Origin of the sequence: Selenomonas sp. AE3005 (genome assembly GCF_000686945.1) — a bacterium.
Lineage (GTDB): Bacteria > Bacillota > Negativicutes > Selenomonadales > Selenomonadaceae > Selenomonas_A.
Genome location: NZ_KK366041.1, coordinates 21,685 through 79,355 on the forward strand (window position 1 = coordinate 21,685; position 57,671 = coordinate 79,355).

Annotated in this window: 38 protein-coding genes and 1 riboswitch (1 of these 39 running past the window's edge); of the genes, 12 read left to right on the forward strand and 26 right to left on the reverse strand. The window is 46.3% G+C overall.

Annotated features, from left to right (window positions below; translation table 11 throughout):
- Positions 1-38: 38 nt before the first annotated feature.
- The 18 genes from DL94_RS14960 to DL94_RS0113345 form a co-directional block, all read right to left on the reverse strand.
- Complete coding sequence (locus DL94_RS14960; RefSeq protein ID WP_051586468.1) at positions 39-230, reverse strand: hypothetical protein; 192 nt, start codon at positions 228-230, stop codon at positions 39-41.
- On the reverse strand, positions 227-1,726 hold the full coding sequence (locus tag DL94_RS0113260) for a Y-family DNA polymerase (RefSeq protein WP_028130579.1): 1,500 nt from the start codon (positions 1,724-1,726) through the stop codon (positions 227-229). Before DL94_RS0113260 ends, DL94_RS14960 begins: the two co-directional genes overlap by 4 nt.
- A 225-nt stretch (positions 1,727-1,951) precedes the next feature.
- Complete coding sequence (locus tag DL94_RS0113265) at positions 1,952-4,276, reverse strand: hypothetical protein (RefSeq protein WP_028130580.1); 2,325 nt, start codon at positions 4,274-4,276, stop codon at positions 1,952-1,954.
- Positions 4,263-8,516 (reverse strand): hypothetical protein, encoded by a 4,254-nt coding sequence (locus DL94_RS0113270; protein WP_028130581.1) that lies wholly within the window; start codon positions 8,514-8,516, stop codon positions 4,263-4,265. The genes DL94_RS0113265 and DL94_RS0113270 overlap by 14 nt, the downstream gene beginning before the upstream one ends.
- A 309-nt stretch (positions 8,517-8,825) precedes the next feature.
- The gene (locus DL94_RS16210; RefSeq protein ID WP_156031885.1) at positions 8,826-9,011 is read right to left on the reverse strand and encodes a hypothetical protein; all 186 of its coding nucleotides are present in this window, start codon (positions 9,009-9,011) and stop codon (positions 8,826-8,828) included.
- 9 nt (positions 9,012-9,020) lie between these two features.
- On the reverse strand, positions 9,021-9,539 hold the full coding sequence (locus DL94_RS0113275; protein ID WP_028130582.1) for a hypothetical protein: 519 nt from the start codon (positions 9,537-9,539) through the stop codon (positions 9,021-9,023).
- Positions 9,532-9,867, reverse strand: a complete 336-nt coding sequence (locus DL94_RS14965) for a hypothetical protein (RefSeq protein ID WP_156031888.1) — start codon at positions 9,865-9,867, stop codon at positions 9,532-9,534. The genes DL94_RS0113275 and DL94_RS14965 overlap by 8 nt, the downstream gene beginning before the upstream one ends.
- Positions 9,845-10,492 carry a hypothetical protein gene (locus tag DL94_RS0113285; RefSeq protein WP_028130583.1) on the reverse strand — a complete coding sequence of 216 codons (648 nt, stop codon included), beginning with the start codon at positions 10,490-10,492 and terminating at the stop codon, positions 9,845-9,847. Before DL94_RS0113285 ends, DL94_RS14965 begins: the two co-directional genes overlap by 23 nt.
- 23 nt (positions 10,493-10,515) lie before the next feature.
- Positions 10,516-11,463 carry a hypothetical protein gene (locus DL94_RS0113290; RefSeq protein WP_028130584.1) on the reverse strand — a complete coding sequence of 316 codons (948 nt, stop codon included), beginning with the start codon at positions 11,461-11,463 and terminating at the stop codon, positions 10,516-10,518.
- Between the two features lie 65 nt (positions 11,464-11,528).
- Complete coding sequence (locus DL94_RS16215; protein ID WP_072023129.1) at positions 11,529-12,371, reverse strand: nucleotidyltransferase family protein; 843 nt, start codon at positions 12,369-12,371, stop codon at positions 11,529-11,531.
- 34 nt (positions 12,372-12,405) lie between these two features.
- The gene (locus tag DL94_RS0113305) at positions 12,406-12,741 is read right to left on the reverse strand and encodes a TnpV protein (protein ID WP_028130585.1); all 336 of its coding nucleotides are present in this window, start codon (positions 12,739-12,741) and stop codon (positions 12,406-12,408) included.
- Between the two features lie 11 nt (positions 12,742-12,752).
- Entirely contained in the window at positions 12,753-13,061 is a 309-nt protein-coding gene (locus DL94_RS0113310; RefSeq protein WP_037371968.1) for a hypothetical protein, read from the reverse strand.
- Between the two features lie 10 nt (positions 13,062-13,071).
- Positions 13,072-13,401, reverse strand: a complete 330-nt coding sequence (locus DL94_RS0113315; RefSeq protein WP_028130587.1) for a TnpV protein — start codon at positions 13,399-13,401, stop codon at positions 13,072-13,074.
- Positions 13,402-13,403: 2 nt separating this feature from the next.
- Positions 13,404-14,144, reverse strand: coding sequence for a metallophosphoesterase family protein (locus tag DL94_RS0113320; protein WP_028130588.1), 741 nt, complete (start codon positions 14,142-14,144; stop codon positions 13,404-13,406).
- A gap of 52 nt (positions 14,145-14,196) precedes the next feature.
- On the reverse strand, positions 14,197-14,565 hold the full coding sequence (locus DL94_RS0113325; protein WP_028130589.1) for a nucleotidyltransferase domain-containing protein: 369 nt from the start codon (positions 14,563-14,565) through the stop codon (positions 14,197-14,199).
- A 3-nt stretch (positions 14,566-14,568) separates the two neighbouring features.
- On the reverse strand, positions 14,569-15,789 hold the full coding sequence (locus tag DL94_RS15920; RefSeq protein WP_051586469.1) for a nucleotidyltransferase domain-containing protein: 1,221 nt from the start codon (positions 15,787-15,789) through the stop codon (positions 14,569-14,571).
- Positions 15,786-16,292, reverse strand: a complete 507-nt coding sequence (locus tag DL94_RS0113340) for a hypothetical protein (RefSeq protein WP_028130590.1) — start codon at positions 16,290-16,292, stop codon at positions 15,786-15,788. Before DL94_RS0113340 ends, DL94_RS15920 begins: the two co-directional genes overlap by 4 nt.
- 34 nt (positions 16,293-16,326) lie before the next feature.
- The gene (locus tag DL94_RS0113345) at positions 16,327-16,920 is read right to left on the reverse strand and encodes a hypothetical protein (protein ID WP_028130591.1); all 594 of its coding nucleotides are present in this window, start codon (positions 16,918-16,920) and stop codon (positions 16,327-16,329) included.
- A 150-nt stretch (positions 16,921-17,070) separates the two neighbouring features.
- Between DL94_RS0113345 and DL94_RS0113350 the strand changes: the two genes are divergently transcribed.
- The 3 genes from DL94_RS0113350 (at position 17,071) to DL94_RS14985 (ending at position 20,645) form a co-directional block, all read left to right on the forward strand.
- Entirely contained in the window at positions 17,071-17,907 is an 837-nt protein-coding gene (locus DL94_RS0113350; RefSeq protein WP_028130592.1) for a hypothetical protein, read from the forward strand.
- Between the two features lie 210 nt (positions 17,908-18,117).
- On the forward strand, positions 18,118-18,954 hold the full coding sequence (locus tag DL94_RS0113355) for an HAD family hydrolase (RefSeq protein ID WP_051586470.1): 837 nt from the start codon (positions 18,118-18,120) through the stop codon (positions 18,952-18,954).
- A gap of 56 nt (positions 18,955-19,010) precedes the next feature.
- Positions 19,011-20,645, forward strand: coding sequence for a subtype B tannase (locus DL94_RS14985; RefSeq protein WP_231464716.1), 1,635 nt, complete (start codon positions 19,011-19,013; stop codon positions 20,643-20,645).
- A gap of 126 nt (positions 20,646-20,771) precedes the next feature.
- Here DL94_RS14985 and DL94_RS0113365 read toward each other — a convergent pair whose 3' ends face one another.
- Positions 20,772-21,989, reverse strand: a complete 1,218-nt coding sequence (locus DL94_RS0113365) for an L-lactate MFS transporter (RefSeq protein ID WP_028130594.1) — start codon at positions 21,987-21,989, stop codon at positions 20,772-20,774.
- 80 nt (positions 21,990-22,069) lie between these two features.
- A riboswitch (ZMP/ZTP riboswitch) is annotated at positions 22,070-22,151 on the reverse strand.
- Between the two features lie 159 nt (positions 22,152-22,310).
- Here DL94_RS0113365 and DL94_RS16220 point away from each other — a divergent pair.
- Together DL94_RS16220 and DL94_RS0113375 are read left to right on the forward strand one after the other, a co-directional pair.
- Positions 22,311-22,478: a hypothetical protein gene (locus DL94_RS16220; RefSeq protein ID WP_156031891.1), complete on the forward strand. Its 168-nt coding sequence runs from the start codon at positions 22,311-22,313 to the stop codon at positions 22,476-22,478.
- Positions 22,479-22,563: 85 nt separating this feature from the next.
- Positions 22,564-22,767: a hypothetical protein gene (locus tag DL94_RS0113375; RefSeq protein ID WP_028130595.1), complete on the forward strand. Its 204-nt coding sequence runs from the start codon at positions 22,564-22,566 to the stop codon at positions 22,765-22,767.
- 113 nt (positions 22,768-22,880) lie between these two features.
- Here the strand turns inward: DL94_RS0113375 and DL94_RS0113380 are convergent, their stop codons facing one another.
- From DL94_RS0113380 to DL94_RS0113395, 4 genes are all read right to left on the reverse strand, one after another.
- The gene (locus tag DL94_RS0113380) at positions 22,881-24,311 is read right to left on the reverse strand and encodes a 6-phospho-beta-glucosidase (protein ID WP_028130596.1); all 1,431 of its coding nucleotides are present in this window, start codon (positions 24,309-24,311) and stop codon (positions 22,881-22,883) included.
- A gap of 33 nt (positions 24,312-24,344) precedes the next feature.
- Positions 24,345-26,219 (reverse strand): glucose PTS transporter subunit IIA, encoded by a 1,875-nt coding sequence (locus DL94_RS0113385; protein ID WP_028130597.1) that lies wholly within the window; start codon positions 26,217-26,219, stop codon positions 24,345-24,347.
- Between the two features lie 171 nt (positions 26,220-26,390).
- Entirely contained in the window at positions 26,391-27,269 is an 879-nt protein-coding gene (locus DL94_RS0113390) for a MurR/RpiR family transcriptional regulator (RefSeq protein ID WP_197020768.1), read from the reverse strand.
- A gap of 493 nt (positions 27,270-27,762) precedes the next feature.
- A complete protein-coding gene (locus DL94_RS0113395; protein ID WP_197020769.1) occupies positions 27,763-28,203 on the reverse strand; it encodes a helix-turn-helix domain-containing protein in 441 nt (146 codons plus the stop codon).
- A 221-nt stretch (positions 28,204-28,424) separates the two neighbouring features.
- On the opposite strand from DL94_RS0113395, the gene DL94_RS0113400 reads away from it, so the two are divergent.
- The 4 genes from DL94_RS0113400 (at position 28,425) to DL94_RS0113415 (ending at position 30,930) form a co-directional block, all read left to right on the forward strand.
- Entirely contained in the window at positions 28,425-28,982 is a 558-nt protein-coding gene (locus DL94_RS0113400; RefSeq protein WP_028130600.1) for a flavin reductase family protein, read from the forward strand.
- Positions 28,983-29,199: 217 nt separating this feature from the next.
- A complete protein-coding gene (locus DL94_RS14990; RefSeq protein WP_028130601.1) occupies positions 29,200-29,793 on the forward strand; it encodes a DUF5662 family protein in 594 nt (197 codons plus the stop codon).
- Complete coding sequence (locus DL94_RS0113410) at positions 29,759-30,094, forward strand: arsenate reductase family protein (protein ID WP_028130602.1); 336 nt, start codon at positions 29,759-29,761, stop codon at positions 30,092-30,094. Before DL94_RS14990 ends, DL94_RS0113410 begins: the two co-directional genes overlap by 35 nt.
- Positions 30,095-30,096: 2 nt before the next feature.
- Positions 30,097-30,930, forward strand: coding sequence for a deoxyribonuclease IV (locus tag DL94_RS0113415; protein ID WP_028130603.1), 834 nt, complete (start codon positions 30,097-30,099; stop codon positions 30,928-30,930).
- A gap of 325 nt (positions 30,931-31,255) precedes the next feature.
- Here the strand turns inward: DL94_RS0113415 and DL94_RS0113420 are convergent, their stop codons facing one another.
- Complete coding sequence (locus DL94_RS0113420; protein WP_028130604.1) at positions 31,256-50,740, reverse strand: hypothetical protein; 19,485 nt, start codon at positions 50,738-50,740, stop codon at positions 31,256-31,258.
- Between the two features lie 81 nt (positions 50,741-50,821).
- Positions 50,822-52,486 carry a ShlB/FhaC/HecB family hemolysin secretion/activation protein gene (locus DL94_RS0113425; RefSeq protein WP_028130605.1) on the reverse strand — a complete coding sequence of 555 codons (1,665 nt, stop codon included), beginning with the start codon at positions 52,484-52,486 and terminating at the stop codon, positions 50,822-50,824.
- Between the two features lie 220 nt (positions 52,487-52,706).
- On the opposite strand from DL94_RS0113425, the gene DL94_RS15465 reads away from it, so the two are divergent.
- Positions 52,707-53,306, forward strand: a complete 600-nt coding sequence (locus DL94_RS15465; protein ID WP_051586471.1) for a response regulator — start codon at positions 52,707-52,709, stop codon at positions 53,304-53,306.
- The gene (locus DL94_RS0113435) at positions 53,303-54,583 is read left to right on the forward strand and encodes a sensor histidine kinase (RefSeq protein WP_028130606.1); all 1,281 of its coding nucleotides are present in this window, start codon (positions 53,303-53,305) and stop codon (positions 54,581-54,583) included. Before DL94_RS15465 ends, DL94_RS0113435 begins: the two co-directional genes overlap by 4 nt.
- 606 nt (positions 54,584-55,189) lie before the next feature.
- On the opposite strand, the gene DL94_RS0113440 is transcribed toward DL94_RS0113435, so the two are convergent.
- Entirely contained in the window at positions 55,190-57,001 is a 1,812-nt protein-coding gene (locus DL94_RS0113440) for a DUF262 domain-containing protein (protein ID WP_081798832.1), read from the reverse strand.
- A 496-nt stretch (positions 57,002-57,497) separates the two neighbouring features.
- Here DL94_RS0113440 and DL94_RS0113445 point away from each other — a divergent pair, with 496 nt between their 5' ends.
- Positions 57,498-57,671: the start of an AAA family ATPase gene (locus DL94_RS0113445; RefSeq protein WP_028130608.1), read on the forward strand. It continues 828 nt past the right edge of the window; only the first 174 of its 1,002 coding nucleotides appear in the window; its start codon is at positions 57,498-57,500; the stop codon falls past the right edge of the window.

A 57,671-nucleotide genomic window follows, 5' to 3' on the forward strand; every position in this document is an offset into this window, starting at 1 on the left:
GTGTGTAGTGCTGGAGAAAAAAATGTAATACTTGACTTTCAACCGCCCGCCACTGCTTTTTCGTGGGCCTTGGCTGTTGCCTGCACTATTTCTTCATAGCCGGTCAAGGCGGCAAAGGGGGCGAATTGGGCGGCGCGTTTGTGCATGGCCATACGTATGTGCCTCTGCGGTTCGGGGCGCGGCAGGTTGATTATGTGCTGGTAGTCCTTGATATCTCTATCTATTATCATGCCTTGTGTCCTCCTATCTCGCTGTTCCTGATAATTGTCCTGGCCTCTTCTTTGAGGTTGGCGGCCTTTAGGATAGCGTTTTTGCCAAAGCGGTGCTTTATGGCAATCATGGTATGCTGCAGGGATTTTTCCCGTTTTTCGGCACGTTGTTCCTTTAGCTCCTGACGGGCGCGTTCTTCCCAGTTGTCAAACAGGCTGTACTCCACCAGCGCCGCTTTTTGACGTGTTAGGCTGTCCTCAGTCAGCAGCCGTCCCATGGTGATACTTATCCGGCGGACGTAAAGCGCCGGATTGGCAATGCGTTCATAAAGGGCCAGCGTCTCTTTAAGCAGGCGTTTGGTGGACGATGTATATTGGGGCAAGCTCGTTGTCCCGTGGGCGGATTTTGGCACCCTGCGCCCGTAGTGGTCGATATGCACTTCCCCTGTGTAATACGGGGAAATATTGCAGATATCGTAGCCGACGTCCAGCACCACCTGATTGGTCACCAAGCCTTTTTCCACGAGGTCAAGGATTAACTGGTCAGCCATTTCCCAGACGATTAGCCGTGCCTGTTCGTAATTATATGGCACATGCAGCACCTGACCGCTCGACAGACTGGTACTTGCCGGGCGGTATTTTTTTACGGCCTCCATGGTGCAGGGTTCATAGCCCCAGGCATGGTCAATCAGGAGTTCTGCCGCCACGCCAAAGGCTTTGTACAGGGAGTTTTCCCCGTCAACAGTCAGCGACCACCTGGCAATGTCGCCCATGGAGTAAAGCCCCATCCGTGAAAGCCGGCCGGCATAGCCTTTGCCCACGCGCCAAAAATCGGTGATAGGCGTATGCGCCCACATTTTTTCGCGGTAGCTCTGCTCGTCAAGTTCCGCAATCCGCACACCGTCCTTGTCGGGGGCCATGTGCTTGGCGGTGATATCCATAGCCACCTTGGCCAGGTACATATTCGTGCCAATACCGACGGTGGCCGTAATGCCGGTTTCTGCCAGCACGGCCCGCACCATCTGCAAGGCCAGTTCGTGGGCGGTCAGGCGGCAGGTTTTCAGGTACGGCGTGGCATGGATAAACACCTCATCAATGGAATACGGGTGGACGTCCATAGGTGAAACAAAGCGCAGGTACACGCCATACACCCGAGAGCTGTATTCCATATAAAGCGCCATGCGCGGCGGGGCCACGATGTAACCTATAGCCAAGCGTGGATTTTTCGCCAGTTCCAGCGCGTCAAAAGACTCCCCCTGCAGCTTTTTACCGGGAGCAAAATACCGCCGGGCACCGTTGGCAAATTTGACTTTCTCCACCACCTCAAACAGCCTTGCCCGCCCCGATATACCATAAGCCTTGATAGACGGCGTGGCCGCCAGGCAGATGGTCTTTTCCGTGCGGCTTTCGTCAGCCACCACCAGATTGGTGGTCAGAGGATCAAGGCCTCTTTCCACACACTCCACCGACGCGTAGAAAGATTTGAGGTCAATGGCAATGTAACTTTCCTTATCCATAACATACACCTGTGTAATTCGTGTAATCTACTTACACATAGTGTAGCAAAATAAATGACGGCTGACAAGTGAAATTTGACTTGTCAGCCGCCCATGTTAAATATTATGGCAACTTATAAATCACATTCCCCTGCAGGCTATGCACAGCCTAAGTAGTGACATTCGTCTAATTTGCTATTCACCAGAAGATGAGGCCGTAGATTCATAGCTGATATAAATGGTCTCTTAACCCCCTGCCGCTGTCTCACGCACATGTAGATTGATAAATTCTCGTAAATATTTATACGGCATAGGCCATGCTGTATCCTCCCCCCATTTTATATGCTCAAATGTTAAAAAGGGCAGCAGGCAATGATATAAAAACTCCTTGCGCTCGTCTAAATCACATAACCCTTCCAGATATATCTCCCGCGCCGGAGTACCGCGCTCTAATACACTTGCACGAATTCCGCCATTTTGACCGCGCCAATAGTAGATATGTTTACCATCTTCCATAAAGGCAGCATGTAACCCCAGCATCATACGATAATACCTGTCTATAATTTCACCACTTCTATAGTTTAATTTTATATCAATATTCAGTTTTTCTTTTATTATTTTTTGCACTGTTAAAAACATCGATCTATCCGTTACACCATCAGGCAATTTCTTCCGCAAATCTTCAGGAAAAACATTTACGCTTGCTTTATATTCTTTATATGCTTTTTTTAAGCCAGAAAAGGTGATATATTCACTTTCACCATTATTTTTTATCATATCTTTTAAACAAGCTACCAATGGATATGTTTTATCTCCGTCCATACTTACGGTATTATACCATGTTTTTAAAGACAGACCTTTAGTTTCTACTTCTCTACCTGCCTTCACAAAATCATAGAATTCTCTATAATTAGGCAAGGGATAGATTTTTCCCAATGATATTCCAAAGTTCACTGTTTTGCCTTTCCATTCAGTCATACCAGCTAAGGTAATTGGTTTATCCTTTCTTTCTATGCTACGATACATACACGCAAGCTGTTTATCTGAAATTTCTCGCTCCGTATCAACACCTTCTTTCATAAATTTCATTGTACCATTGGGAGAGAGAATACTAAAGTAAAGCGCTTCATCTTTATACAAATATTTTCCGGGATTAGGATTTTTGGTGCAAAGCAGTAAATCTGACTCTAAAAGATTTTTTCCACCAGTCAAATAAAATGAACTAATTTGCTGGCGAATATCAGCTATCTCACGAAGTTCCATAAGTTCCGTTCTTATCAAACCCTGATACCCATCATTTCTATCGATGATAACTTGTTGCACAGTTTTGCTAGTCAAACGAACAGAAACCCCCAGTACATTTTCTTTGTCATAATATGGATCATTTTCATGTTGCCCTTGATAGTCATTGCGATCTTTTCCCAAGATAATCATGCCCACACGATTTAAACCATCCCATTTCATGTAAGGTTTATCGCTCATTTCACAGCATTCTACAGATTTAAAGTATGACGCAAAAGCATTCTGTAACGCCCTAAAATAAAGTGACTGCGGGACACCTATCGAGTCACAATCTCTGGCAAAGCAAATATCCAGATGGATATTTGTTGTCCACTTATATATCATTTCAGCCCATAGCTTATCCTGCGGCACAGGACTAATCATCTCCATATTCTCATCGAATTTCTGTTTTTTATTCCTTTTATATGAGCGAATTTCAGTTGCATCTATTTCCTTAAACACAAAAGATATAATATCACCTGCAATGTTTGACGCAGATTCCAATACGTTATGCATTTGATACAATTTGGCAGATTTTTCATCCTTCCCTTTTAACAGAAAGGCAAGCTCTTCTTTCCTGTTTCTTAAGAACCAAGGTTTTTTTTGCACAAAAACACCATTAAGAATTTCATCGCTGGGTATATCCCTATACTTGCATCGCCGCATATAATTCCCACCAACTAAAAACTGCTCCCGTGGTCTTTTTTTACCCTTATTCCAAAAATACCAATTATCCCCTTGAATTGACGCAAATGTTACTACCTTAAACGATAAAATATTACGTTCATCAACCCGAAGTTCTAAAGCAGGCGCAACTGTACCGTTACCGGCTTTCCTCGTTTTCTGTACTATTAGACATCTTCCAGTCGAATTACTGAACGGATCCTGCCATGTCACAGCATTAAGAAACAACTGCCTGATAATAGATGTACTATCCTGATATTTCCTATAAAATCTCAAATCCTGTTCACTTTTAATTATCTGAATGTGATAACCTGAATCGCCACAATTTTCCTTAGTATAATTGTGCAAAGCTATATGATAATCCTGCTCATCAATGTTATTATCCTTTTTGAAAAGAATATACACAGCTCTTTCTCCAAAACCATTATATAGACATGATACAACAGAAGAAAGTTTCGCGTTTTTTATATGTTCAAAGAAAACATCATATTGGAACTTTAAGTCTTTATCTCTATCCGAGGATAGGCGAAACAGATAATAACGCTTATTCAACGACTCCCAATTTACCACATCATTAACAAATTGATTTATTTTAATTTTTGCCATTATTTTCCCCTCCTATCATATCCGCAATAAAATTTTTTATAGCCTCTTTGGCCTCATCACAAATATTATCAACCAAGTATTTTCCCACAATAGGCTTAAGCAGTTGCGGGATTTGAAGAATATGTAGTTTTCTGTCTTCTAATTCGATAAAGTATTTCTTCGGAGTAAGTATTGGAGTGTTTACACGATTGCTCAAAATCCGTGTATTTATAATGACAACTCCTTGTATATCCTTTCCACTGTCGATAACTGTTTTTATTTTTTTCGATAAATGACCTAAACTATAAGAAGATTCGACATAATCGTGAAAGCTGTTTTCTGTCATAAATTTAGCATCAAAGTATATACCTGAAGCCTCTTTGATTGCTCTATCAAAAAGCTCGTAAATATTTTCTGATAAAGCCTTCGGCGTATACCCCAAATATTTTGACAGGAAAACATCCTGTATGATTTCACCAATACGTCCCTTACAAACCTGTTCAAAAAAAGATGGTACTGGAAGATACAGTTGCGGCTCCCATTCTATAGGAATATGCAATTTTTTAAAAGCTTCGTGGAACTCTATACATTGATCATACAATGGCAATTGTAATGCATCCGCAGACATCTCAGACCATCCATCTCCCGGAGGAGTATCACTAACCTCAGAAATACGCACATATCGACCGGTTTGCCTATTGTTCTCAAATTTATAATATCTTTTGCAAATTGGTTTTCCTGTCAGAGAGCGAATAAATATATTTCGCTCTTTCGCTCCCTCTATGCTAGGATACAGAAAATCTGATGAATCTCTGCACTTAACATAGTTTTGTAAGCAATAAGTATGCAGGTCATCAAACTTCAATCTAGCAAGTTCATCGGCTTTACTTTGGCCTTCTTCCCCAAAGTGTTGGGCGATTTCCGATAACAGTTTTCCAAAATTATTAGATGCTGTTATAAGATGTTGTTTATTTAATTGTTCAATATGCTGCTCATATGAATAGTCTGGACTAACACCACGTTTATTTGCTTCCTCCATAATGATTTTAATATAATGATTATGATTAAGTTTTGATGCGCCATAAATAATCTGCCATGGATACTTTAACAATTCATTTTGCACGCAAATCATTATTTCACTGTATCTGTTTTTCCCACGTGTAATACGCCCTATCGCTTGTACGACGATTTGCAAAGCTGATATTTGCGTACTAATCAATTTTTTTGGACTAAAATTATTAAATGTTTTCGTATTTTCATCTTGAATGATTTTTAATGCATAATTATTCAGCCCGGTCTTAAATTCGTCAATAGATATTTCATTATAATCTCTAAGTCTACAAAGATAGTCCAATCCTTGGATAAATGCTTCAGGAAGTTTTGAAATAATGTTCATCTTATCTTGTGGCATGATAAACGGGAAAACATATGTAGGCATACCGGTATAACATCCCTGAAAGTCAACCATAATAAACGGATCTGATGAGATTTGATGATTAAACCAACGATTAACTTGTTCTTCGTAATGCTGCTTTCCTGCCTTTATTATTTTGAGACGTTTTCTTTCAAATTCGGTTACATCATCATCATCTCCTATGCAATGAATCCTTTCATCATATAAATCCTGAAATGGCGCCGGATAAATTGGATTAAACGAACGCCCGGCCGATGCGTATGAGGTAATAATGAAAGCACGCTCTCCTTTTGCCAATCGGAATAGAACAGGACGTAAATTCTTTTCATTAACATCATATTCCGTTTTTTCATCGCGAAAATGAGTTGCCTTAAAGAAATATAACCATTTATCACATTCATAAAATTCATATTTTGTATGAATATAATTATTTAATACGGCAATGACTAAAGCAGCTCTTTTCAAAAAATGTTCATACTCACATAATGAAGCCGTATTAAAAAACAGAAAGGAACGAATATCATTATCCAAGAAACTGCGGAAACACTCAAGAAAAATACAAATATATCGCATCCTGTACTCCATTTTTCCGTCAGCTTTTATTTTTTGTATCAAAATTTCTAATTCTTCATAAAAATCTTCTGCATAGCCTACAGAATCCTCAACACCTATATCAGCCAAGGCATCACAAAGGTCTTTTTTTCGGTAATAATGTAATCTTTTACATATTTCATCTTTTATATCCTGAGTAGATATTTCTATTAGTTTCTCATCAGGAACAATACAAGATACATTAACCTCCTGTTTTTTAGTATTAAAGCGATTTTTCGAATCGAAGTTTCGGCTTATCACTCGACAAAGATTATCTGAAGGATAATATAGTATTTTGTCTCCAATATCAGAAATGTAATTATAGTTAAGATTTGTAAGAATTGAATCATAATGTGACGTAGCGGAAAGGCCATAAATCAACACATGACTATCATTATCGTTTCTCAACTTATTATCAGCAGAAAGATTTTTATTGTTTGGCGATGTTAAATGAAGGAAAAAATTTTCACATGACGATACACAATCACATGATGATATATCATCTTTTTGATAATGACTATAATCCTGTTTTGGCCACACTATATGATAACCACGATTAAAAAACGAATAAACAGCCGGAATAAACAGGAATTTATTGTTCCTACGATAACCAAAAGTATCGCGGCTTAATTCTTGCAGCACTAAACTCACATATGGATTGGCATATATGCTCGTATTGGAATCATATAAGCCAAACTCGTCCAACACCGTCGTTACGCATTGTTTCAAATTAATTTCACGAAAGATACTTAAATCTTCATTATAATTGTTTTCTTTATTCGATTTACTCCGTATTATCTTTTTATTTATCAATTCATGATAGATGCGTACAATAAAGGATATTTTGGCAATCACGCTGCGATTAAACATGGTAATATCATGTATAAAATCACGTAACTTTAAATAATTATTATCATCTTGCTTTTCCTTTTTTCCAACAGTGGAACATATTTTATTATGCGGTGACCATTCATCAGAATCTCCATCTTTATATGGCATAATATATTCAAATATATTTTTTTCACTTTCATGATTCGATAATGAACATCTTAATAATGGATAGCCAAATATAGCTAAGTAAATAAACTCCGGTTCATCATTTTCAAATTTAAAATCATTAGGCAAAAAAGGATATTTTTCCAGAATATTATCGATTTTACTGTCTATTTGTTCGCAATATTTGGTTATTTTGTTATGAAGTACCTTATTTTCACCTTCTAATTCACCATGAAAACCTTTGCCTAATTTCGATAACCGCTTATAGCGTAGTTTTAAAAGTTGTTGTGCTAATCCGATAATTCCATATCGATTATTTCTTGCCTCATCATATCGAATTTTATTATATTCAATTATAAACTCATCTAGTTCATCAATAAATAAGTGAATAACCGGCTTAGATGAAAATTGCTTTCTAATCGAATTAAAATAAAATGATGGTGCAATAATTGGATCAATAATCCGCAGTGCTTTTGCAGCTGTCATAAAAAAGACCTTACGTTTAGGATTAAATAATTCCATTGCAGGAAATAACTTTCGAAATATCCCAAAAATTCGTTCTTCTTTGTATATATTTTCATAATCTTCCCATTCATTGATTTCAGCTATTTTTTTCAATATTATTTTTAAGTTCGTAACCATGACTCTATAATTAGCTATTTCAAAAGCATCATCTTTTTTCAACAAAAATATTTGACTATAATACGTGGAACATTCGATATTTGTATTATCATTTTTCCCGGTCATCAAGATATAATGATAATACATTTTTGCACAATCTCGATAACTCTTTAAAAAATTTTCTAAATAAGGGGCTAGTTTTCCACCAAATCTTTCGCAATATTCTATGAATGGTGTAATCATTTGTTCTACTTTTTGAACCATTCCTTCTTCCTTTAATTCTGAAAAATTATCTCCCCAGCATTCTTTCAAAGCGTCCAAGCGAGAATGTAAAATAACATAATTTTCTTTCAGCTTAGGAAATGAACCATTATTTATATCCTGAATAGGGGCATCCAATTTCTTGGGATAGATATAAAATAGCTTAAATTCCTTTATAATATCGCCATCTTTTCTATGGTTTACCTTTGGTTCTATTTTTCCCTCCAGTAGTGCTTCTGCAAACCAAAGAAATGAATATGTTTTTCCTTGTCCGGTAGCTGCATCTACTAACATCATATTGTGACGATAATCCATTTGATACTGTTCGTAAAACTCTTTATACAGTAATGCTATATCCGGACACTGTTTATAATTCATAATTACTCCTCCCAAATATACAAAACTACCTTTATTTATATTGGACACAGGCCATTCTTCTTCCGTAAGCGGCGGCTTGCCCTGCTCCTTCCTCTGCTGATTTTCCCACTCTCGCAGGTCCAACCGTTCTTCAATCGATATTGTACTCCATGAATCTCCGGGGGCCAGGTTCCGTATTAGGCGGCTGACAGGTCAATTTGACTCGTCAGCCGCCCGGCTTGTTTATTGACTTGTCATTTTTCCAGCCGTTTTAATTACTGTATGAGTTTTCCCTGCTAAATGCCATTATGCTGCCAGTTATAAGTTAAGTTATCTAAAGTGACTTATATCATAGTCAAGCGGAGCCGAATACAGGGCTTCATGAACTTTTAAATCATCCGAATCATCGCCCACCTCTGATTTCCGTTTTGCAAAATCATAGCTTGGGCAATCGAGAACCTGTGATAGCTTGGCCACAAGAAAGCTGTTGCGGGTAGGTCCGCCGCCATTATCCATATATATCAGTTACAGCTTCTGAACTTTCTTAATCTGATACTCCCACTTGGGATTCATCTTCATGCGCCTTTTCCTCCACTCGCATGATGGAGTCATACTATCAGACGGCACCCATTGTTCAAAACGTTTATTCCACAAAGCACGTACGGTTATGTATTTGCCCTTGTTCAAATTCACAAGCTGTGGATAAATCCTATACTTATCCCCCTTATATCCTTGTCGGCGCTGCTTGTCAATATCTGTACGAGCTGTCTGCCAGGTAATATACTTCTTTTCTTCGAGACTGGCATTCTTGGGATATTCGGGTTTAGTTTGGCGGGGAAACAATTCTACGGTGAAGTAATTTGTCCGCCAATGCGACTCATCCCACAGGTCTCTATCTATGTCGAGCACATCAATCCACTTGCCATCTGTGTTGACTGCCTCCACGATATCCCTTGTAATATATACAGCTTTCGATTCACCATTTTCGACATACTTAATGTACGCAGCATCATATTTATATCCTGTTCGTTTCGGCTTATTCATAATTTTCCCCTTCTCCACATTTATACTTTTCTTCCCATCTATGATGTAAGGCTTCCTTAAAACAATAAAAACAATTATGGGCACCGTAGTCCCACCAGTGCGCCCCCTTGTCATCCACGATTTCACGGATATAGGGCGGCTTAAAATGATTTTCGTTCCACCATCTTCGCACAGCATCCTGGGCTGCAGCAAGGCTGCCAAATGTGCCATGCTGTTCATCATGATATGTGTCTGCACCTAAAGTCCGGGCTTTTACCCAGTGCAGCTCATATTTTATACTTGTTCGCATCTCTAACGAAAACTGCTTAGTACCAGTAATTCCTCCCATCCTCCGGCAAAGCCCCCTTATTTTTAAACTCTCTTTTTATCTCCACATAAGCCATCTGCCCTGAAAAAGCAACTTTCAATGGTCTCTTGGGCACAGGCCATTCCTCTTCTGTGAGCGGTGGCTTGCCCTGCTCCTTTCTCTGCTCATTTTCCCACTCCCGCAGTTCCAGCCGTTCTTCAATCGATATTGTATTCCATGAATCATCGGGGGCCAGGTTCCGTATTTCACTGTTCAGCGTCACCTTGTCAAAGGCCAGCACTCCATAATCATTCGGCTTTTCCTGCTCATTGTTTTCTACCCAGTAATGATAGATCGCAATATTGCCATCTACTTCCATCAATTTAAAAGTTACCATGTTGCTTTTCTCCATTTCGCTTGACCATTCCAGAATATTGTCCTGCATCTTAATCATCTTCCCATGATGATAGCGTACTTCCTCCGGCGTAAAACCTTTAACCCCCGTCATTTCCCCATCCGGCAGCAGGCACTCCATACGGTCATAATCGTTGCGCTCGGCGCTCCAGCGTTCAAAAATGACACGCACACACATTCTGCCGTCAATATTTATCGGATCAGAACAGATAACCTTTGTTCCATCCGAAAAGTCCAAAAAAGGATTTATCATCTTTGTCATCTCTCTTCTTATCTTTAATCATAAATAAGGTTCAGCATTTCCCAAAGCCATTTGGGAAATTCATCTTTATTTCCCACTTCGCTTAGAATCTCATAAAAGCTGGGATTTCCTACTGCCTCCATCAACAAATACCGTGCATGCATATACGCCAGAGTCTTTTTTACCTTCCTTTCTATTTCATCACTATTTCCATGAAAAAGGTCATTATGCTGAGTAGCCTCCGCACATAAATTGAATTTCCCCTTCTCAAACCTTATCCTCTTCATCTTCCTGTCAAACGTCCAGGTTTTATGCAGCCTGTTAAACACACGCTCAAACAGGTCTATATCACATTGTGTTATTTGCCGCCTGCCTATGGCTCTACGAAATTCATCTTTGGAAAAAGAATAATAACAATGCTCCTTAATATTCGGCTCCTGCCTTCTTGAACGCAGTATTCCTACCTCTTTGGCTCTTACTATGCCGAATGAATCATACCCCAGGCAGAGTGCCAAATACGAAACCCTTTTGGCATCCTGAGTTGGGACTCCTTTCAGCAACGCCTCTACTTCGCCATGTGACAGTCCCATTTTCCTTCTCATAAAATCATGGATTTCTTCTTTGGAAATCTTCTTTTCTTCCTGGATTGATGCAATTCTGCGTACATCACACCAGTAGATATACGGTATTCTCAAGTCTCTTATCAGCGGCAGCCTGCCCTCCTCCGCCTTTACCAACGTGGCAACTTCCTCCACTTTTGCACTTAAGGCGTCTGCTACGCTTTTGACAAAATCTTCATCATCGGTATACGCCTCCTCATATATCGCATCACAAACGATGTCAGGGTCTACGCCAGATACTCTTACGATTGCTTCTTCCGCTTCCGCAAAAGGAAACGTATGCCTTTCAGAACGGCGATATTTATTCGTTCCACTTATTTCTTCAATTCTGTTATTGATAAATTTTTTATTGAGCTTATACATGTAAAATTCACCTTTCCCCATATAAATTACTGAGTGCTCTAACGGATGTCACTTTCTGTATTTACTCACATTCCTTCCTCATTTTTCACCTGTGCCAACAGTCCATGGGCTTTCAGACTTTCATAGAAAGTATCATAGTATACCGGCTTATCCCTGTGGCTGATTGTATATCTTAAATTTGCGTCATATATTTTAATTTCATCACGTTGTAGCGTTTCCCGAAAATATTCATCAGTTATATCTTCCAAAGGCGCTGTCGTTAAATCAATTTGGCAATGTAACGCTGTTTTTAGTTTTATGAACAAACCGCCTAAATTCCAATGCCTCAATGCTTTACTGCCAGCAATGTCCAGACGTAAATCAATATCACTTTTCCAGGTGGCTTCACCGCGGGCATACGAACCGTACAGAAAGGCTGCTTTTATTTGATAGGCCTGCAGTATGGGAATAATGGCTGCCTGTATTTCGAGTATTGGCTTGGTGTTTTGCGTGGAATCGTTAAGTATGCCCTTTTTATAAAGCTCCCATTGATTTAAGTATTCATGTTCCATGAACAGATCGATTATCTGCCAGTTGGGCCTGGAGCGCAGCATGGATACCTTGGCAAAGATTTCCTCAGTGAAGGCGTCATTACAGATATACTCTTCCTTCATTCCCTCTGCGGAGGCGTAATCACCTAATGTCAGGAGGTCTAAAAATGCGCGGATATGGTTGGCTATGTTGTATTCTTTGTTATCCGCCAGAAAAGGTATTGTCCTGCCCGTCTCGATACCGTAATCACCAAAAACACTGTCTTCAGAGTCCAATATTGTCAGCTTATCCCAATTGACCGCAGAAGTACGGTAATCCCCCCATGTGCCCAGACTGCAGGGAAGGTTCATGGCGTGTCTGCCGGTTACGTATTTCATCTTTGTTCACCTCAAGATCTATGCGTCATGGCCTTTAACTTTCACCATGCTTTCTTGCCTCTTTGAATAAGTCCACATAGTCTGCACAAAAATCTTCCATTTCCTGCTGCAGGCGTTCTTTGATTTGTGCTCGCACCTGGTTGTAGCGCTGAATCCATGCCATGGGGTCTTTGACCTTTAATTCTTCGGTCACACCGTATTCTTCCATGGGAACCGAGTATTCTTTCTCGTAGAATTTTTGGTCAACCACGTTCAAAAATGTATCTGTCCTGCCGATTTTCAGCAAATAACGCCAATCATCAGCTCTTTGTTCCTGCATGTATTTTTTACAGATACTGCGCCAGTAGCCGTGTTCTGTTCCTGTTGGCATATTTTCCTCCATTATTCAAGTGCATATCCACGTTTTTTGTAATAGTTAATCATTCCTTCTTTACAATCTTCTACTTCACCATCTATATCCATAGTCCATATATCCAGGGCATCTAAATATTTCAAATGTTTCCTTATATAGATTAAAGGTAAATCAATAACATCCATTGCATAAAAACCATCTTTACAGAATACTCCCGGGGCTATTTCCTCTGCTCCATTTTCCAAAAGCATTTTCCGGATAGGTGCCATCATTTCTTCCACCGTTTTACCGGCAGCGATTACTTTTTCTTCGTTGAAAATATACGTTGCAGTTACCATATATACCTCATTACCACTGCCACAAGTCAATTTCATAGACCATCTCTTTTAGCAGGAGCTTTCGCAGGGACTCTCTTACACGCATACATCTGGACACCCATTCGTTCTTATCCATGGTTCTTATAGATGCCATTAGGCCTGACCTTAGCAGCGCCTTATCAAGCATGTGGTGTTCCTTTAGAGTGATTCTGTTATTAAACACCGTCAGATATCTGTCCAGTTTTTCTGTCTCCTGCAAAAATCCCCAATCAGCTGTGCGGTACTTATACATAAAATCTTTGCGCGCATTTCCCCAGAAGCCATAGTTTTTCGCCAAAAGCTCTTCGTCTGTCATATACATGTTTATTCCTCGATATTCTCAATTTCTTTCCATTCAGCCGTAGGACTGCCGCTTTGCATATAGGTCATGTCCAGCACATTCACTGCCGACAGCTCCTGCCCAAAGGCTGTGCCGGTATCTATCAGCAGAATGTTATTGGACAGCAGATACGGACTACTGCATGTCCTGTCCAGATACTGTACCGGCGTATGTCCTGCCACGACAGTCTGCTTTCCACTGTAGTATTTCAGGAACTTATCCCGAATCCAGAGAAAATCATGTTCCGTCTGCTCAGCGGGGTTCTCTTTGCGGGGATGCACACCTGCATGGACGAAGAAATAATCCCCCAGTTCCAAATACAGGGGCATCTGCCGGACAAAACGCAGCAGTTTATAAAACTCCCGGCGGTCGAGCTTGCTTAGCTGTTTCAGCGTCACATCACCGCCGTTGCGCGGGTCAAGCCATAAATCATACAGATTCCACCAGTCCGCCTCCTCAATGGAATATATTTCAAAGAAGTTCTGCATAAAATCCTCGTGGTTGCCTTTCAGGGCGATAATGTTTTCATGGCTTTCCACGAGCGACTTTACAAACTGCAGCGTGCGGACGGATTCTGCGCCCCTGTCGATATAATCGCCATGGAAAATCAGCAGGTCTTCGCCATCATTAAAATGGATTTTCTCCCACAGTTCCACGGCTTTGTCATAGTGGCCATGAATATCTCCAATAGAAATAATCCGCTTGTAATCCTCCAGTTTTCTCATTGCAGTTCTCCTTCCTAAATTCATTAAATGAGAGTTTTATGCTAGTTCCGCCTTATTTACTACCGTCATAATCAGCACCGCCCTTTACGGAATCATCATGCTCCTGCCGTTCATAAACAAGCACACCTGTTTTCATGATTTCATCATACAGGTTTTTATCAACCGTAAAATTATCCCACTTATCAAATACCACAGTATGGCTGCCGATTGACGGCCACTTATTCATTTCTTTTGCCGTTTCAAAATAAATATCAATATCGCTCTCAGGGTTGCATCTGGGCGTTACACTGCTGCCAAATATAATTATTTTCCTGATATTGGGGATTTTTTTACAAACCTCAATCATTTCAGCCACAGCCTTCTGTTGTGTAGGAAATATCTTGTTAATGTTCAAAAACGGCTTAGCAAAAGCCAGCCACATTATTTATCCCTCTTTCTTATAGCAAATCCACCCATCTTCTTTTATGTTCAGCAGCAACGGATGTGCCTTTTCCCATTTATGGTAATACTCAGTGCTCATGGGCACGACCTGAATATCAATGTCATTTTCCATATTGAAATCAAACGTCATGCCAAACAGGGCATCGTTAAACTTCTGCAGTTCATCCTCCCGGCCGTCGACCAGGACTAATACATTAACATCCGAATCCGCCCGATAATCCCCCCGCGCATAGGAACCATACAAAGCCACCTTCACCAGACGCTCACCATATATCTTACGCAGCTCCCCTGCATAGATGCTGAGCAACGTCTTCACATGTTCTATAATGCGGGCCTCACCTCTTGTCTGCAGCCAAACAATAACCATTTTCCCCGTCACGCCTGCACTATTTTCCAACACTTCATACCGGCAGGCTTTGACAGTGGCCTCGGCAGCATGGCCATCACTTCCCGTTATTTTACAGAGGCTTAGTTTCTTATCCGCAATATGGTTGCTAAAGAAATCCTCCTTCAGCACCATATACACATGTTCCGGCCCATAGCTGAACCTTATCAGCTCAGATAGTGGTATCGTGATGGTTTCGCCGGCACTGATGACCAGTTCCGGGGCTTTATCCAGCTGCAGCAGCGTATTGCCGATATAGTCAACCAATCTTGGCGCTCCCAGATAGTCCTGCCGAAAGGCCACTAATTCGCTCAGCGACGGAATATGCTTTCTGCCTGCCCACGAATGCAGCTGGTGCAGCACATCCTGATTCAGCGCCACCGGCCGATAACCCATGTGTTCCAAGCTAAGGGGCCAGTAGAGCCTTGACATATCTTCCCGATGCAGGCTGTGCAAATGCCCATGAATATTGATATCCGCTGTATGCCCAAACTTCGGCTTATGCGTAAACAATACCTTCATACCGTCAAAATCCATGGTCAATTCATCAGCCACCAGTACAAAGCCCATATCCATATACTCCTGCGTGCGCCGTTTGTCATGGTTGCCACGGATAAGGATTTTCCTGCCTGGCAGTTTCATCATCTTCTGTAAATCTGCCGCCGTCCAGGCAATATCCCCCAAATGAATAACCGTATCATCCGCTCTGACTTTCTTAGCCCAGTTGTTATAAATAAGTTTCGTGAAATTCTCCGGCCGGCCGCAGTGTTTGACCATGTTGGCATGCCCCAGATGCGTATCTGTAATCAGGTAAATCATGACTGCTCCTTCAAAGACGCCTGCAGCTCCCAGTATTCAAGCTGGGTTTCTGCATCCATATCCTTTTCGCATTTCTTCAGAATCCCCAATATTTCTGCCACTTGATCCTTTTTATTACATATCCATGCCCTCATACAATCCTTAATCAATTTCCTATACTTGGGAATATCCTTCACATACTCCTTTTTATAATCCTCCAGCATGTGCTGAAAGCGTTCCTGCAAAATAGCGCCATCTCCATACTTTTCCTCATTCTCCGGCGTCATATCTCCCAGGAACACCACACCTTCTTCCCTATCAGCTATAAACTCTATCGTATGATGTGCTCCATATTCTTCCTCTCTCGGACGCCATCTGCCTTCCAGTTCCCTAAAATAACTTTCATTGTACTCATCAATCCCCAAGAACTTCAATATTTCCTCCTTTGACATGGAATAGAATATCCGCATGTTAGCCCCATGCCGTGACTGATAAAAGTTAATGTGCCATCTTATATTTGACATAATGATTCTCTCCTTCTGTATCCTACAATTCAGCTTAATATTCCTTTTCATCGAGCGCCATCGCCCGCAGATAATCCATAAGCGGTTCGGCCACCATATCACTCAGTTTTGTTTTCGCTGCTGAATAACCATACTCAAAGCCCTCATCAGCAAACCGCTTATACAGTTTTTTCAGAACGTCCTCCGGCAGACGCGCAGCTGCGCGGTACATAAGCGACCATGCCACCGACTCAACTGCCTGGCGCTCCAGTGGATTGCAGTCATACTCATCTGAACAACGGACAAAAACATTCCACGCATTACAGCCGGACTGGTAATTTCCCATCTGACTGTCATAGATAAGCCCCTGCGCGTCAAACATATCATTGCCGTCTTCCGACATTCTTGACAAGTCAACCTTTACCTGCAGCACCGTTCTGGCAATGCCCGCCTCCAGAACGTCGGTGCTGTATTCATTGATAAAATGTGGTAGGCCGCGCCAGTCACTCATGTCATAAAGGTCTTCATCCTCATCCTCCTCATCATACTCATCCATATTATCCGCCTCCATGTACTCCTTATCTTTGATAGGTTCAATCAGGTCAAACGGGTAATTATCCAGCTTGCTGCACTTATTTTCTGTAAACATATTGTCACCCTCCATTTTTTGCGCTAAACTATACTCAAATGCTTATGTTTGACTATACTGCCTTTATGGTGACTTGTCAATCTTTTTCTTCACAAAATTTTATTTTTGTGTTAGTATATGCTCAATCTTTTCAGAAAGGACGTAATCATTATGACAATCCAACCTCATGAGGAAGGCATTTCCATCAGCACCCTGATGGAGCGCCTGAAACTCAGCCGCAATTATATAACCCGCAATATTACCCACTGCGTGAAGCACCTGGAGGCCTCGCCGTCCAAAGGCGCCCGCGTGCTCTTTGACGCCGGCATGCTCCGCAGCTATCTCGTCAATATGGCCCAATTCACCCGTCAGACCAAGCGTATCAACATTAACTGCGAACTGGAAAAATATTTGACCGCTAATCCTGACATAAAAAAAGACTCTGTCGATATGACAGAGTTCCTGGGCAATATCCCCGATATGAAAACTATTAAACGCAGCGAACTGCCGGCCGTAACCTTAAACCCTTTTGACTTCTGGGACCTGCCGTTGATTTTCCCCAAGGAATATACGCAGGGCAACGAAGCCAGCGATGCCCCGATAAAAACAACGGAATGCTGCTACCGTGATATGTTCAGGGCCGGCGCTATAAAAATCCAGCTGGGCACGCAAAAGACGATGTTCTATATACCCAGTGCTCCTAACGTGGCTGACATACCGCTGCAAATGCTCCTGCAGACTCCCGTAAACCTTGAAGACAATTATTTAGTCCCGGCAGACTGGGAGCCCTTTTATCAGGGAGCCAATGCTCCCAAGGCCCGCGTATTAGACCTGCCAACCGTCAACATCAAAATCAGAGGCGAACTTGATGAGTACAACTGGCAATATATAGATTCGGCCCTGCGCAAGGTGTTTATGGTTGACAAAATCCAAAGCCGCCGCGCCGATGAGCGCCGTGGATTCGTCTCCATAACCTACAAAGCCCGCATTCCCCATCCTAGACAATGAAATAAGCAACTAATGACAAAGAGGGCGGCTGACAGGTCAAAATTTTGACTAGTCAGCCGCCCTTTTTGTCATTTTTCCAGCCGTGTGGATTGTCAGACTAAATCCCATAACCTAAAGAATTTACGCTTAAAGAAAAATTTTTCTTATGGTAAAACGGGAATAAATGGATTATAATTTAGCCATTATGCGACTTTACGGAGATGAGCGATTTTGAATAAAGAAAATAACTACCGCCTGCTTTCCCTTGATATGGATGGAACCCTGCTTAATTCTGCCAAACAGATTCCTGACGAGACAGCAGCGGCTATTAAACAGCTAATGAAACGTGGTGCCGAGGTCGTCGTCGGCACAGGGCGCGGTCTGGCGGAACTTGCCGACTACCGTGAGGCCTTTAAAGGCATGAACTATGGCCTGCTGGTAAGCGGCGGCCTGATTTATGACTTTCAACAGGAAAAACCCGTGACCATGCATACACTATCCTTAGCACAATGCCAGCGCTTATTAGAGGCTGCCGCCGAGGAAGATGCTATGGTACATATTCTTACCGTACATGATTCCGTAGCCCGCGAACAGGATATTTTTCATATGGAAGATTTTTCCATGAGCGTCTATCAGGATATGTATGAACGAATCTGCGACCGGCAGGAAGATTTAAACCGCTACGTTCAGGAACACGCCGATGAAATTCTAAAAATCAACCTTTACCATCGTTCTACGGCATCACGTGAACGCAGCAGCCAGCGCCTTGCAGGCCTGGGAATGAACCTTGTACTGGCAGAAATAACCGGCCTGGAGGCCTCTCCTGCAGGCATAACCAAAGCCAGCGGTCTCAAAGAACTCTGCAGCTTGCTGAATATCCCTCTTGCAGCTACCGTTGCCGTGGGCGATGCCCCGAATGATTTTGAAATTCTGCAAGCAGCCGGACTAGCTGCCGCTATGGGAAATGCCACCGACGCCATCAAAGAAATCTGCGATGTGGTCGTGAGCGACAATGACCATAACGGCGTTCTGGATGTAATCAATCGCTATTTTTTCACAGACCGCTAAAATCAGTTCGTTAAAAAATTCCGCAGTGCTGCCGCGGCCGGTGACAAGTGGCGGCCATGCGGAAATACCAGTGCAATACCATCGGAAATGGCCGGCGAGAACCGCTTGACCGCAATATTTTGCAGGTTAAATGCCGCCAGTTCCTTTTCCATCAGCAAGGACACACCAGCACCGGCAGCGAAAATCAAATCACTTACAGCCTCGACTTCGATGCCAGCCAAAACTACACCGAGGAAAGCAAGACCATCAACGGTCATGTGGTCAAATATCGGGCTTATCGGAATGTGGTTTATGCAGCCCATCCGAAAAACAAAGATGCCCAGTCCATGAATATCTTTATCCCGGCAGCTTATTTTGACAACGGCCAGATAAATGATTATACGAAAAAAACCGCCCCCATCTTCATGCCCAATGGCGTAGGCGGTTATATGCCAGGCAAAGCTGAGGAACCTTCGGAAAAAGACCATCATGGTGATGGCGCTAATGCAGCTCTGGTGGCTTTATCCAAAGGCTATGTCGTAGCTGCTCCGGCTATCCGCGGACGCACCACCATCGGTGCAGATGGTAAGACCTATGTCGGCAAAGCCCCGGCCCTTATTGTAGATTATAAGGCGGCTGTGCGCTACCTGCGACATAACAAAAATCGCCTGCCCGCCGGTGACACGGAAAAAATCATTTCCAACGGCACCAGCGCAGGCGGTGCCTTGTCTGCACTTTTGGGCGCAACGGGCAATGCCAAAGAATATGAACCATACCTTAAAGAAATCGGCGCAGCAGATGAACGAGACGATATTTTTGCCTCCAGCGATTACTGCCCCATCACCAATCTGGAACATGCCGATATGGCCTACGAGTGGATGTTCAACGGCGTCAATACCTATTATATGGCCATGTGGCAGCTCCAGGATTTAGCGAAGCGCGGCATGAACGTTCCCGGCGGCCAGACGGGCAAACCTGGCCTGCCGCCAAAAGCACCTGATGCTAATGCTGCCAATAATCCTACAGCCAGCAAGCAGGAAGTACAGATGACCAAAGAGGAAATCGCCATTTCCAAAGTACTTAAAGATGCTTTCCCGGCCTATGTCAACAGCCTGCAGCTGAAAGATGAACAGGGAAATCTGCTGACCTTGGATAAAGACGGCCACGGCTCTTTCCGCGATTACATCAAAGGCAAATATATGCAATCGGCACAGGACGCGTTGAGCCGCGGCCTTGATGTTTCCTCTGGCTGGGTAAAGGTGAAAAACGGCAAAGTCGTAGATGTGGATTTGGACGCCTATCCTGCCGCAGCCACGCGCATGAAAGCTGCACCGGCCTTTGACAAGCTGAATTTAAGTTCCGCGGAAAATGACGAATTCGGCTCCGAAAACAATACTCCCAGGCATTTTTCTGCTATCTCCAAGCAGTACGAAAGTAAAACCGGAGAAATGGCCGACAGCGAAACCATAAAACTCATGAATCCCATGAATTTTATCGGCAATGGTAAAGCCGTGACCGCCAAACACTTCCGCATTCGCCATGGCGCCATTGACCGCGATACGGCACTGGCAATTCCGGCCATTCTGGCATTGAAACTGCAGAACAGCGGTGTAGATGTGAATTTCTACTCGCCCTGGAACCGCAGCCATGCCGGTGACTACGACCTGCCGGAACTCTTTAATTGGATAGACAGCATTTGCAAGGCAAAATAACCCCATAAATAACTCAAACAGCCAGTATACGAAAATGTAGAGCCCCCTATAAGTTAGATTTTTGTCTAACTTATAGGGGGCTCTACAGTCACTACAAGTCGAACTGGCTGTTTTTTTTATATTATTTTAAGTATGCGGCTGCGCAATCTTTACGGGGGCGGCTGTCTGATTGCCATAAACTTTCAACGCTGCCGCAATCAGCAGATTCAGCACAAAACAGCCGGCAAAGAAGTAAAGCGTATCGGCATAGCTATGGGTGTGTTCCCAGAACCACGAAACAATAGTCGGCCCCACGACACCGGCCACACCCCAAGCCGTAAGCACCCGGCCATGAATGGCACTGAGCTCCCTGGTGCCGAAAATATCCGAAAGATAAGCCGGCATACAGGAGAAACCGCCGCCATAGCAGCTGATAATCAGGAATACCAGCATCTGAAAGAGCATGGCATCACGGGTTCCCGCCAAAAGCCAGAACGCCGCTACTTCCAGCGCAAAGAAGGCCATATAGGTAAGCCCGCGGCCCAGATAATCCGAAAGCGTTGACCAAAGGATACGCCCGCCGCCATTCAACAAACCGATAATGCCCACCATGGACGCCGCCTGTGCTGCATCCATGCCGGTGACCTGCTGCGCCATGGGCGAGGCTACGGCCAACAGGCCAATACCGCAAGTGATATTGACAAAGAACACCCACCAGAGCGCCCCGAACTGCCAGGTTTTGATGGCCTCAGCTGCCGTAACCCCATGCTGCAGTTTTTTCACGGCTGCACTGCCCTCCGGCATGATCGGCGGTTTCAAATACATAGCCGCTGCCCCAATCAGCACCATATAGACCGTACCGAGAATCAGGAAATTTTCGACCAGGCCAAACTGTGCCGTCAGATACTGCATAACCGGCCCGGCAATCAACGCCGCAAAGCCAAAGCCCATAATGGCAAGGCCCGTGGCAAAACCGCGGTGATTTGGAAAATACTTGACCAAAGTGGATACCGGCGTGATATAGCCAACTCCCAAGCCAATACCACCAATCACACCATAGAAAAGATACAACAACGGCAAGCTGTGCAGATGGAGTGCCAGCGCTGTGCCAAACATGCCCGAACCAAAGAACAGCATCGAAAGCAGGCCGCTTTTCTTCGGGCCATGTTTTTCCACAAACCGCCCCAGGAAACCGGCAGACATGCCCAAAAACAGAATAGCCAAAGAAAACGTCCAGGTCGTCTCCGACAGGGTAAAGCCCATTTCCGCCATAATGGGACGGGTTAAAACACTCCAGGCATAGACACTGCCGATGGAAATATGAATGCCCACGGCAGCCAAAGCAATCAGCCAACGATTCCGCATAAGAAACACCCTTTCTGCTGTATAAACAGCAACCGAAAAGAGATTTTCGCCAGCGGACAAAACAAAAACCGCCTGGACAAAATCTCTGCCCAGACGGTCGGCTTATCTAACCATGCAGTGCATGTGGTCATTTCCACTAATCCGTCAGCCCTGCATAGCTTATTTACTTTTTCTGCTAGTATAACCGCTTTCTCCTGACATGTCAAGATGGCAAAAAGTGGTAATGCGGCAGAAAAATTTTGTAATACTTGACATTATCAAGCGTATGTATAGACAAAGGTAAACAAAGTCAACTAAACACACAGAAGGGAGATGTCAAAAATGATGGACAAGAAAGAACTTAGCGTAAGAGAACTTATCACGATTGCCGGCGGCAGCGAAGGGATTGTCAAACGCTATCCACTGACCCCTCCCCCCAACGAATATCCTAACCATCCCCCACTTAATCCTGATAACATACATCCCGTACCCCCGTTCCCTGCTATTTAATATAGGAAATAGCTAACTGATTAAAAAGCTATAACCGGCAAAAATATTTAAAGTCAACTAAGCACAATGAAAGGAGTTGTCAAAAATGTTGGACAAGAAAGAACTTAATTCCATGGAACTGGACATGGTGGCTGGCGGTAATATCTTTGAAGACTTTTTCGATGAAGTCGAAGACGTTGTCGAAGATGTTTGGGACGGCATAAAAGATGTTTCCAGCGAAGTAGCAAATGCGACCTGGAAGGGCATGAAGGCGGCATACGATGCGATAAATCATCCTATCCAGGAGTAACAGCCAAATGGATTGGGCTGACCTGTTTAAAACTCTAACATAAAAAATCCTGCCATTAAGTGATGACAGGATTTTTTATTTCTTGACATGTCAATACTACTATTGCTTAAGGTTTAGAGTTTTTCACCGTTGCTGGCAATGACATCTTTGTACCAGAAGAAGGATTTTTTCTTCTCGCGGCGCAGGGTGCCTTCACCTTTGTTATTCTTGTCCACATAGATGAAACCATAGCGTTTTTCCATTTCGCCGGTGCCGGCGGACACGAGGTCGATGGGGCCCCAGGTCAAGTACCCCAGGAGGTCTACGCCATCTTCCTCCACGGCTTTTTTCACTTCGCTGATATGCGCACGGAAATACGCAATGCGGGCATCGTCGTGAATCATGCCATCTTCTTTTTTATCTGCTTCGGTTTCATGAAGGCCGATGCCGTTTTCGACAATCATCATGGGCAGTTCATAGCGTTCCTGCACGAGATTCAGGGCATAACGCAGGCCAACAGGGTCGATTTTCCAGCCCCAGTCTGATTTTTCCACATATGGATTGTCAAGGCCGTTGCTGAATTCATCGCCGTCCTCGTTTTTCTTGACGGAGCTTACGACGACGGTCTGATAGTAACTGAAGGCAAAGTAGTCAACCTTACCCTGGGCCAGCACTTCCAGGTCACTATCTTCCATCTGAATCTTGTAGCCCTTGTTTTCCCATTCTTTGAGGACGTAAGTCGGATAATGGCCGCGGCACTGCACGTCGGAGAAGAACCAGGTCTTGTCCATTTCCTTCATGGCCGTGATGGCATCAGCCGGTCGGCAGCTTTCCGTATAGACAGGGCCGATATTCAGCATGCAGCCAATCTGGAATTTAGGATTGATTTTATGGCCGGCGATTACAGCTTTTGCCGAGGCGACAAATTCATTATGGGCTACCTGATAGAGAACCAGCTTTCTGTCCTCGCCCTCCTTATAAGTAAAGCCGGAGTTGGTTACGGCAAAGAAGGGAACATCAGTGTTGCGCTGGTTGTTGATTTCGTTGAACGTCATCCAGTATTTGACCTTGTCTTTATAGCGCTCAAAGCAGGTTGTGGCAAATTTTACAAAGAAATCCACGACCTTGCGGTTACGGAACCCACCGTATTCCGTCACAAGGTGATACGGCAGCTCGAAGTGGCACAACGTTACCACAGGCTCAATGCCCAAACGGCGCATTTCCGCAAAGAGGTCATCGTAGAATTTGAGGCCTTCCTCGTTGGGTTCGGACTCGTCCCCCTTGGGGAAAATGCGTGTCCAGGCAATGCTGGTGCGGAAGGCCTTGAACCCCATTTCCGCCATGAGAGCCAAATCTTCTTTATAATGATGGTAAAAATCGATGGCATCATGGTTGGGGTAGATTTTACCTTCCAGTACGCCGTCCGTGATTTCACGGGGCTTGCCATAACCGCCGACGGTCATGACGTCAGCTACACTCACGCCTTTGCCGCCTTCCTGCCAGGCGCCCTCTAATTGATGGGCAGCAACAGCACCGCCCCATAAAAATCCATTGGAAAATGACATGATAAACCTCCTAAGGTATATGAAAAAATGTTTTTATGCGGGAATAATATCCAGTACTTTATCGCCGGAAAGGTGATTGCCGGTACTCGGAATCATATCTGCGTAATTGTCAGCGTTGGTAATAACCATTGGTGTCGTAACCGAAAGGCCTTTTTCCTTGATGAAGGAAATGTCAAACTCAATGAGCAAATCGCCCTTTTTTACCGTATCACCGCTTTGCACATGCGCTTTGAAACCTTCACCATTGAGTTTTACGGTATCCAGGCCGATGTGGATAAGCAGTTCCGCGCCATCTTCGCTCTTAAGGCCGATAGCATGGAGGGTTTCAAAGAGCATCATGACCTGACCATCGCAGGGAGCGTAAAGTTTGCCCTCGGTTGGTTCAATGACCACACCTTTGCCCATGGCACCGCTGGCAAAAGCCGGGTCAGTACAGGCAGACAGCGTCTTTACTTCGCCCTTGATGGGGCTGCCAAGCTCAAACGGCAGCGCAGGCAGGGCCTCTTTTTCTTCCGGAACAGGTGCAGCAGTTTCTTCAACCTTTTCTGCAAAGCCGACCACCTGCACCAGGGCAAAAGCGCCAACGAGCGCGATGGCGGTACCGACAGCAGCACCAGTCAGCGAAGTGGGGTTGGCGGCATTATAAGCATTGGGCACGGTGAGCAAGCCAGCCAATCCGGCAAATGCATAGTAGAGCGTGCCAAAGAAGGAGGCTGCCAGGGAACCTGCCGCCGCAGCAACGCAGGCACAGATAAAGGGCTTTTTGAGGGGCAGCGTAATACCATAAATAGTAGGTTCCGTGATACCAAAGAGTCCCGTAAGACCGGCGGACATAGCCACGCTTTTGGTCTTTTTGCTCTTACTCTTGAACCAGACGCCGAAGACCGCACCAACCTGTGCACAGACAGCAATGCCGCAGAAAGCCTGCAGGGTGGAGAAACCAACCTGTTCAAATTCCGTCAGGAAGATGGGCACAAAAGTCCAATGTACACCGAAGATGACGAATACCTGCCAGAATGCACCGAAAACCATAGCGCAAAGCCAGGGCAGATGCGTGTAGAAAGCCTGGAAGGCCGTGGACAGGCCATGCGCAACACCTGAGGTAATCGGGCCAACCACCAATAACGTAGCCGGCACCATGATAAGGTAACTGCAAAGCGGCACGAAGATGGGCTGCAACACTTCAGGCAAGTGGCTTTTGAAGAAACGTTCCACATAGACCAATAATGCCAGTACGATAATTGGCGGCAGTACGGTGGACGTGTAGGTGGTTTCTGCCAGCGGCAACATCATGAAGGTAAGCGGCTCACCGGCGGCAATACGTCCGGCAATTTCTCCCCAGGAGGGATTCACCAGCGCACAGCAGCACAGTACGGCAAGCAAAGTGTCTACCTTGAAATACTTGGAACCGGCCAGGGCAATGAGCACCGGCAAGTAGGAAAATGGTGTCCATGACATGTAAGTCAGCACCTGAAAAGTGGTATTTGCCACTACATCGGGATAAAGGGCGGTAGCAATAATCAGCGCGCCCTGCAGCAAACCACAGGCAGCCAACACATAGACGATTGGCGATACACAGCCGGAAATCGCCCCGATAACCGCAGCGGCAATGCCTTTCGTGGCTTTAGAACCACCCTCGCTGTTTTCAAGGTGCAGCATTTCCGCCGCTACATTGTACACATCGGTGACATGTGTGCCGATAACTACCTGGAACTGGCCGCCGCTTTCCACAACGGTGATGACTCCGGCCATGGCACTGACCTTTTCCTTAGCGCCGGCAGGTGTTTCTTTCAGCACGAGCCGCAAGCGCGTAGCGCAGTGAGCAACTTCCGCGATATTATCCTTGCCGCCTGCGGCAGCGATGATATCGCCGGCCAGCTTTTCATAATCTCTGACTTTCGAGGACATATACCGATCTTCCTTTCATTTCACAAATAATAATTATCAATCCGGCTTACAGCTGACAATATAACACAGCTATATGACGTGTTTCAATCGGTTTGGTCGCTTTCGGAACGATGTTTACAAAAAAATAGAGCCTTGCGGCTCTGACTGAAACAGTGTTTACAATTATCTGCGTTACCATAAACGGTCATTATCATCAAAGTGCCCCATGCCGTCATCCAGACGGCTGGTGAATTTTTCTATATCATCATAATCCAGTGACAGGAGCAATCCGAACAGCACGTCCTGATAATAACGCACCCCTACGGAAAAAATCATGCCCCCCATGTCAATATAATCGAGGTCGAGTGTATTGGCAACATAGAGAAACTCATCCGCATATTTCGCTAACGGTGTTTTTTCGGAGGTGGATAAGAGCACGATTTTTGTGCCCTGCTGTTTCAAAAGCTGGGCTGTCCGCAGCAGGCGTTTGTTCATGCCTGTACGGCTGATGATAATGGCCAGGTGGGTTGAATCCGAAAGCATGGCCTGTGCCAGCTGCGCAGTCATGGAACTATTGGCCACAGCCACCCGTTTTACCTGCAGCATGTTAAAAACCATACTCTGCGCCAAATGATAATTTTGGTCATAAGCATAGATATCAATACTGGCAGCTTTACGCATCATTTTCGCCACACGCACTACCTGCGCCATATCCATTTCATTTTTCGTTTCTTCAATGGACTCAATCTCCAGGGCCGCCATCTTCTGCACAATACCTTCCGGATTGTCCATGGAGGTAATGGGCCGTTTGATTTTTATTTCCCTGCAGGGAGATGCTTTTTCCGTGCGGTTGACTTCGCTGATGAAACGCAGTTTAAATTCGTTATAGCCTTTTAGTCCCAGTTTTTGACACAAGCGAAAAATGCCTGCCGGACTGCTGTAGGTTCTTTGCGCCAAATCCCGGATAGAAAGCTCCGCCAATTCTCGTTTATGACTCAGAATGTAATTTATCATGTTCTGCTCAGAGGGCGAAAAGCGCTCCTGCTCTTGCATTTTTCTAAGTAAACGCATAACTAATTCTTCCTCTTCCCACCTGTTTTCCCTAAATGCCTTATCAATGCTTACGCGGGGTAAATATTTAAACATCATTATAACACAAAAAATTTCCCCCTAACTATTCTTCAATATATCTAATGGAAGATCTCTTCCCCTCCCATATTTAATACATATTTCTATCTCATATTATTACATGATTATAAGACAGTATTGGTACGGTAATATCAATAGAATATTATACACTTATAAGCAAATCTCACGCAGGATACATCTTTTGTAATTATCGTTTAAACTCACCAGAATCGTCTGTAAGCTATGGCTAGTGCTTATCGCATATAATTGATCATACGCAGCAAAAAACATGCTACAGACGAATTTCAAACCGTCTCATAAAAAATCTGTAAAATTGGTGAGGCTCACTTCCGCATTTCAGCTATCTGAAATGACTATTTTCCCTACTCTTGTGAGGCTTAATGCCGTTCTTAAAATCACTGAACCTGCAGTTGGCTTAAACATTTTTTTTGCATAAATCATATTTATCTTGTGCTTTTTTCAGTATAACCATATGTTTATTCTTTTCCGCAAGACTCCTGTCATTCGCAATTTGCCATTTTAGCGAATCAATAAGTTTTGCAAGCTCATCTTCTTTATCCGGCAAACTCCTGCTAATCAAGTAATCATCGTCATGCTCCACAGGTACTTGTTTTGCAATTCTAGCCACTGAGGCACGTGACACCCCAAGCTCATTTGCAATGACGGAGTAACTTTTTCCCTTTTTACGCAGCTCAACTATTTTCTCCTTAGGCAATTTAGGCGGCCGCCCGGCTTTACCTTCCGGACTGAAACTGATTACGGTAAAACCATTTTGGGTTTTGCCATCAACCTGAACATTATGCGCTTTTCGTTTTTCCAGAAAGTCCAAAAAATCTTGGGCCTCATCATCTTCCACAAATACCCTCATAATCCTTTCCCCCATGTATCTTTCTTTACATTAAATATAACACTGCTGTATCATAATCGCAAGTATATTATTGTATAACTTATCTACTTCACACTATGATTTGTTAATGATAAAAATACGAAACTCTAAAAACTTGCAGGATTACAGCTATAAAAGCAGAAGTGTATATTTGTATGTTGTACAGTCCGATTTCAGAAGGAGGAATATGCATGAGCGTTGAGTTTACTGATAAAAAAGCCTGCATTGCCCCAGAGGGTGTATTCATCATCGGCACCTATGATGAGAATGGCGTTCCAAATGCCATGAACGCAGCTTGGGGAGCACAGTCTGATTTTGATGAAATCACCCTATTCCTGGCCAAGCACAAAACAACGGAGAACATCAAGCATACCAAGGCTTTCACCGTAGCCTTTGCCACTAAGGACACGGTGGAAATTGCTGATTACTTCGGCGTGGAAACTGGCAGCAAGGTTAACAAGATTGAGAAGGCTGGCTGCCATGTCCACAAGAGTGCACATGTCAATGCCCCTGTCATCGAAGAGTTCCCAGTAACACTTGAATGCGAATGTGTGAGCTACAGTGACGAGACCGGCATTCTGGTGGGCAAAATCATTGCCCAGCAAGCTGATGAAAAGGTTCTGACAGATGGCGTAGTGGACTACGACAAACTACAGCCCATAATTTTCGATATTGCCACCAAGACCTACCGACTTGTGGGGCCAGTTGTGGGCAAGGCGTTCCATGATGGGCTAAAACTGAAAAGTTGATTATCGCAGACATAATAAAAGGTGCTGTGGTGAAATGCAAAAAGCATTTTATCCACAGCACCTTTTTATAATCTCAATTTATTTTTCGGTTCTAATCTTGAATGAATTCCCCATCCATTTATGGGCCTGCAAGCAATGAACTATTACGATGTTTGACGTTGCCGTAAAACCACATTATACTTGATTCAGTATCTTAAAAAAGTTGGAGGCTAGGCTTGTGAATCTGGTAGAACGTATCTGTGGTCACACATGGATGATTCTTCGTCATAAATACTGGGTATTTCGCTTTTGCTGTATTGCAGGGATTCCGTGGCAGGGATTTATGCATGACTGGTCTAAGTTCTCGCCGACAGAATTTATAGAAAGCGTAAAATACTACAACGGCAAGATTTCGCCCATAAAAATCTGCAAACAGAAAAACAACGGCCTGTCCATGGCCTGGATTCATCATCATGGACGAAATCTTCATCACTATGAGGCCTGGTGGGATAATTTCGACCACGGTGCCTATCCGCAGGATATGCCCTACAAATACGCCGTGGAGCTGATTTGTGACTGCCTCGGAGCCGGCAAAGCCTATGGCCGCGATAAATTCACCTTTCAGGCTGAATACGAATGGTGGCAGAATAAATGCGCAACCGGTATTGGCATGAGCCCCAATATGCGGGACTTTGTGGAATCGATACTCAGTCAGCTGGCAAAAACAGAAGATTTATCTTTGCTGCGACCAGAATCGATGCAGGCCATTTATAACAAAACTGTGAAAGAGGGAAAACATGAACATACAAATTTTCGGCACCAAGAAATGTAACAACACCAAGAAAGCTCAGCGTTTCTTTAAAGAACGCGGCATAAAGTTCCAGTTTATCGATATCCTGGACAAGGGCATGAGCAAGGGCGAGTTCCAGTCCGTGGCCAATGCTCATGGCGGCATTGACGGTATGATAAATCCGGAGTGCAAGGACAAGGACGCTCTGGCCCGTGTCAACTATATGGCAGACAAGCTGGAAACAATCCTTGCGAACCAGCAGGTTATAAAAACGCCCGTAGTACGAAATGGCAAAGAGTCAACGTTAGGCTATGAGCCGGATATTTGGAAAGGCTGGCAGTAAGCATGATTCATATCGGATGTCATTTATCATCAGCCAAAGGCTATCTTGCCATGGGCAAGGATGCCGTCAGCATAAATGCTGACACGTTCGCCTTTTTCACCCGCAATCCCCGCGGTGGCAAAGCAAAGGACATCAACCCTGCAGATGCAGACGCCTTTATCGCTTTTGCCGAGGAACACCATTTCACCAAGTTAGTCGCCCATGCCCCTTATACTATGAACCTATGTGCTGCCAAGGACAATTTACGCACATTTGCTCATGAGACGCTGGCAGATGACCTGCAGCGTATGGAATACACGCCCGGCAACTACTACAATTTCCATCCCGGCAGTCATGTAGGACAAGGCAGTGAACAAGGCATTGCCTTAATTGCCGCAGAGCTTAACCGCGTCCTCACTCCTGCCCAGTCCACCACTGTTCTTTTGGAAACCATGGCCGGCAAAGGCACCGAAATTGGCCGTTCTTTCGAGGAACTGCGGGCCATCATTGACCGGGTAGAACTCCAAGACAAACTGGGTATATGCCTTGATACCTGCCACATCAGGGATGGCGGATATGATATCGTCCATGACCTGGATGGCGTGCTGAACGAATTTGACCGGATTATCGGTCTTAAACGTCTCAAAGCTATCCATCTGAATGACAGTTTGAATCCCTGCGGCTCGCACAAAGACCGGCACGCACGCATTGGTGAGGGCTGCATCGGCCTTGACGCCCTGGTAAGCGTCATAAACCATCCACAGCTGCGAAACCTTCCCTTTATACTGGAAACGCCCAATGAACTTGCCGGCTACGCTCAGGAAATTGCTCTGCTGAAGAATAATTTTCTCGCATAATCCCCACAAATTTAATAAAAAAATCTGCTTTGTCGCATAATGAAATAATACCAACGCCGTAGGTCCTGTAAACGAGACTGGCCCGTTGAAGGAAACCGGCCCCCTCAACGATCCATACGAACTAAAGCATGGCCCGTTAATGCCTCCGCCTAATACTTGTGATCCTCCGTACAAGACTGGCCCGTTATAAAATCTCTCGAATCCCATAAAAATTGTTATCTAAAAACAGGTGCTGTGAATAAATGCTTTCACATTTAATCACAGCACCTGTTTTTTGTAATTATCAGCTTTAGGCTATATTACCTCGTATCCTCCTAATACCTTCTTAATCGACTACAACTTCCTCCACAACATCATTTTTCTGTAGGAAATCGGCGTTCACAGCGTCCATATCTATGGACATCTGCTTCATCGCATTGACACGTCTGGTCAACCATGTACCGTCAAAGGTAAATTTACCATGCACATTGGTGTCACGCTCGCGCATCATATCCACTACACTTAAATTATCGCCATAGAGTTTTGTGTAATACCTGCCGCAATCGACTAGGACGGTTCCGTGAGTCCTGAGCATTCCATCAGTATAAAGCTGGTAGGAACGCTCTTTACTATAAGCCAACCCCAAGTTATTCCAATAAGCCAGCTGTTCCCCATCTCTGGTGGGAGTACGCCCATAAATGGCCAAATCCGTCTGCGCGTTATCAAGATAAATCTTATCTACCGCCAGCACATCGGCCACAGAAAGGTTTCCTTCATCTACGTGAAGATACCCGCTGTTCCCCCAAAGGCTTAGCATTTCTGTACCACCTTTAGAGCGAAGACTCCCGACATAGAATTCTTTGCCGATGAGTTTATTATCATCAGTACCCGTCATCGAAAAATGGAAAACCTTTCCACCATTATTTGCGGTAATGCCATCGACGTAGATAAAGTTACCTGCCAGCGCACTATCTCCACTCACAACGGCCTCTTTCTCAAAATAGATGCCGCCATCGCTACGGATCTTCGCATTCAAATCCCGCTTAGCATTTATCCTGTCGGTCACATGCAGGTCGCCATTTCTTCCATTCAGCAGCACATCGCGGCCGGATTCAATCTGACCATTCTGCTCAATGACGAAACTAAGTTCGCCTGGCTTATATTGGCTGTTTCCGGCAGTCATGGAAATATCGCCTGTCTGCGTGGAAGTTTTACCATAAATATAGATTTTACCCAAATCCACATCAATATTGATATTCTCCCGAGCAGTTACGGTTTCTACATCCGGGCTATTATCACCAATGGTGACATTGCCAGTTCCTACCTCAACGCCAATGTTTCCTTTTTCTGCCCGCACTTCTTTTCCTATGGTAATATTCCCCAAACCAGCTGCAAGATTCACATTTCCTGCTGCAGTGGCAACATTAGCCCCCGCAACAACATTTCCTTGCTTAGTGGAAATATCTATATCCTTTTCAGCAGTTATATCTTTTCCTATCAGGATATTACCACTACCGGATAACAGACGAACCGAGCCTACATCCGAATTGATAGAATGCCCCCCTATGATGTTTCCTTTATCCGTGGAAACATCCACGTTCTTTGTAACGGACACATCATTGTCTAAATAGATACCGCCATTGCTGCTGATTTTCGCATTCAACCCCTGCTTAGCATTTATTCTGTCGGTCACATGCAAATCGCCATTTCTTCCATTCAGCAACACATCGCGGCCGGATTCAATCTGGCCATTCTGCTCAATAACGAAGTTAAGTTCACCTGGCTTATATTGGCTGTTTCCGGCAGCCATGGAAATATCTCCTGTCTGCGTGGAAGTTTTACCATAAATATAGATTTTGCCCACATCCACGCCAATGTTGATATTCTCATGTGCGGTTACGGTTTCCACATCTGGCCCATTGTCACCAATAGTGACATTACCTGTGCTTACCTGAACGCCAATGCTGCCTTTTTCGGCTCGCACTTCTTTTCCTACAGCAATATCACCATTTTCGGCTGCAAGATTTACATTGCCATTCCCTGAAACCACTGTAGCTCCCACATTGATAGTCCCCACAGCAGCAGCCATGACAATATCCTGCGTAGCACGGACATCATGACCAACGTAGATATCACCATCCGTAGTTTTTACGCTTACTTTTCCTGCTACATTCACATCTGTATCAAAGTATATACCTCCCTTTTCCTCCAATTCAGTCACCAAATCCTGTTTGGCCTGGATACGGTCTGAAACATGCAAATCACCATTACCTACATTCAAATGGATGGCCCCACCGGCTTCCAATTTTCCGTTCTGGTCGATAATAAAGGAACTATTATCTTCTCCCGGAATATATTGTTCTCTATGTGCCGTTATGGAAATATCTCCAATTTCTGTAGAAGTTTTACCATAAACTACAACTTTGCCATCCTTAGCCGTAAGGTCAATATTCTGTTTTGCGGTGACGGTCTTCACATCCGGCCCGTTGTTGCCAATGAGAATATCCCCCTGACCAGAGAGAATGTCAATACTTCCTTCCTGAGCCGTGACTGTCTTAACAATCCCGATATTTCCTTTGTCCGTTTGGATGGACACATTGCCAGCCTTGGCCAGAATATCGCCAGCATCCCCCATGTTCGTGTCGCCTACAACGACATTACCCTGATGAGTGGAAATAGTCACGTCTTTCCCTGCTGTGACATCCTTTCCTACCAAAACATCGCCGATTTCTGACTGCAAACGGATAGAACCTTCCGTCGAATTGACGTTATTTCCTACTTCGATATTTCCCTCTTTAGCTGTTATGGCAATATCCTTAGCAGCCTGAACCTCATCGTCCACACGGATTTTTCCCTGGCTGTCGGTGGTAATGTCAATTTCGCCTTTCTGTGCCGTGACACTCTTCAAGATATCAATACTTCCTTTGTCTGTCTTAATGGACACATTCCCATTCTTAGCCAGTACATCACCATCAACATTACCATCATCGACAATGGATGCAGCACCTATAATCATAGCACCATCATGGCTGGAAATCGTGACCGCATCACCGGCAGTGATATCCTTGCCAATCAGAATATCGCCTTTCCCGGTCTGCAGATTAACCGTTCCCTCCTCCGAGTTGACAGTACGTCCCACAGCTATGATGCCGTTTTCTGTGGTAATATTTACATCTCCGGTTACTTCCACATTCGTGCCAAAAATAACACTTCCCTGTTCACTTATGGCGGCAGTCAGGCCCTTCTCGGCACTAAGTTTATCCGTAATGTAGATATCGCCATTGCGCCCATAGAGATTTATTCCACCGCCAGATTTAATCAAGCCATCCTCTTTGATGATGAAGTTACCATTAGCTGCGCCCTTTATATACACATCCTTTCCGGCTTTCATGCTGATGTCACCACTCGTCGTAACCGTATGTCCTTGAATGGTAATCGTACCTGTGTTGGTGCCAATGCTGACATTCTTATTCGCAATAAGCGATTTCTCATCCGACACATTATCACGGCCAACCGTAATATTACCCTTGCCCGTTTCCAGCTTAATGCTTTCATTTGTGGATTCTATCCCTTTGACAATGGCTATATCGCCCTGACCTGTACCTATAGTGACATCGCCCTTCGCCGTTATCGTTTTTTCATTCACTTCATCTTTTTGGCCAATAGAGATATCTCCCTGTCCAGAAATATCAACCGTGACAGTCCCGGCTTTAGCCTCTAACTTGCCCTCTAAGTCGACATCCCCATTGCCCTTCACAATGAAGTTCATATCTTTGCCAGCCTCCAGCAAAGTTTCGCCTTGCGACTGTTCGAGCATGCTCGCAACAGTACCGATATGGATACCGCTGCCTGCACTAGCCGAAGCGGCATGCCAGACTTCTACATCAATACTATTCCCCGCTTTCATTGTGCCAATGTAGTAAACCGCATCTTTAGCCAGCATGAAGACATCATTTCCTGCCTCCATGCCTTTGCCAAGCCCGTGGATAGAGCCTTCACCAGTGCTTGCCAGTACAATGTCATTTTTCGCATATACATTGCCCAGCAGTTCCACATCTTTGCCAGCAGCCAGCCTCAAGCTGCCCGTAGCAGCCTGTGCATTGTTCCCGCCGAGAACGTGCAGCACATCAGCAGAATCAGCCAAAAATCTTACATTTCCCTGCTCTGCCAAATTGGTGAAATCTGCATCTCCCTTGATGCTATCCACCCTAGTACCTGCCACATAAGTTCCTTCATAATTGGTTATAGCCTTGACACTGCCAGCAATCTCATTGCCACCATCTTTTCCATCTGCCAGGAATATAGCAAACTTATTCTTGCTGCTTTCCAAAGATACGCCCTTGCCACTTTGGGTATCCACCACCGGTGCATCAATCTTGACACCTTCTGCCTCCTGGATAACACCACCAGCTTTAATGGTGAGAGAATTGTATTTATCTGCAAGTATATTAGCTACAGTAAAAGTATTATACGGCGCAGGCATTTTCTGCCCAGTGGTAATATCCCTGTGAATGTTCACATTAGCACCGGCAGTCAGCTCGATGTTGCCATTGTTGGCGGTCGTAGCATCGTTATTATTTGCCTGCAGTGCAGAAAGGACTTCAATGCTGCCATTGGCATCCCTGTTTTCAACTGCAATATTGCCCGCTACAGCCGGCTGAACGGAGATTTCCAAATCGTCTGTGTTGGTCTTGACCGAAACATCGCCCGCAATCGGCGCATCAGCCTGCGAAGCTTGTACCGCAATAGACTTGAACTTATTGCCAGTTCCCTGCAAATCAACCGTCTTGGCACTGGTGACATTCACATTCACAGCCTTGATGCCTGCATTAGCAGCCTGCTTGATATCCGCAGCGGTCGAAGTAAGAGTCACATTCTTGCCCGTACCTGCTTTAAAGATAGTGCCTGCCGTCTGAGACAGCGTTCCCTTAGCAGCCAGGGTAATATTGCCCGTAGCGGTAAAGTTACCCACATTAGCCAGACTGCCATTCTCACGGAGATTGGTTACAGAGATATCCCCTGCCACATCACGCTTAATTTCAACGGTCAGTGCATCGGCATTGTCCTTGATACGGACCTCACCGGCAATGGCCGGCTTTTCTGCCGCCTCGGTCGGCGTGCCATCAACCGTGATGCTGTTGAATTTGTTCTCAGCTTTATCCAAAAGCAGGGACTTGCCATTGAAGGTCTTCACCTTATCGGCGGTAATCGCACCTTTGCTCGTCTGGGTGATGCTGCCGTTGGTCGCCGTCAGCGTCAAATCCTTTTTCGCGCTTTGCGAATCCACTGCGGTCACTGCACCATCCAGCGTCAAATTTTCTGCAGCGGTAAGCGTCACATCGCCTCCGGCGTTAACGCTACCTGCCACTGCGGCCTTGTCCTTTTCCTCTTCCCGTCCCACAGCCAGGGAGCCTTCGCTTGCAGCGACAAACTCTTCTTTCGTATTGACGGTTCCGAGAACCAGAGTGCCGTTCGGGACATCTGTGTTATTCACGCCCTTGATATAGGCAGACTTCGCCGTGATGTTCACCGGGGCGCGGTCGTTCAAGATGCGGATTGCATAATCCTTATTACCCACAATACCAGTATTGGCGTTGGTGTTGAATTCCAATGTCTTTCCGGCGTTGATATAGGATTGGGCGATTTCCCCGTTGGCATTGCTCATCAGGAAGCCCTTGTCGCTATTCAGGGAAATGGTATCCTTGGCGAACATGGCTCCCAAACGGAGATAATCGGTAGTGTTCATGTTCTTGATGAACACATTTTTGTCGGCCCGGACCTCTGTCATATCTCCATCTCCGGACAGGTAAACTGTCAAGGGCTTGTCAGAAGAGCCAATGCTCTCCTGGCCACCGGTGAGGATCAGGTTCTTGCCCTTGATATTCGTCCCGTTGGCATCTGCGAGATCATTGTAGATTCCCAATTCGGAATGCAGGCGCACATCACCAGTCGCGCCATTCTGAGTGGCGTCAACCATGCCCACCTTGAGGGCGGAGTGCTCCCCGTTTTCGTCCTTGCGGCCCGCCACGGAGACATTGCCCCCCGCCTGCACATTGAGAGTGCCGCTGGCCTTGACGCCCAAGGGCATATTGCCCTTGATCTCAAAGGCCGTCAGATTGCCTGCTGCGTCCTTCTTGGCGGTGACATCAGAAGCACCCGCATTCATAAGCTGCTTCATGTAGTCAATTTTATTATCCCCAGTCAGCTGCCCCACGGTAATAGTGGAGGCCGTGTCGGAGGAAGTACCCACTGCCTTGGCCGCGTTCAGCGTGATGTTCTTGCCCAGGACGTTGGCAGCCCGCTCCGTCTGTATGCTGCTGCCGCTGTCCTTGTTCACCAGCTTGTCGCTGACGGCGTAAAGCATCATGTCCTTGGTCCACTCGAATTTACGATTTTCCGGCGCTGCCTTAGCAGCCAAATCCTTATAGGCAGCATCTGCCTCAAGATACTTAGTTGCATTTTCGTACTGCGCATACTTGTAGGCGGCGGAGTTAGCCTGCAGGAACTCGTCTGCTGTTTCATAGCTTGTATTGTCTTTCTTACGATACTGGGAATAATTTTTATCCGCCAGCTTAAAAGCCAGATAGTCCTTATCACCATTTTTCTCTAAATCCTGAAGAGCGCTTGCCGAAAGACTTCCATAGTGCGCTTTGTTGTCAAGATAGGATTGATACGCAGTTCTCTCTGCATTAGCTTCTTCTTGCCACTGAGTCTGCGTCTTACCCCCCTTATTAACATCATATACTTCTTCTATATTCGCTTTGTAGTCATCGCGAGCCTTCTCCAGCCCCTCGATATACGCCCCCTTATAAGTATAGTTCCCATTTGCATCCTTTTCGCCGTCAATCAAGCCGGCATCAATCCAGCGATGCACCATATCATCCACGGCCTCCGTGGAGCCGGATTTGTCGTCGCTGGGAAGCCCATCAATGAAACCGCCGTTTTCGACTTTCAGCGTCACGTCTCCAGTCTTGGACTCAATCTTGCCTACGCGCATATCACCGCCAGCTGCCGACTCGGTCAGATAGATGTCACCGTGGGCACTGGCGTTGACCTGGGCACCGTAGCGGTCCGTGGCATAGACCAGATCCGAACCAGCGATTTGGATGGCCTGAGCAGAGGTGCCAATGCCGCCATTCTTACTGGTCAGATTGATGCCACGTCCCTCGACGGTTATGCCGCTGCCAAACTGGGTGATATTCCCTGAGGCGTTCAGCGTCACATCACCAATGGCCGCATCCTTATTGAAGCCAACATTCCCATCCTGGCTCTTCAGGGCCACGATTTCCACGTTCCCGGGCAGGGACTGATTATTCAGCAAGCCACCCGTAGCAGTGATGTCGATATCCCCTTTGCCATTGGAAACGGCAGTGAGCTTGATATTATCCGTCGCAATGCTTCCGTCCATCGAGCCGATGGACGCGATATGGATATTCTTGATATCGTTCTTGGCCGACAGATTCACGATCTCGCTCTTCAGGGTCGTGCCGTCTTTTTGTAAGATGCCACCCGCTTGCGAGTCAATAGTCAGCGCAGCCTGATTATGGGAGTTCGCCACATTGCCCGTCAGGTTGATGCTGCCGCCTGCGGCGTTGGTGCTCTTGATATCGATCTTGCCCTTTTCGTCGCCGAGCAACCCGATAGTAATGGGCTGGGATGCGTTCAGTGTGTAGTTGTAGAGTTGAACGGTTTTCGTTCCGGTTTTCCAGCGATCCTTGGTATGTTTGAACCAGCCGAGGAACCCGCTTCGCCATTCATCGTGCGTCCTCTCCTTAATCTCTGAACTCAGGACACGGGTACTCCCATCCAATTGCAGTTTGTCACTGTCTGGGGTATTGTTGCTTCCTTGCTTAATAACCGCGCCCTCGGGCAGTCCGAGTTTCTTTTGATCGTTTATTTCAACGGGCGTTTTATTCTTTGACATCTCTTTAAGCTGAGTTTCATTCACCGTCTCGATTGCGCCCCATAAACCTTTTCGCACATAGTGCTCAAAGGTTTGGGTTGTCTCCACGCTGACGCCGTTGACCCAGCTGTAGGTCTGGTCTTTTTTTACACCGTATGTCAAGTCATTTCCAACGGAAAGGTTATTCCCTGTCTTTGCAGCACTCGCATAAAGATCTCCGTCGTTCCTGTGGTCTTTCAAATACTGCGCATAGTGATCAATCGTGCGGGTCTGTCCCTTCCTGTACTCGGTCCAGGTATCCTTGGCCGTATCGGCGATGGTGATGACGCCTTCCCGCTGGTTGTTGAGGACATTGCCCACGTTCATATCGAGAGCGGTCTGGTTCGTCACGGAGATGATAGCCGCGCCGTCCGCCGCCAGGATCTTGCCCTGGCCGGTGCTGGCAATCATGCCCGTCAGATAGACCTTGCCGCCCGCCGTATCGATGTCCTCCACAAAGAGTTGTTTCGTGGACGGATCCCAATAGACCTGCGGCACATAATCAAAGACTTTGTCCGTTTGGTTCCACTGCGCACCGCCATCGTTGACCTTATACATGGTGCGGTTCTGCACAACCGCCGCACGGTCGGCAGACATCTTCTGCGCTTTGGCCAAATCCGTCTCCGTCACCGTGGCGGTGTAATTCTTATAGCCGCTCTGAATCAAGCCGTTCACATTGATATTGGAAGCGGAAACATAGACATCCCGACCGGCAATATAGCCCGTAGCCGTTTGAGAAGAAGCAGACGGGGAATACGTCTCGGTACTGCTCTTTGAATCCGAATTCGTTTCGCTCAGGCCAAGAGCATTTTTCATCTCAGCGGCCTTCGTCGCCAAATACTTCTCTGGATCGCCGTTGATGTTGACAATACCCTCTTTGTAATCCTGGGCAATGGTACCATTGGCCGCAACAAGGGTGACCGTGTTCCCGAATACGCCTGTGGGGCGATCCGTCGTGCCGCCGCTGATGCGGATATCCCCGCTGGCATTGTTGATGGTCACATTGCCATGGAAATTGCTGATCTTGCCGTTGACCTCCACATCGGTGATGGCGGTATAGGTAAACTTTCCATCACGTATATCTTTTTTGTACTGCGTCTTTTCTGCGTCCGTCAAATCGCTGTTGTCAATCTCCTGCGCAAGCCTGGACGTCAACGAAAGGGTGCTCGTCTTGTCCCCGCTGAAGGTCTTGGTGTTCAGCACCTTCAGTCCCGCCGCTTCGCCGTTGGTTACGCCGTAGATTTCACTGAAGCGCGCTCCGGATTTGCTGACATTGATTTCATTGATTTTCTTGTTCCCCTCTGTTGTGCCCGGCGGAATGACGTTGTCTTTATTATAGACAATCTGACCGCCCTGCTCTCCCATAATGATGTTGTTGATCTTCAGATAGGCGTCTGATTCGTTCGTAATGGTGACGCTGGGGGCGGAGTTGGCATGGAGTTTCCCCGTGCCGTTGAAGTCATTGGCCTGCACGTTGATATTGCCGCCGCTGGCAGCGATATCCGGAATTTCCACATAGTAAACGGGACGATTGGAATCGTTATCCAATCCCAAATCTCTCATCTTTTGCTGAATCCTGTCACGCTCGGCGATATAAGCCGCCATTTGGGTTGCGTCTCCCTCATAAGCGGCAATCAGTTTTTTCAGTTCCGCAAGTCGCGCGCCCAGGGTATTGGCATAATCAAAGTTTCCCTGCGTAACGCCGTTCTTCACCCGATTGTTGGCCCGATTGTCTGGGGCCGTGATGGTCAGCCCGTTCGCCACGCTGCCGCCGATGATCAGATTGATGGGATCGGCAGTGCCCGCAATCAGGGAGCCGGTGACGCTCACCGTGCTCGTTTTGGGCATAGCTTCTTCCGCCACGACCGCATCAGAGGACAGGAACTTCTTGTTGATTTCTTTGCCGCCGTTCACCCATGCCCACTTGCTCTCGTCCGTAACTACATTTTCCTTGCCGCCGCTGGCGATAACATTGATATCTTTCGTGGAGCGCACCGTACCGCTGACGTCCACCGCGCCCCTGTCGGCGACGCTATTGTAATTCACCGTGGGGGAAGAAACGGGGATGGCCGTATAGTTATAGACACCCGCCTTGAGGTCGACGTTCAGATTGGAAAGAACACCGCCCTCGCTGGCGCCTGCATACAGGCCCACATTGCTGCCACTTTCGATGGTACCCGCCACATTTACATTGCTCTTGCGGTTCATGGTAGTCTCGTTCTTGCCAACGAGGACGCCGACAGCGCCCCCTACCGTGGCGTCGGCATGAGAATTCACTTTATGTTCGTCATAGGCGGCAAGGATGATGTCCTTGGCGGAAGCCGCCTTTTCATTGCTTAGTGCCGCGCCCCCCTTTACGTCCACCGTGTTGTTCACGGTAATATTGTTTTCAGTGACCGCATCCACAACACCTACTGCTGCACCGCCCTTGGCAGACGCATGGTTCGTCAGGTCGTTGTTAGAGGACGCAATGTATTCCTGCAAGTTGTTGGTAGTGATTTTCGCATTGCTGCCAATGGTGACAGTGCCGTTTTCCGTGACATCCAGCAGGCTGCGCAGACGGTTGCCGGAAATGGCACCGCCGAAATGATCTTTCAACGTATATGTCTGCACATCCTTGTTGCCCTTAGAATCGGTATCGTCATAGGCTCCTGTGTCAGCAGCGTTCGCTGTGCCGATGTGGACACGGTCAGCGTTGATGACCGTATTATCTGCCACTGTAGCATTCGTGGTTGTATTGATCTTGTTCTCCACACTGGTACCGCCCACGCCAATCACGCCGCCATGACCTTCCGTGGCCGTGAGTTTCGTCTCATCCTTCTGTTCGGCGAGAAGATAGACTTCGCCCGCAACATCCCACTTGCCGCCGAGGGTACTCGTGACCTTATTCGTAGATTTATTATCCACATGGGAGCCAATATAGCCTGCGAGGCCGCCACCACCAGCATCGGCCAGGGCTTTGCCCTTATTTTCGCCATAGGAGAAAACTCCCAGGCTGTTCAGTTTGTTCGTAACGCCGCTTTTACCCGTAAGCGTGGTGGTCAGCGTCTCATCGCCACTGATGATGGCTCGCGAATTGCCCACAGCCACGCCACCCACGGTGACATCATAGATATATGCCTTACGATCCACATAGGACATATTGCCCAAAAAGAGGGTGGTATTCTCGCCAAAGGTGCTGTTCGCCACATCGACCTTACCATTAGCCGTGGTTTCCAAGCGAACCGTATCCGGTGACACTGCCCCGGCGGAGATATTGTGCCCCTTGACATTGCCTTCGAGGGTGCGGCTGTTGGCGTTCCCCAGCATGGAGCTGAATATCGCCGTATTGGCGTTGAAAGTACCGCCGGCGACGCTAACTTCCGCTCCCATATCCATAACGCCCTTGCCCCGCATCGTGCTGATGCCGAGTACCGAAACGGCAGTATTGCCCGCGCTGATATTGGCCGTAGTGTCATTGGCTGCGCCCAGTTGGAAGGTGTTGGCCGTAAACGTGCCATCAGTCCCCGTAATTTTGGCCGCAGCATTCCCCTTGATTATCTTTCCGCTGCTGTCCTTCTCGCCATCCTCGATGGTCGCATGGTTCACCGCAACGTTTATGCCGCCTACACCAACACCCTGGGTATGAGCTTCCAGCGTGTTGGCTCTCTTCGCGTCGATGGTTATATCCTTGCCGGCGGCGATATTGTTCGTCCCTGCCAACGTGACACCCACGTTGTTTTTATTTTCCACACTGGCAAAAGTGGTGGTGACGTTCGCCGCAGCGACGCCCACACTGAGAATATTGGACTTATGTTTGCTCTCGTCCGTTGCGGCCACGGTGACATTTTCCGTGCCGGTAATGGAACTGTTCGCGATATTAACGTCCGTCGCACCCTTGTTGACGATGCCCGCGTAGCCGACACCCACGCCGCCAAGAGCACCCACGGTGACAGCCGTCACCTTGACATCGGAGCCTTGTTTGCCATCCTGAGCCTGGGCCTGCGTCTGTATAGCGTTAATGTTGACATTTTTACCCGTGATGTTGGCGCTGTTCATAGTTACATCGGTGTCGTAGTTCGTATGAATGATGGCATCTGTGACGTTCACAGATGCGGCGCCGGCCGCCGTAACGCCCACATTTTTGGCAAAAATATCACTGGTCTCTTTCGCCAGCACATTGACATTATTCCCAGCCAACAGTGTAGTTCCATCGACTTCGGTATGGATTCCCATCTTCTTGGTATCGGGCGTAGAAAGGCTTACGCTCGTATTTCTGGCCGTTGCAAGGTCACTATCCGTGCCCTTCAGGCCGAAGAACTTCGCACCAGCGCCCAGGGACCCCTTAGCCGCGTTCACACTGGTCAAATGCTTGTTAATCTCATTTTGGGTAGTGGCATTAACGCCCGTGACGTTGCCGCTCTCGTCTTTGGCACTCGAAAGCTGAGCATCCGTGATGCCCTTGTTAATAGAGGTGACAGCCACATTGACACCCACACCGATACCGCCGGCAGCCGCGCCCGTCACCTGACTGTCAAAGCTGCGCGTTTCTTCTGCCGTCACGTCAATATCGTTTGCTGCCTTTACGGAACTGTTGCCCGTCACATGAGCGCTGACGCTGCTGTTGATATTGTTCAGGGCGACAGCCACACCGACACCGCCAACACCGCCGGCACCTACACCGCCCGTGGCTTTTACCGTCAGTTTATCCTCGGCTTTCACGGTGGCATCATAAGCTTCCAACTGACTTCTGGTGACCAGAGCCGCCGTCTCACTGGTGGTATTATTTATACCCACGTTGGCAGCCACGCCCGCACCTATGCCTGCACCTAAGCTGGCTGTAACCAAAAGATTATTCCATTTATTCTCGTTTTTCGCCGCGACGGAGATATTCTTTCCTTCCGTGCTCTCCTTGGCTTTCAGACTGCTGTCCGCCACTTCTGCCTTGACCGTTGACGTATCGTCCATAACGGACACACCAGCCCCAGCCGCTACCGCAACCATGCCAACAGACGCACTGACCGAGACATTCTCTGTGTGACTGTTGCCAAGATGCTCAGCCTGAATCTTCGCTTGGCCGTCAAATTCTGCGTTAACGTTTTTCAAGAGCGCACTGGTGACGCTGGTGTTCTTGTGGCGCATGATGCTGTCACCGGAGGAAACGCTCACTTTGCCAGCACTGCCTGCCGCCGCAAAGGACAAAGCTGAAGAGCCATGCTTAGCTATGGCATCCACAGTCAGATTTTTGGCGTATACATTCTTCTTTGTGGTGTTGGAGGAAATCTCCGCCACCGTCTGCCGCCCCAAAGTCTCCCAATTAGCGGACACACCAACAGAGACGCCCACGCCGCCACCGCCGATGGAGGGCGTACCGGTAAAGGTGCCAAGATTCGTATAGTCAACGGCGTTCACATTAACATCAGATGCATTGCCAGCGGAATTGATGGCGGTATTCTGAATTTTAGCCGTAGTGGAGCTGGGCTTGTCGGCTGTTTCTCCCTGAATAGAATTGATGTTCACCGTACCGTCAACGTTGACGCCTACACTGGCAGAAATCGCCGCGCCTCCAGAGGACAATTGAGAGATGATCGTATGCGTAGCCGAGCTGTCCACCACAATACCTTTCTTTTCCACATCGGTACGGCTGCTGCTAAGCTGGTCTCTGGTGGTCTCAACAGTCAATTTTTCTGCTTTGAATACCTTGTCAGCGCTCGGTCTGGAAACTTTGATGGCCTCCCCGTCTGCAGCCGTAAGGGAACCGCCGCTCACCAAAGCATTGGTGCTGCCGGTTATTTTGTTGATGGAGACAGCTGCCCCGAGACCTACCTTGGTATTGGCACCAATGGCAAATCCCCCGGCGAAATTGTAGAGGCGGTCGTCGCTCTGCGCTACCACGCCTACACTGCTGTTCGAGGTGAGGTTCTGATTCTTGAGGATGGCGTCCACGTTGTTGCCAATGTAGTTGTAGCTGCCGGAACCGGCAAAGGCCACCTGACCACCTACGCCTACCAGTCCTCCTACGCCTACAGAATGGATATCGCCATCCCCCGTAGCCCGCACCTGCGTAAGGCCGGCATTGACCGTAGTGGTACCGCTGTCCGTGGCCATTTCCGCCTTGGTATCCTGATTCATGCGGTTGATGGCAACGCCTGCAGCGCCCTTAACCTGAGACCCGATAGACACACTGCCACCGACACCCACGGTGTTAATCTTGCTCTTGGTGTCAGCCGTAACATCGATGGTTGGATGATTAGACGAACTGCCGGCGTTGATATCGCTGTTGTTCAGAGCAGCCGTGCTGTCCTTATAGATATCCGATACAGCGGCGCCCCCTTGAAGGTTGAACCAATTTTTGCCCCAGCCCACGCCAAAGCCGGCGCCCACAGTGATAACACGGGACTTCTCCAGTTCATTTTGGTCATTTTTCTTGCTGTCCTTGGCAGATACTTCAATCTTGCCATCATTCGTTGTAGTGATATCGGCATGATTGATTTCGGCCCGCAGTCTCTCCTTGTTGCTGGACGAACCAACGGACGTATAAGCCACAGCACCGCCGACGCCCACTTTCGTGCCGCCGATAGATACGGCACCGGCTACAGTGGTCTTTTTCGACAGTTCCTCAGCCGTGACGGAAAGTTCCTTCAAGTTTTCCAGTTTTGTATTTCCATCTGCGGTCTTGCCGTCAATGACACTCTCTGTGTTGTTCACGCCACGATTGATGGCTACAGTTCCCACTGCACCGGCAACAGACTGGCTAGTATTCACCTCCACACCGCCAGCCACAGCCAAAGCCTTGCTCTGGTTGGTGGTTGCCAGCTTGACGGAGTTATCCGTACCGTTTGCGTCCAAAATAACAGTGTTCCCAGTCAGATATGTTCCGGTGGTGTTGTTGAGCGAATTGTATGCCAAAGACAGCCCCATAGCCATGCCCTTGCCGCCAGCCACTTCACCGGCGATATTGATGATGGATGAGGTATTCTGCGCCTGCTGGCTGATATTTTTGCCCGTGATGGTATTGTTGGCAAAATTGACCTTTGTATCATTCTTGAGGTCATTCCAACTGCCGGAACCGGCACCGTTGAACGCCTTGCCGCCAATGGCCACACCTGCCCCTACGGAAATAATCTTGGCATCTGTTGCCGCCTCACCATTCACGTTGTCGGCCGTAATGGTGGAATCTTTGATATCTGCCGCGATATCGTTCTTCACATAGTTGTAGGCAATACCTGCACCGGCAGCCACATCACTGCTCAGACCACCTGCCATAGCGGCAGTAATGGTAAGGCTATGATTTTTGCCCAATTCATCCTTGGCAGCGCTCTCGTCTTGCGCGGCAGCATCTGCAATCTTGCCTTCGTCAGTATTTTTTACCTCAGCATCCAAAGCAGATTGCTCGTCACCATTCTGCAGATAGCCTTCCCCCGTAGTATCAATGCCTTTTTCCTCCAGGGTGTCCTTATTCTTTTTATCCGCATCTACTGCGTCTTTCAGCAGAGATTTCGTCTGCGAATCCAGTTTGCCGTTGCTCTCAATTTGCTGTTTTTCATCCGTACGTTCCGTATCCGTCTTTTGTACAGGGATTTCCCCGGCCTTAACATTTACTGAATTGCCCGTATCTCCTTTTACAGTTGCCCCGGAAATATAGGCACTGGTAGTGTTCTTCACGCTGCCATAAGCGAAAGCGCCATTGAAACCGTAGCCGCTCTTGCTGCCTGCTGCCGCGCCATTAATCTGCGTAGTCCCCTTTTGAGCCTCCACATTCACCAACTGGAATTTATTCTGATAGCTGCCGCCGATAATGCCGCTGGACAGGTTGTTTTCCAGATTGCTGATGGCTACCGCGCCGCCCACGCCCACATTGGTGCCTGCACCGCTGGTAGAATTAGCTGCCAGAGCCCCTGCAATCTGGAAGTCCGTGCTCGCAGCCTTGTTAGCAATCGTGCCGCCGTCAGCTGCGCTGGTGACCGTATTATTCAGCAACAGGGCATGGATATCCTGTTTGGCTTTGTTATAGTACACAACACCGGCACCGGCCACATTGGTGCCAGAACCCTTGGCAGTGCTCACGCCCATGCCTGCCGCTACTTCAATGCCAGTCTTGGCGGCCGAATTGGAGACAGACTGCACCTGCTGCAGGGTGGAATTCCGTAAAATGGAATCCACATCACGACTCACGCTATTCATGGCGAACGTACCGCCTATGGCTACCTGGGTGTTGGAATTGTTCTCTTTCAGGGAATGTTTGATATTTGTGCCGCCCAAGGTGATGGAACCAAGGAAATCCGTAGCGGAAAGCGCAACGGACTCCACAGCGGCAGACTCACTGTTCTGCACCGTCACATTATTAAGTACAGCATCCGTACGGCCGCCCAGGAAGGTCAGGGCTGCACTGCCCTCAAGACCAATGGACGCACCAGCGCTCTCATTGGCAGCAGGAGCAGCGCCGCCAGTCTGCGGTGTTTCTTCCGGATTTGCCGCCGTACTGGCTTCTTTAGCCGCTCCCGCTGCAGTTGGCGCAGCACTCTCATTCTTAGAGTTTACATTGTCCTTTTCAATATCCTGGGCATTCTTCTTGGCCTCTCCTGCCCCTTCATCGCCCTGCTTGGACCACTTCGTCCACTTCTCAGAATCCTTCTTGGCATTTCCACCTTCGTCCGCTGCATTTTCAGCGGTGGAGGTTGTTGCCTTGGCCTTGGCATCGTTCTGGAGCATACCCGTAGTAACAGCTGTAACAGTCAGACTGCCCGTGGCAATGCTGCCTTGGGCATTGCCCGTAGTGGAATTCCCCAATTTACCAGCCAGCGTATCCCCGGCAATGTTTCTCGCCAAAGCTGCATCCTGATAGATTTTCTGCGCAGCTTTTTCTGCATCCGTAGTACTGCCGGAGGGCGCACTAATCCCCTTGCCAGTATCGCCTACCATGGCGATACTGTTCACGTCGTAATTGACAATGCCCACACCAATGCCAAACGCCTTGGAACCTGCAGTTCCTGACGTTTCACTGCGGGCAGAGTTATCCACATTTGTTGCGTTGATAGCGGTGATAATAGCCGCCCCTGGAGCATTGACCTTGGTTTCATCATCCAGCGACACAACACTGTTGCTATCCCCATAGGAAAGGGCCACCATACCGGAAACGCCGATGGAGTCCCCTTTCCCGGCATTTTTGACTTCATTCTTCGCATCGAGAGAATTATTCGCCGTGGTGCTTACGGTTGCCCCGGTGAGTTCTACACCTTTACCGGTCATAATCAGGCTGTTGCTACTGATGTTTTGCAGGCCGACCGTAGCACCGACGCCTACTTTACTGTTTTCCTCGGTAGCACCATAAGTTCCCTGGGCATTGGCAGCAGCATCAGTAGACAGCGTTACCGCAGTACCTTCGACCTTGCTCTGCTGACCTAAAAGAACAATGGCATTATTCTTCAAGGTGTTGATGCCCACGGAGCCATCCAGCACTACTGTAGCAGGTTTTTCCTCAGTTGCCTTGCCCTCACTGCTCACCGCATAGGACAGGACACTGGTCGTATCCTTGTCGTCTTTCTTGTATTTGCCCATGCCTGCTGCAGCATCAAGGGCTACTGCCCCACCCTTGATTTGGGCAGACTTGTCCCCATCACTATCCAGCACAATATTGGCATTGTTCTTCACATTGCTGACCAATACGGCCGCACCGACTTCCACTTTGGCAGAGTTCGCCTGCGCATTCTTCACCGTAAGGTTCAGGCTGTCCTCTTTTTCTGCAGAGGCATTCAGCAAGGTTTTAGCCGACACGTTGACAGAACCGTCCGGCGTCGCCGCATTCTCCGGTTTTGCAGCCGTAATAACAGCATTCTTCCCAATGGTAACATGGGCGTCATTCTTGTTGGCAAAGACACCTACGCTGGCACCGAGGCCAAAAGCTGAGGTTTTCGCTGCATTATCGCCGCCCTCATTAGTACCTTCCACCTTGTCCTTGACATCCTTGACGCCGCCTTTGCCATCTTTACCTGCAGCATCTTTGGTCTTTTCGTCATTAGCATCTACCGAGGCGTCTTTTATCACCTTGGTGGGTTCTTTCGACTTCTGTTCGCTCTTTATCTCAGCCGCGGATTTTTCCGAATCAGGTTTGCTTTTCTCTGCTTTAGCAGCATCATCATCGGTCTTTTTATCCGCCTCACTTGTTTCTGCGGTTTTCTTGCCTGTGCTGCTGCCTGAATTAGGAATGGTATTGTCCACCTTCATTTTCAATCCGGTAATATTGTTCTCCGCTTTGATATCCACGGCACCGGCCGTAATGGAACGGTTTATGATTACATCGGCACTGGTGTCATAGTTAGCCACGCCCACATTGGAGACTACATAGCTCTGTGCCCCCACAGCGCCCGCATTGATACCGATATCGCTGCCCGTAACAGCACCAATAGACACTTTGCCATTATTGGCAGTCAGCGCCGCCGCATTTGCCTTTTCATTCACCGTTACCTTGGCATTGGTATCGCCCGTCAGCACAGCCACGCCCACGGCTACGGCATTACCGCTGCCACCACTGCCATTAGCAGTCAGCTCGACCTTCGTGTCTGCATTAGCATCGATTTTGATACCGTTGCCATTCGTATCGGCCTCGTTAGCCGTAAGGCTGCCATCAATGACCACATCTGCCGTATTGTAGACACGGGAAACTGCCACAGCGGCAACTGCCTTGGAGCCGTCTACCGTATTACCCTCGCTGTCCTTATTTCCAGCAGGCGCAATGGACTGTTTAATCTTCACATTGGATTTGGCGGCAATGTCGATATTCTTGCCCGTAATATTGCTGCCTTCCCCAATATTGACGGCGGACTTGTTCTTCTTGCTGGAATAATTGACAAAGAGATACTTGTTCGCGCCAGCCTCTTTGGCAGCCAGTTTGTCTACCAACCCATTCAACAGTTCGCTGTCATCCCCCAGGACAACGCCCTTCAGGGTGTCCGTCAGTGTCATAGGGGTGCTGTCTTCATAGGTGCTCTTACTTTCTGCCGTGAGTTTCACTGCGCCATCGCTGCTCGCAATAGACACATTTTTGCCAACATTAACTGTAGCAGCAAGGTCCGTGGAACGGTCTTTCCAGCGAATAGGGTTAGGTGCATCATTTTCAGTCTTGGTATCCTTGACGGCAGACTCCTGCTTAGCTGTCAGGATGATATCTCCGCCCGAACCTACAGATGCCGTCAGACCAGTAAGCCCGGAGTTCACAGAAATAGCATCTCCATTTTTTATATTCACTAAATCCGTAAAATTTAAGTCCTTGGTACTCTGAATCTTAGCGCCATCGTTGATATTGATGATGCCTGCCCCCAGCATAACGCCACTATGGGTGTTAATATGTCCTTTGATGTCGATGGTCTTATCGTTGGCATAGGTGTTAAGCGCACTTATAGCCTCCATATTGATATTAGGATTATCTGGTTTGTACAGCTTATCAAAAGCAGTCTGCGTCGGCACAATACCCGTAAACTGCCCGGCATTGATTACACCATTCGGGCCAACGGCAATGCCATTAGGGCTAAGGAATATAAGATGGCCGTCAATCTTATTGTCCCGCACAGCATTGACAATGCCATCGATACTGATTTTTTCTTTTACCAGATTGGCAAAAACGTTCGCCGAACCGAAGTTAAATTTGGCAATATAGCCCGATTCCAGAGCAAACTGTTCAAAACGTTTGTAGCCAAAATCGCCATTATTTTCCGGGCTGATATTATAGACCTTCCCCTCAGGGTTGATTGTATTGCCGCCTTTTTCCACAATTGCTGCCTCGCCCACGCCAAAAGGAGCCAGCATGCCAGCAGCAAAAGCCAGTGAGGCCAGGAGCCAGCGCGGTTCTATATTCCTTGTCTTAACTTTTGCCTTTTTATCATGCCGTTTTTTAATTTTATATCCGTATGCCATCGTAACCACCAATCCTTTTCTTGCAAGCTGCCCAAACTTCTATCCTTGTATTATCCGGGCAGCCCAGCCTCCTTGCACGGCTCAGAATGTAGCCGACAGATTGAAGTCTATTCTGGCGCTGTCCAGACGTCTATCATAAAAATCCTTTTTCAAGGGAAGTCCCACGGTCAGAGCACCGTACATATTCTTGTACCTGGCCTCAAAACCTATACCTGTACTCATCAACATGCGATGTTCAGGTGCAGTATCCCCTGCTACAGTTCCCCAATCAAAGAAGGGGAAAATATAAAAACGTTTATTCTTGTCCAAGGGTATATGGTACTCCAGCCCCACTGTCAGCCCTTGTTCGCCGCCAATGAACCCTTCTTCATAGCCCCGGACGCTGTTGACGCCGCCAATGAAGAAACGGTCTGAAGATGCCGACAGAAAGCTATTAGCACTCCACTGCCCGTCCAGACGCCCTTGGAAAAACTGTCCGTTCTTATAGCGTTTCTGCCAGAAGGAACTGAGACGGTAAATCCTGGCCGTATCCGATTTGTCGTCAATATTGCTGCTCCGTGAAAACACAAACGAGTGTTTATGATAAAACACGGACGCATTACCATAATGAGTGAAGGAAACATACGGTATCACCCGGTTTAACTTATCATCCACATACGGCACAACTACACCCCTGCCATGCCCCACTTCTGATTTAACCGTCTGATTGACGTATTGAATACCTGCCTCATGCCGGGAATGTTCCGTAATCTGAAACGGCACACGCCAAGTCACGGAATAAGAGGTGGACTTTCCCTCCACCCCTAGGGGTTTTAGCTCGCCACTCGTCACTTTCGTCTTGTTGGCTGCATAATTCAGGTCCAGCATCATGCCTTTTTTCGATATGGGAAAACTATAGCCTAAATTCCAGGCCTGGGTGCCCTGACTGCGGATAAAACTTGCCCGCAGGGCGTCCCTGTGGCCTGTCAGACTGCGCATATTGTAAAACAGCCCCTGCCGCCAGCGGCCGCTGGATTCATAGCCATCATTGTCCGTATAAAGTGTTACCGACTGGTTCTGCGGCTCAAAGGCTATGATTTCATAGTCAGTAGTCCCCTCCTGACTGCCCGGTTTCATCACTACCCGCAGCTGCAAATCATTGGTGCCATGGAACCAGCGTAAATCCCGGTTTAGTTTATCAATATTGGCAATTTCTCCCGGTTTTAAGCCCAGCCGGCTTGTGATATAGCCGGTTTTGGTATACTTGTTCCCTGTGATGTTGACCTCTCCCGTCTTGCCCTCAATGAGGCGGATTTCCACCTTCCCCTCGTGAATGCGCTGGGGAGGCAGCACGGCTCCACAGGTCATATAGCCCTTCTGCCGGTAAAGGTCGGTTATTTTCCCGGTCATCTCCTGCAAATCCTTTACGGTAATCTGACGGCCGATATATTTTTCGGTGACCGACTTAATTTCTTCCTGCGTCAGGATTTCCGAAGGGGTGCAGTCCACCTGCTTAAGTTCAAAGCTGATTTCCGTTTCCCCTTCCACTGCCGGATTCTTTTCCGTCTGCTCCACCTTTTTATCCTTAGCAGCCTCATCCTCTGCAATCTGTTCCAAAACGCGTTCCCGTTCCATATCCCTGCGGTCACGTTCCAGCTGAATACCGGCACCAGCATCCAGATTCCTGTCAGGTGCAGCCAGGACGGCCTGATTTCCCGTTAATAATCCCACGATAACTGTCAAACATAAAGACTTGGACGTTTTCATCTACTAAATCTCCCATCTATGGCAAAGTCATTGTGCCTTAGCAAATTTCTTTCTTATAATTATTATCGCATTATTTTTCATTTTATTAAATAGGTGTTCCAGAATGTCACCCTGTTAACGCTTGCTTTTTTCACAGCATATCGTTAAACTGAAAACGAGTTATTAACGATATAGATTTTTGGTCATAATTGTACTAAGACAAGAACGGAGCTCCTGGCAAATGAATACACTTTTTGCAGAAACGCTGAGAAAACTGCGAACAGAAAAGAGTCTTTCACAACGGGAACTGGCCGGACAGGTGTATGTAACCCGGTCAACGATTGCCCGCTGGGAAAACGGCAGCCGCCTGCCGGATGCCATGATGATTACGCGGCTCGCTACGTGTCTCGATACAGATGTCAACATACTGCTGGCAGCGGCGGCCGCCAGTGAGGAAACGCCCCATGTCATCATGGTGGATGACCGAAAAATGTTTCTATCCAGTGCCCTGCCGATTTTAGAAGAGGTACTGCCTTATGCCACTATCACTGGCTTTACCCGGCCATCAGAGGCCATAGAATTTGCCACGGCCAACCGCGTCGCCCTAGCTATTTTGGATATCGAAATGGGCCATACCAGCGGCCTTGACCTTTGCCGCAAACTGTTGGCCATCAATCCCCGCACGAATGTGGTGTTTTTGACAGCTTACGTCGAGTATTCTTTTGATGCGTGGAGCACCGGTGCCTGCGGTTTCCTGCTAAAGCCGCTTACGGCCGAGGCCATACAGGCACAGCTCAAAAATCTCCGCTATCCGTTTTCGTTAGGAGGCGCAAAGAAATGACTGACTGGCTGACACTGCTCGCTTTTGGCCTGATTGGTGCAATGTTTACCCTGACCGCACTGGGGCTCGGTGTTGCGGCCATTATGCCCAGCACCAATCGATGGAACAGACGTTTCTTCATCAGCCTGTTTGCCACCATCATGCTGCTCATATTGTCTGTGCTCGTTGATTCCCTGGTTTGGGAAAATCCCACCATGGCTGCAGCGGAAAAAATAGTGGCCTTTTTTGAATATCTCTTATTTTCGCTGCCCATGCCGATGTTTACCATTTACCTGCTAAAAACCTGTGGGGAACGGTGGCAGACAAGCTGGCTTTTCCGCACCATCGCCGGCCTGTGGTGCCTCTTCTTTATCCTGTTGGGCATAGCCCAAGGCACAACCTTCCTGTACTATATTACGCCTGATAACCAATTTTACCGTGGGCCCTGGCATTCCCTGCTCATGGCTCCCCTGATTATAATCATGCTGCTCAATCTGGCCGGTGTTATCAGGCAACGCAGGCAGCTGCCCACCAAATACTATGCCGCCTTTCTCGTTAATCTGCTGCCTCTGACAATAACCTTGCTCCCCTACACTTTTTTCGCGTTCTCTCCCACCAGCGAAATGGCTCTTTTTATCGGCGAAGTTCTCTCCACGCTTTCCATGTTTGGCATGATTCTGTACCATCAGACTGACCAATACATGCACCAGCAACGGGAAATTGCCCATCAACGCGCCAGTATCATGGTGCTGCAAATGCGGCCACACTTTATCTACAACGCCATGATGAGCATCTACTATCTTTGCGCTAGTGATGCCCAAAAAGCCCAGCAGGTCACGCTGGATTTTACCACTTATTTGCGCAAGAACTTCACCGCCATCGCCGGTGAAAATACCATACCTTTTACCGATGAATTGGAACACGCCCGCGCTTATCTGGCCATCGAACAGGTGCAGTTCGAGGACAGGCTCTGTGTGGAATACGATACGCCGCACACCTGTTTCCGCTTACCGCCACTGACCTTGCAGCCCATTGTAGAAAATGCCGTCAAGCATGGTCTGGACCCGGAGGCCGCGCCCCTGCATATCACGATCCGCACCATAGCGGCAGAGAACGGCAGCCAGCTTATCGTAGAGGACAACGGCCCCGGCTTTGCCCCGGCCGAACTTGCTGACAGCCCGGAACCACATACCGCCCTGACCAACATACAACAGCGGCTGGAAATGATGTGCGGCGGCGAAATAAAAATCCGCCCTCGTGCAGAAGGCGGCACTATAGTCACCATAACAATTCCCTAAAAACATAGACGATACGCTGACCCCATTTTATAGGACTTCTTATTTAATTGTTTGCAATATAAAAATAAATTTTCATCATAGTTTAGTAATTTGTTTCGATAATCCAGTTAAACATCAATTTCCTGTATTTTTTATGTAATACTTTCACTTCTCATACGTACGTATATAATAAAAGAAACCATAACAAAAGGGGAGAATGAACATGACTATGATGTGCAAACAGGAAATTAGTATAGACCAAATAAGAATTGTAGCAGGTGGAATACATCATCCCCCTATTAAACTTCCTCATTTTTCCCCCACCAAATCATTAACCCCCAACGGTCCTCTTGATAAGAAAGAACCTTTGAACTTAACAGCCCCACTTAGCAAAACAGGGTCCTTATCATAATACTAACATAGCATATAAAAAACGAGGCGAATGCTTACAATTTTAGCATCGCCTCGTTTTTATTATTACTATTTGGATTGCTGACATTTTTAACATACATATTCGGTTACAACCAATCGCCGACCATAATTACGAACGTTACTATGGCATAATAGGAACACGTTGCCATGTATCATTCCAAACTATTCTTTCTATTTACCATTATTACAAATATCCTACCCCTTATATTCTCTGAATTCATACTCCAATATCGCCCGATACAAATCCGTCCTCTCATTTATAGCCACTCTCTTGAACTCATCATAAGACTTAAATGGTAACCCTGTACTGTTCATAAATCCCAAGAATCCAGGATTGTTTGTGTATTTCTGCTGATTCAGTGTCTGTGCCAGTATATTCTGTGAGAAATACTGCTTCACTTTTACATCATAACTGACATCTCCATAAGAAGCATTAAAGCTCTTTGGAAGAACTAACAGGTCGCCAATACTGTTTCTCACGTTCTGGAAATCACTCTCATTATCGAACTCATCCTTATGCTGCTCAAAATGATTAGACCAGATATGCTCTACCTCTATCTCCTTTTTATTCAGCATATAATCAGGTGTACCAGAGCCTCTTGCAACAATTTCAGTTATAAGTGCCAACAACACCTTAATTTTAGGCTTGTTCTGCTGATTTAAATGTGGCGATGTCCCTATCAACATATTGTTATCCATCTTATGTGTAAAGAGATGATTCTTCAAATTAGATACAGACATATTACGAATCTGTTTACATAGTTCATAAATTTTCGCTTCCATCTGATTCTGTGATGTCAGCCAGTGGTTCCAGACACGCCATGACAGGATTTTTGTCAAATACTTTGACACTACCTTAATCTTCTCAGTAATCGTATCATCACTGTCTCCATATTCAACGGCTGCCATAATCAGTGCCGGCTGAAGCGTAAAGCCATAATCAGAATTTACGATTAAATATAGGTATTCCTTTACATTCCTGCTCTCAATCAGTTCCATAATATGAATATACACATTTGCAAAATACATTATCTTATTTACAAATTCAACATATTCAGCTGACCCATTAAGCCCCAGCCGCTCCTCTTCATCACGAACCCAACGATGGAACTCTTTACCTATCTTTACAAAGTCTGAAGATGCATTTTTTGCCTGCGACAAGTTCTGAGCATAATGAGATCTAAAATAAATCTTAAAGAATTCAAACTCTGCCTTAGACTTGGAAGATAGATTTATCGCTGCCAGCCTCTTTGTTGTAGCATCAAACTCTTTCATGATAGCTTCTCGCTTATCATCATCGATTTTTGCCAATAAATAGCTTCGCAACATCTCCACTTGAGTTAGGGATAATCCACGGTCGTTCATAGTCTCAAATATAACATAGGCAAAATCATCGCTATTTGTCCAAACCTTTGAAAACATTACCTTTTCTTTTAACCAGTACATGAAGTGAACTATATTGTGCTCACCTATTTCATCGCGCCAGCATTCACCGATATCTGCAAATCTGTTTACAAGATTAGTTACAGATACAGGATCATTTTTCTGTACTGTGTACGTCCCCTTCTCATATAGTGCTTCCATGCAAGGTCTTCTTTCCGCAATATCCAAATTAAAAAGATGTTCTCCATAATAATCTGAAGCAATCAGATTATCAATAATAGCCGGAAATCCTTTTGCGCTGCCAAAAGTTCTTTTTAAATATATTAAAAGAAGAGTAACAGTTGTTATTCTCTGCTGCCCATCAATAATAGCGCTACGAGTCCCACCGTTTTCTGAAAAAACAATCTCTCCCATGTAATAAGGAGAATACTCCTTGACCTTTGACAGTTCATCCCCCACTTTCCAATTTTTTAAGAATTCAATGGTCAGATCATCAACTAAATCCTCAATCTGCTTCTTTCCCCAAACATATTCTCTCTGATAGTAGTCTACATCATACTTTTCAAGAAACAACTTTTCTATTGGATAAACATCACTATCAACAAATACACTAGATTTATTCAAAGTCAACAGCTCCTTTATGTTATATAGCACAATATTATTCAAGAAACCAAACTACCTTGTCATGAAATTTCTTTTTATGTTATCGGTGTTATTACCACTCTATGCTATTTTCATCAGATTATGACCGCTTAGACAAATACTTACAATGATAAATTCGCTATTATAACGGAGCTTTCCTTTTATTTTTCAAGGAAGTGGCCTTCCACTGCAGTTGGAGCTTTCAACATATCCAACTTGCCAATAATATAGTCTAAGATTATGTTTATCTTAAAAATTCGCTGAGCGAATACTTTAGTATATTAAAGGATAAACAAATATCATTTTCTCAAAAAACTAAAATGTAAGTAAATTATTTCTTAAATATTTCGTTATTTTATGGCAAATTGATTATTTTAAAAACTTAATTAAGTTTTATTGATTTTTGGTTATATATATGATATTATCCATATATAACTTAGTTAAATTTTAGATTTTTAATTATATAGGAGGAAAGCTAATGGCTGAGTTAACCAACCGCAAGTCTTTCACCACTACTCTTTCCAATGACAATGTGGAGAAACTGAAGACCTTATCTGAAAAGAAAGGCGTACCTAAGACAAAAATTCTCGATGATGCCGTAAATACCCTCTATGAAAAGGAGGAAAGCATGGAACAAGATGCCAAGAAACAT

Bases quoted from the DNA above. Each gene is read 5' to 3' on its own strand.
- DL94_RS0113350 (WP_028130592.1), top strand. From the start codon at position 17,071: ATGACAATCCAACCTCATGAGGAAGGCATTTCCATCAGCACCCTGATG.
- DL94_RS14985 (WP_231464716.1), top strand. From the start codon at position 19,011: ATGCGGAAATACCAGTGCAATACCATCGGAAATGGCCGGCGAGAACCG.
- DL94_RS0113345 (WP_028130591.1), bottom strand. From the start codon at position 16,920: ATGTTTACAGAAAATAAGTGCAGCAAGCTGGATAATTACCCGTTTGAC.
- DL94_RS0113385 (WP_028130597.1), bottom strand. From the start codon at position 26,219: ATGTCCTCGAAAGTCAGAGATTATGAAAAGCTGGCCGGCGATATCATC.
- DL94_RS0113365 (WP_028130594.1), bottom strand. From the start codon at position 21,989: ATGCGGAATCGTTGGCTGATTGCTTTGGCTGCCGTGGGCATTCATATT.
- DL94_RS0113270 (WP_028130581.1), bottom strand. From the start codon at position 8,516: ATGAATTATAAACAGTGTCCGGATATAGCATTACTGTATAAAGAGTTT.
- DL94_RS16210 (WP_156031885.1), bottom strand. From the start codon at position 9,011: ATGGATAATGGCGGCGGACCTACCCGCAACAGCTTTCTTGTGGCCAAG.
- DL94_RS0113285 (WP_028130583.1), bottom strand. From the start codon at position 10,492: ATGATAAATCCTTTTTTGGACTTTTCGGATGGAACAAAGGTTATCTGT.
- DL94_RS0113420 (WP_028130604.1), bottom strand. From the start codon at position 50,740: ATGGCATACGGATATAAAATTAAAAAACGGCATGATAAAAAGGCAAAA.
- DL94_RS0113380 (WP_028130596.1), bottom strand. From the start codon at position 24,311: ATGTCATTTTCCAATGGATTTTTATGGGGCGGTGCTGTTGCTGCCCAT.
- DL94_RS0113340 (WP_028130590.1), bottom strand. From the start codon at position 16,292: ATGTCAAATATAAGATGGCACATTAACTTTTATCAGTCACGGCATGGG.
- DL94_RS0113305 (WP_028130585.1), bottom strand. From the start codon at position 12,741: ATGCCAACAGGAACAGAACACGGCTACTGGCGCAGTATCTGTAAAAAA.
- DL94_RS0113325 (WP_028130589.1), bottom strand. From the start codon at position 14,565: ATGTGGCTGGCTTTTGCTAAGCCGTTTTTGAACATTAACAAGATATTT.
- DL94_RS0113260 (WP_028130579.1), bottom strand. From the start codon at position 1,726: ATGGATAAGGAAAGTTACATTGCCATTGACCTCAAATCTTTCTACGCG.
- DL94_RS0113290 (WP_028130584.1), bottom strand. From the start codon at position 11,463: ATGTATAAGCTCAATAAAAAATTTATCAATAACAGAATTGAAGAAATA.
- DL94_RS0113390 (WP_197020768.1), bottom strand. From the start codon at position 27,269: ATGCGTTTACTTAGAAAAATGCAAGAGCAGGAGCGCTTTTCGCCCTCT.
- DL94_RS14965 (WP_156031888.1), bottom strand. From the start codon at position 9,867: ATGGGAGGAATTACTGGTACTAAGCAGTTTTCGTTAGAGATGCGAACA.
- DL94_RS0113310 (WP_037371968.1), bottom strand. From the start codon at position 13,061: ATGGTAACTGCAACGTATATTTTCAACGAAGAAAAAGTAATCGCTGCC.
- DL94_RS0113425 (WP_028130605.1), bottom strand. From the start codon at position 52,486: ATGAAAACGTCCAAGTCTTTATGTTTGACAGTTATCGTGGGATTATTA.
- DL94_RS16220 (WP_156031891.1), top strand. From the start codon at position 22,311: ATGATGGACAAGAAAGAACTTAGCGTAAGAGAACTTATCACGATTGCC.
- DL94_RS16215 (WP_072023129.1), bottom strand. From the start codon at position 12,371: ATGAAATACGTAACCGGCAGACACGCCATGAACCTTCCCTGCAGTCTG.
- DL94_RS0113400 (WP_028130600.1), top strand. From the start codon at position 28,425: ATGAGCGTTGAGTTTACTGATAAAAAAGCCTGCATTGCCCCAGAGGGT.
- DL94_RS15465 (WP_051586471.1), top strand. From the start codon at position 52,707: ATGAATACACTTTTTGCAGAAACGCTGAGAAAACTGCGAACAGAAAAG.
- DL94_RS0113315 (WP_028130587.1), bottom strand. From the start codon at position 13,401: ATGTATATGACAGACGAAGAGCTTTTGGCGAAAAACTATGGCTTCTGG.
- DL94_RS0113410 (WP_028130602.1), top strand. From the start codon at position 29,759: ATGAACATACAAATTTTCGGCACCAAGAAATGTAACAACACCAAGAAA.
- DL94_RS0113415 (WP_028130603.1), top strand. From the start codon at position 30,097: ATGATTCATATCGGATGTCATTTATCATCAGCCAAAGGCTATCTTGCC.
- DL94_RS0113320 (WP_028130588.1), bottom strand. From the start codon at position 14,144: ATGAGAAAACTGGAGGATTACAAGCGGATTATTTCTATTGGAGATATT.
- DL94_RS0113375 (WP_028130595.1), top strand. From the start codon at position 22,564: ATGTTGGACAAGAAAGAACTTAATTCCATGGAACTGGACATGGTGGCT.
- DL94_RS0113435 (WP_028130606.1), top strand. From the start codon at position 53,303: ATGACTGACTGGCTGACACTGCTCGCTTTTGGCCTGATTGGTGCAATG.
- DL94_RS0113265 (WP_028130580.1), bottom strand. From the start codon at position 4,276: ATGGCAAAAATTAAAATAAATCAATTTGTTAATGATGTGGTAAATTGG.
- DL94_RS15920 (WP_051586469.1), bottom strand. From the start codon at position 15,789: ATGATTTACCTGATTACAGATACGCATCTGGGGCATGCCAACATGGTC.
- DL94_RS0113275 (WP_028130582.1), bottom strand. From the start codon at position 9,539: ATGAATAAGCCGAAACGAACAGGATATAAATATGATGCTGCGTACATT.
- DL94_RS14960 (WP_051586468.1), bottom strand. From the start codon at position 230: ATGATAATAGATAGAGATATCAAGGACTACCAGCACATAATCAACCTG.